This is a genomic window from Streptomyces sp. NBC_00237 (assembly GCF_026342435.1).
GTDB lineage: Bacteria > Actinomycetota > Actinomycetes > Streptomycetales > Streptomycetaceae > Streptomyces.
Window position 1 is genome coordinate 115,102 of sequence record NZ_JAPEMT010000005.1, and the last position, 57,671, is coordinate 172,772.

At 69.0% G+C, this 57,671-nt stretch carries 46 protein-coding genes (1 of these 46 running past the window's edge); 33 read left to right on the forward strand and 13 right to left on the reverse strand.

All coding sequences use genetic code 11. The features are described 5' to 3' along the window. From OG897_RS36400 to OG897_RS36430, 7 genes are all read left to right on the forward strand, one after another. On the forward strand, nt 1-324 hold the end of the coding sequence (locus tag OG897_RS36400) for a CBS domain-containing protein (RefSeq protein ID WP_266663957.1). The gene continues 1,410 nt to the left of window position 1, outside the view; the window shows 324 of its 1,734 coding nt (coding positions 1,411-1,734); the start codon falls outside the window, past its left edge; it ends in the stop codon at nt 322-324. Nucleotides 325-486: 162 nt separating this feature from the next. Further along, the gene (locus OG897_RS36405) at nt 487-1,677 is read left to right on the forward strand and encodes a serine/threonine-protein kinase (protein WP_266663959.1); all 1,191 of its coding nucleotides are present in this window, start codon (nt 487-489) and stop codon (nt 1,675-1,677) included. Nucleotides 1,678-1,807: 130 nt separating this feature from the next. Continuing rightward, nucleotides 1,808-4,963 (forward strand): DEAD/DEAH box helicase, encoded by a 3,156-nt coding sequence (locus OG897_RS36410; RefSeq protein ID WP_266663960.1) that lies wholly within the window; start codon nt 1,808-1,810, stop codon nt 4,961-4,963. Next, nucleotides 4,960-10,434, forward strand: coding sequence for a hypothetical protein (locus OG897_RS36415; RefSeq protein WP_266663962.1), 5,475 nt, complete (start codon nt 4,960-4,962; stop codon nt 10,432-10,434). Before OG897_RS36410 ends, OG897_RS36415 begins: the two co-directional genes overlap by 4 nt. After that, complete coding sequence (locus OG897_RS36420; RefSeq protein ID WP_266663963.1) at nt 10,431-17,141, forward strand: DEAD/DEAH box helicase; 6,711 nt, start codon at nt 10,431-10,433, stop codon at nt 17,139-17,141. Before OG897_RS36415 ends, OG897_RS36420 begins: the two co-directional genes overlap by 4 nt. Next, nucleotides 17,138-19,477: a UvrD-helicase domain-containing protein gene (locus OG897_RS36425; RefSeq protein WP_266663965.1), complete on the forward strand. Its 2,340-nt coding sequence runs from the start codon at nt 17,138-17,140 to the stop codon at nt 19,475-19,477. Before OG897_RS36420 ends, OG897_RS36425 begins: the two co-directional genes overlap by 4 nt. Before the next feature lie 147 nt (nt 19,478-19,624). After that, nucleotides 19,625-20,122, forward strand: a complete 498-nt coding sequence (locus OG897_RS36430) for a hypothetical protein (RefSeq protein WP_266663966.1) — start codon at nt 19,625-19,627, stop codon at nt 20,120-20,122. 170 nt (nt 20,123-20,292) lie between these two features. Here OG897_RS36430 and OG897_RS36435 read toward each other — a convergent pair whose 3' ends face one another. Together OG897_RS36435 and OG897_RS36440 are read right to left on the reverse strand one after the other, a co-directional pair. Then, the gene (locus OG897_RS36435; RefSeq protein WP_266663967.1) at nt 20,293-21,234 is read right to left on the reverse strand and encodes an NAD-dependent epimerase/dehydratase family protein; all 942 of its coding nucleotides are present in this window, start codon (nt 21,232-21,234) and stop codon (nt 20,293-20,295) included. Nucleotides 21,235-21,260: 26 nt separating this feature from the next. After that, nucleotides 21,261-22,541 (reverse strand): nucleotide sugar dehydrogenase, encoded by a 1,281-nt coding sequence (locus OG897_RS36440; RefSeq protein WP_266663968.1) that lies wholly within the window; start codon nt 22,539-22,541, stop codon nt 21,261-21,263. A 374-nt stretch (nt 22,542-22,915) separates the two neighbouring features. On the opposite strand from OG897_RS36440, the gene metG reads away from it, so the two are divergent. After that, nucleotides 22,916-24,631: a methionine--tRNA ligase gene (gene metG / locus OG897_RS36445; protein ID WP_266663970.1), complete on the forward strand. Its 1,716-nt coding sequence runs from the start codon at nt 22,916-22,918 to the stop codon at nt 24,629-24,631. A 38-nt stretch (nt 24,632-24,669) separates the two neighbouring features. Here metG and OG897_RS36450 read toward each other — a convergent pair whose 3' ends face one another. From OG897_RS36450 to OG897_RS36480, 7 genes are all read right to left on the reverse strand, one after another. Further along, on the reverse strand, nt 24,670-25,308 hold the full coding sequence (locus tag OG897_RS36450) for a histidine phosphatase family protein (RefSeq protein WP_266663972.1): 639 nt from the start codon (nt 25,306-25,308) through the stop codon (nt 24,670-24,672). A gap of 24 nt (nt 25,309-25,332) precedes the next feature. Further along, nucleotides 25,333-25,887: an FkbM family methyltransferase gene (locus OG897_RS36455; protein ID WP_266663974.1), complete on the reverse strand. Its 555-nt coding sequence runs from the start codon at nt 25,885-25,887 to the stop codon at nt 25,333-25,335. Then, complete coding sequence (locus OG897_RS36460) at nt 25,839-27,431, reverse strand: hypothetical protein (RefSeq protein ID WP_266663976.1); 1,593 nt, start codon at nt 27,429-27,431, stop codon at nt 25,839-25,841. Before OG897_RS36460 ends, OG897_RS36455 begins: the two co-directional genes overlap by 49 nt. 6 nt (nt 27,432-27,437) lie before the next feature. Further along, on the reverse strand, nt 27,438-28,580 hold the full coding sequence (locus OG897_RS36465) for a glycosyltransferase family protein (protein WP_266663978.1): 1,143 nt from the start codon (nt 28,578-28,580) through the stop codon (nt 27,438-27,440). Between the two features lie 28 nt (nt 28,581-28,608). Further along, on the reverse strand, nt 28,609-29,952 hold the full coding sequence (locus tag OG897_RS36470) for a N,N-dimethylformamidase beta subunit family domain-containing protein (protein WP_266663980.1): 1,344 nt from the start codon (nt 29,950-29,952) through the stop codon (nt 28,609-28,611). Continuing rightward, the gene (locus tag OG897_RS36475) at nt 29,949-30,596 is read right to left on the reverse strand and encodes a class I SAM-dependent methyltransferase (RefSeq protein ID WP_266663982.1); all 648 of its coding nucleotides are present in this window, start codon (nt 30,594-30,596) and stop codon (nt 29,949-29,951) included. The genes OG897_RS36470 and OG897_RS36475 overlap by 4 nt, the downstream gene beginning before the upstream one ends. A gap of 83 nt (nt 30,597-30,679) precedes the next feature. After that, the gene (locus tag OG897_RS36480) at nt 30,680-31,129 is read right to left on the reverse strand and encodes an ATP-binding protein (RefSeq protein ID WP_266663984.1); all 450 of its coding nucleotides are present in this window, start codon (nt 31,127-31,129) and stop codon (nt 30,680-30,682) included. 165 nt (nt 31,130-31,294) lie between these two features. On the opposite strand from OG897_RS36480, the gene OG897_RS36485 reads away from it, so the two are divergent. Next, nucleotides 31,295-32,737, forward strand: coding sequence for a helix-turn-helix domain-containing protein (locus tag OG897_RS36485; protein WP_266663986.1), 1,443 nt, complete (start codon nt 31,295-31,297; stop codon nt 32,735-32,737). Then, a complete protein-coding gene (locus tag OG897_RS36490; RefSeq protein ID WP_266663987.1) occupies nt 32,734-33,612 on the forward strand; it encodes a phosphotransferase enzyme family protein in 879 nt (292 codons plus the stop codon). The genes OG897_RS36485 and OG897_RS36490 overlap by 4 nt, the downstream gene beginning before the upstream one ends. Before the next feature lie 113 nt (nt 33,613-33,725). Here OG897_RS36490 and OG897_RS36495 read toward each other — a convergent pair whose 3' ends face one another. Then, nucleotides 33,726-34,493 (reverse strand): hypothetical protein, encoded by a 768-nt coding sequence (locus OG897_RS36495; protein ID WP_266663988.1) that lies wholly within the window; start codon nt 34,491-34,493, stop codon nt 33,726-33,728. A gap of 455 nt (nt 34,494-34,948) precedes the next feature. Between OG897_RS36495 and OG897_RS36500 the strand changes: the two genes are divergently transcribed. The 13 genes from OG897_RS36500 to OG897_RS36560 all read left to right on the forward strand — a co-directional run bounded on the left by OG897_RS36500 (nt 34,949) and on the right by OG897_RS36560 (nt 46,135). Beyond that, a complete protein-coding gene (locus OG897_RS36500; RefSeq protein WP_266663990.1) occupies nt 34,949-35,479 on the forward strand; it encodes an ATP-binding protein in 531 nt (176 codons plus the stop codon). A 267-nt stretch (nt 35,480-35,746) separates the two neighbouring features. Beyond that, nucleotides 35,747-36,280, forward strand: coding sequence for a hypothetical protein (locus tag OG897_RS36505; RefSeq protein WP_266663992.1), 534 nt, complete (start codon nt 35,747-35,749; stop codon nt 36,278-36,280). Between the two features lie 311 nt (nt 36,281-36,591). Beyond that, nucleotides 36,592-37,146, forward strand: coding sequence for a hypothetical protein (locus OG897_RS36510; protein WP_266663994.1), 555 nt, complete (start codon nt 36,592-36,594; stop codon nt 37,144-37,146). Nucleotides 37,147-37,448: 302 nt separating this feature from the next. Then, nucleotides 37,449-37,988, forward strand: a complete 540-nt coding sequence (locus OG897_RS36515; RefSeq protein ID WP_266663995.1) for an SAF domain-containing protein — start codon at nt 37,449-37,451, stop codon at nt 37,986-37,988. Beyond that, nucleotides 37,988-38,821: a hypothetical protein gene (locus tag OG897_RS36520; RefSeq protein WP_266663997.1), complete on the forward strand. Its 834-nt coding sequence runs from the start codon at nt 37,988-37,990 to the stop codon at nt 38,819-38,821. The genes OG897_RS36515 and OG897_RS36520 overlap by 1 nt, the downstream gene beginning before the upstream one ends. After that, the gene (locus OG897_RS36525) at nt 38,818-40,152 is read left to right on the forward strand and encodes a CpaF family protein (RefSeq protein WP_266663999.1); all 1,335 of its coding nucleotides are present in this window, start codon (nt 38,818-38,820) and stop codon (nt 40,150-40,152) included. The genes OG897_RS36520 and OG897_RS36525 overlap by 4 nt, the downstream gene beginning before the upstream one ends. Continuing rightward, nucleotides 40,149-41,021: a type II secretion system F family protein gene (locus OG897_RS36530; protein ID WP_266664000.1), complete on the forward strand. Its 873-nt coding sequence runs from the start codon at nt 40,149-40,151 to the stop codon at nt 41,019-41,021. Before OG897_RS36525 ends, OG897_RS36530 begins: the two co-directional genes overlap by 4 nt. Next, nucleotides 41,018-41,917, forward strand: a complete 900-nt coding sequence (locus OG897_RS36535) for a type II secretion system F family protein (protein WP_266664002.1) — start codon at nt 41,018-41,020, stop codon at nt 41,915-41,917. The genes OG897_RS36530 and OG897_RS36535 overlap by 4 nt, the downstream gene beginning before the upstream one ends. 32 nt (nt 41,918-41,949) lie before the next feature. Beyond that, the gene (locus OG897_RS36540; RefSeq protein ID WP_266664004.1) at nt 41,950-42,165 is read left to right on the forward strand and encodes a hypothetical protein; all 216 of its coding nucleotides are present in this window, start codon (nt 41,950-41,952) and stop codon (nt 42,163-42,165) included. A gap of 49 nt (nt 42,166-42,214) precedes the next feature. Then, nucleotides 42,215-42,568, forward strand: coding sequence for a TadE/TadG family type IV pilus assembly protein (locus tag OG897_RS36545; protein WP_266664006.1), 354 nt, complete (start codon nt 42,215-42,217; stop codon nt 42,566-42,568). Beyond that, the gene (locus OG897_RS36550) at nt 42,565-42,993 is read left to right on the forward strand and encodes a TadE/TadG family type IV pilus assembly protein (RefSeq protein WP_323188155.1); all 429 of its coding nucleotides are present in this window, start codon (nt 42,565-42,567) and stop codon (nt 42,991-42,993) included. The genes OG897_RS36545 and OG897_RS36550 overlap by 4 nt, the downstream gene beginning before the upstream one ends. Continuing rightward, nucleotides 42,990-43,466, forward strand: a complete 477-nt coding sequence (locus OG897_RS36555; RefSeq protein WP_266664008.1) for a pilus assembly protein TadG-related protein — start codon at nt 42,990-42,992, stop codon at nt 43,464-43,466. The genes OG897_RS36550 and OG897_RS36555 overlap by 4 nt, the downstream gene beginning before the upstream one ends. Next, nucleotides 43,463-46,135, forward strand: coding sequence for a BTAD domain-containing putative transcriptional regulator (locus OG897_RS36560; RefSeq protein WP_266664010.1), 2,673 nt, complete (start codon nt 43,463-43,465; stop codon nt 46,133-46,135). The genes OG897_RS36555 and OG897_RS36560 overlap by 4 nt, the downstream gene beginning before the upstream one ends. A gap of 282 nt (nt 46,136-46,417) precedes the next feature. Here OG897_RS36560 and OG897_RS36565 read toward each other — a convergent pair whose 3' ends face one another. Then, on the reverse strand, nt 46,418-47,056 hold the full coding sequence (locus OG897_RS36565) for a hypothetical protein (RefSeq protein ID WP_266664011.1): 639 nt from the start codon (nt 47,054-47,056) through the stop codon (nt 46,418-46,420). Nucleotides 47,057-47,556: 500 nt separating this feature from the next. Between OG897_RS36565 and OG897_RS36570 the strand changes: the two genes are divergently transcribed. From OG897_RS36570 to OG897_RS36610, 9 genes are all read left to right on the forward strand, one after another. Continuing rightward, nucleotides 47,557-48,609, forward strand: a complete 1,053-nt coding sequence (locus OG897_RS36570) for an AAA family ATPase (RefSeq protein WP_266664012.1) — start codon at nt 47,557-47,559, stop codon at nt 48,607-48,609. A gap of 123 nt (nt 48,610-48,732) precedes the next feature. Continuing rightward, entirely contained in the window at nt 48,733-50,544 is a 1,812-nt protein-coding gene (locus tag OG897_RS36575) for a VWA domain-containing protein (protein ID WP_266664013.1), read from the forward strand. A 94-nt stretch (nt 50,545-50,638) separates the two neighbouring features. Next, nucleotides 50,639-51,379 (forward strand): DUF317 domain-containing protein, encoded by a 741-nt coding sequence (locus OG897_RS36580; RefSeq protein ID WP_266664014.1) that lies wholly within the window; start codon nt 50,639-50,641, stop codon nt 51,377-51,379. Nucleotides 51,380-51,427: 48 nt separating this feature from the next. Then, nucleotides 51,428-51,832 carry a hypothetical protein gene (locus tag OG897_RS36585; RefSeq protein ID WP_266664016.1) on the forward strand — a complete coding sequence of 135 codons (405 nt, stop codon included), beginning with the start codon at nt 51,428-51,430 and terminating at the stop codon, nt 51,830-51,832. An 85-nt stretch (nt 51,833-51,917) separates the two neighbouring features. After that, nucleotides 51,918-52,394 carry a hypothetical protein gene (locus tag OG897_RS36590; RefSeq protein ID WP_266664018.1) on the forward strand — a complete coding sequence of 159 codons (477 nt, stop codon included), beginning with the start codon at nt 51,918-51,920 and terminating at the stop codon, nt 52,392-52,394. 68 nt (nt 52,395-52,462) lie between these two features. Then, the gene (locus OG897_RS36595) at nt 52,463-52,897 is read left to right on the forward strand and encodes a hypothetical protein (RefSeq protein ID WP_266664020.1); all 435 of its coding nucleotides are present in this window, start codon (nt 52,463-52,465) and stop codon (nt 52,895-52,897) included. Nucleotides 52,898-53,004: 107 nt separating this feature from the next. Beyond that, entirely contained in the window at nt 53,005-53,481 is a 477-nt protein-coding gene (locus OG897_RS36600) for a hypothetical protein (RefSeq protein ID WP_266664022.1), read from the forward strand. 40 nt (nt 53,482-53,521) lie between these two features. Beyond that, complete coding sequence (locus OG897_RS36605; protein WP_266664024.1) at nt 53,522-53,917, forward strand: hypothetical protein; 396 nt, start codon at nt 53,522-53,524, stop codon at nt 53,915-53,917. A gap of 210 nt (nt 53,918-54,127) precedes the next feature. Beyond that, entirely contained in the window at nt 54,128-54,487 is a 360-nt protein-coding gene (locus OG897_RS36610) for an SH3 domain-containing protein (RefSeq protein WP_266664025.1), read from the forward strand. A gap of 73 nt (nt 54,488-54,560) precedes the next feature. Here OG897_RS36610 and OG897_RS36615 read toward each other — a convergent pair whose 3' ends face one another. Then, complete coding sequence (locus tag OG897_RS36615) at nt 54,561-55,148, reverse strand: hypothetical protein (protein WP_266664027.1); 588 nt, start codon at nt 55,146-55,148, stop codon at nt 54,561-54,563. Nucleotides 55,149-55,318: 170 nt separating this feature from the next. On the opposite strand from OG897_RS36615, the gene OG897_RS36620 reads away from it, so the two are divergent. Next, the gene (locus OG897_RS36620; protein WP_266664029.1) at nt 55,319-56,422 is read left to right on the forward strand and encodes a DUF5954 family protein; all 1,104 of its coding nucleotides are present in this window, start codon (nt 55,319-55,321) and stop codon (nt 56,420-56,422) included. Between the two features lie 178 nt (nt 56,423-56,600). On the opposite strand, the gene OG897_RS36625 is transcribed toward OG897_RS36620, so the two are convergent. After that, nucleotides 56,601-57,551, reverse strand: coding sequence for a hypothetical protein (locus tag OG897_RS36625; protein WP_266664031.1), 951 nt, complete (start codon nt 57,549-57,551; stop codon nt 56,601-56,603). Between the last annotated feature and the right edge of the window lie 120 nt (nt 57,552-57,671).

Sequence of the window (57,671 nt, forward strand, 5' to 3'; positions counted from 1 at the left end):
GAGCAGCGGCTACGCAGGATCACCGACCGGCGAGTCTCGCTCGACGGCATACGTGCACACGTCTCGGGCAAGAAGAAGGCCGCCGCGGCGGAAGACGCCCGATCCCTCACGCTGGGTAATTACCCCTACCTCTTTCGGGACGACACAGTCTGGAAACAGGCCGGGCTGGCGGTCGATCAGCAGCAGTTCGCCAAGGCATTGGAGCGCTGCGCGGCACTGCGCAACGAACTTATGCACTTCAGCCCCGACCCGGTGACCGACGACGACATAGTGTTCCTCAACGGACTGCTTGATCTGCTGCGCAAGCTGGATGGGTGGGGCTGACCGAGCGCCGGTCGTGGCGCGGCCCGTGGCTTCGATGCCAGGGCCGTCTGTCCTTTGCGGTAGGGGGCGGAAGTCCCATCCGGGCTGGTGATCGCTTCGTTAGAGTTGTGACGGTAGTGGTCAGGCGTCCGTTGATCGGAACGAAACTGGGGGCAGTGAGCGATGGACGCGGTACCCGCGAGGATCGGCCGGTACGCAGTCGAGCGCAAGCTCGGAGCAGGCGGCATGGGGGAGGTCTACCTCGCTTACTCGGCTGCGGGTGAGCCTGTCGCGGTGAAGGTGATCCGCCCTGACCGCACGGACCCCCATACGCGCGCCCGCTTTGAGCGCGAGGCGACGATCGCGCGAACGATCTCGGGGACCGGGCGGGTGGCCCGGTTCATCGACGCCGATCCGTTTGCGGAGCAGCCGTGGTTGGCGATGGATTATGTTCCCGGCCGCCCCCTTTCCGATGTTGTAAAGGATCAAGGTTCACTGGCCGCCCCGCTGGTGGCGAGCCTCGGCGCCCTGCTGGCCGAGGGACTGCACGCTGTGCACGTTGCCGGGCTTGTGCACCGCGATATGAAGGCTCAGAACGTCATGCTCGGGGACTTCGGCCCCGTGATCATCGATTTCGGCCTTGGTGCCTTCCTCGGTGCGTCGAAGGGATCGCTCAGTCAGGACGGGCTACTCATCGGCACGGTCCGTTGCATGCCGCCCGAGCAGGCGCTGGGGCAGGTGGAGGTGACGTCGGCCGCCGACGTATACGGACTGGGTACGGTGCTGCTGTACGCGGCGACCGGCCACTACCCGTACGACGGTGCCCACTGGGCGGCCGTGGCTACACAGGTCGTCAACGTGGAATCCGAGCCGGACCTGTCCGGCCTGCCCGGCGAGCTCGCCCCGATCGTCGCGCCGATGCTGGCATATCGCGCGGAGGACCGGCCGGTGCTGGAGGAGGTGACCCAGCAGTGTGTCGACCTCATGCGCGCGATGGGGACGAGTCCGGCCCGTGCTCGGCGTGCGCTGATCCAGGCGACGACCATCGTGGAGCACCCCACGATGGTGCTGCCGCAGCCGGACATGCGGATGCTGGACCGACTCGATGAACTGGAGGAGCAGCTGCGTAAGGAGTCCTCCCCCGACGGGCCGACAATTCCCGGCCCGTCGCAGAGCGGGCGACCAGAAGAGGAAGCAGCTGCCGACGACACGGCGACTCCGTCGTCGGAACTGCTCCCGGAAACTCACACCAGTGGTGGGAAAGGGGGCACCCCAAGGCCGCGCCCGGCGCGCCCCCCTGCCTCCCGCCGGATCGCCCAGGAACTGCGCGGGCGCTACGCGAGGGGCCCTGAGCTCGCCTGGCCCAAGCAGTGACCGGGCGCTGACATTCGCACCCTCCGTCGTGCTCATCCTGCTACTGGCGGACGGCCCCATGCGCTACATATGGCATGCATTGAAACCGCTCACGAGCACCTCTCTCACCACGAATATCTAGGAGCACCACGTGACCACGGCGATGCAGCCCGAGGTTCCTGAGGCCAGCAACGCCGAGCTGGAGCGGAACGGCTCGTCTGCCAGCCTCCGCCCTACTTTCGCTCCAGGTGCCCAGGTGCGCATCCGTGACGAGCAGTGGCTCGTGAAGTCCGTCGAGGAATCACGTGACGGGCTGATGGTGGAGGTCAGCGGAGTCTCCCCGTTCGTACGCGGCACCGACTCGGTCTTCTATGCAGGGCTCGACCAGATCGACGTGCTCGATCCGCGGCGTACCCGCCTCGTCGCCGACGACACCGCCCGGCACGCCAAAGCGCGCCTCTACCTGGAGGCGGTCATCCGCAAGACCGCTCTCCCCCAGACCGAGCACGGTATCGCGCTCGCCGATTCCTACCTGATGGACCGGCAGGAGCATCAGCTGCGCCCGGCAGAGTTGGCTCTGTCCATGCGGAATCCGCAGCCCCGCGTCCTGATCGCGGACGTGGTCGGTCTGGGTAAGACGCTGGAGATCGGCATCACGCTCTGCGAGCTGATCCGGCGCGGGCGCGGCGAGCGTATTCTCGTGGTCACCCCGGCACATGTCCTGGAGCAGTTCCAGCGTGAGCTGTGGACCCGGTTCTCGCTGCCGCTGGTGCGCCTGGACTCCACCGGCATCCAGCGCGTACAGCAGGAGATCCCGGCCGGCCGCAACCCCTTCGCGCACTTCAAGAGGGTCATCGTCTCCGTCGATACGCTCAAGTCGGCAACGTACGCGCACCACTTGGAGAACATCGACTGGGACGCCGTGGTCATCGACGAGTCCCACAACCTCGTCAACAAGAACACCCGCAACAACCGCCTCGCCCGTCGCCTCGCCGAACGTACCGACGCCCTGATCCTGGCCTCCGCGACCCCGCACAACGGTGATGCAGAGTCCTTCGCCGAGTTGATCCGGATGCTCGACCCGGCAGCCATTGCTGACCCGAAGAATTACGAGGTCGATGACCTCGCCCACCTCTACATCCGCCGGACCAAGACCGACCGCGAGGTGCGTGACGGCCTCAAGGGCAAGCCGTGGGCCGACCGGGGTGACTCCCTGCCGATCCCGGCCGAGGCGACACCAAAGGAAGTCGCCGTCCTGGAAAAGCTCGCGAACCGGTGGACCCCCGGTGATCCTGCCCGTTCCTCGGTGTGTGCCGACCCGCTAGTGGCGTACGGCTTCCTGAAGGCGTTCCTGTCTTCCCACGTCGCGCTCGGCAAGTCCCTGCAGAGCCGCCGCGCGTATCTGGAGGACCCGAAGCGCAACAAGGCAGCGGACGGCAAACCGGAGCGCCGTGCCGCACTCGCCGCCGAGAGTGCCGCACTGACCGAACTCGAAGGCCTGCTCGCGGACTTCACCGACGACGACTCCGCTAAGCTCGAAGCACTCGTCCGCACCCTGAAGGGCCTCGGCGTCGGCCCGCGCTCCGAGCGTCGCGTCGTGGTGTTCTCCGAGCGGGTGCACACCCTGAACTGGCTCGCCCGGGTCGTGCCGGAACAGCTCGGCTTCAAGGAAAAGAAGCTCGCCGAGCCGGACGTGACGCGCCCGTGGAAGGCGTATGGCGGCGCCGTCGAGGTCATGCACGGCGACACCACCAACGACCAGCAGCAGCAGGAGATCGTCGACCGCTTCGGCCGCCGCGACGAACCCGTACGCCTCCTCTTTACCGGCGACCTCGCCTCTGAGGGCGTCAACCTGCACCACCAGTGCCACGACCTCGTGCACTACGACCTGCCCTGGTCCCTCATCCGCATCGAACAGCGCAACGGACGCATCGACCGTTACGGTCAGGCCGTCAGCCCCGAGTTCCGGGCGATCACCCTCACCGCCGACGTGCCCTGGCGGCGTGACGAGGACAGCGGCGAGACGCTCACCCTCGACGACCGGCTCGTCGGCACCCGCCTGCTTCGCCGCGAAGAACAGGCCAACCAGATCGAGACCGGCGAAGGCAGCGCCGAGGCCGTCACCGGCCTCTACAACGACAAGAAGGAAGAGGACCGCCTCACCCGCGACCTCATCAAGGGCTCCACCGTGGACCGCTCCATCAAGGAGTCCCGACAGGAGGCGGGCAACGTCCTCGCCGGGCTCCTCGCCAACGTCCACGCCCGCATCGCCGACCCGGCCGCAGCCCCCGCCGCCGCAGGCAAGGCGCCGGTGGCCGAGGCCGACGTACCGCACGTGTTCGCCGACACCAAGGCGTACTTCGGCGCGGCGCTGGACCTCATCTACCCGCAGGCCGAACGCGAGGCCCTCGACTTCAAGCCCGAGACCGCAGGCGGGCGCATCGAGTTCACCCCGCCCGACGACCTGCAGTACCGCTTCCGCGAACTGCCGAAGTCGTACCTGGAACAGGAGAAGATCCTCACCACGCCCCGGTACGACGGCACACTCCGCCTCACCTTCGACAAGCAGTACGCCGCCGACCGGCTGGAAGCCGCCCGCAACGCCAAGCAGGGCAAGGGCGACCAGCCCACCTCCCAGTGGCCCAACGTTTCGTACGTCTCCGACATCCACCCCGTCCTCGACTGGGTGACGGACAAGGTCCTCGCCAAGCTCAAGTACGACGAGGCGTTCGTGCTCGCCTACCAGGCCGATGCCGTCAAGGCCAAGAAGATCGACGAGGCGCTGCCCGCCGCCCTCACCGGCCCGGTCTACCTCCTTCAGGGCGTCTACTCCAACGCCGCGGGCAGGCCCACCGTCGTCGAGTGGATGGCCGTCACCGGTCTCGGCGAGACCGGTGGGAACCCCCGCGTGTGGTGCATGGACTCGGCGTTCCTCGCCGCCTGCGGCGTCGGCCCGACCATGCCGGGCCGGGGCAGGCCCGTCGACCCCGAGAAGCTGCAGGCGCTCGTCCCCGCCGCCGTCGAGGTCGCCGAGACCCACATGCGGGTGCGCCGCAGTGACTACGACCGGCAGGTTGACACCTACCTCGCCCCCTACGAGAACCGGGTCGAGGTCTGGGAACAGGCCGCACTGATTGCTGTCGGCAACCAGCAGCGCCGCCGCGAGCAGGTGACCGACACGGCCGCCGGCCGCCGCGCCCTGGTCCGCCGTCTTCGTACCGCAGGCGACCCCATGCTGCGGGTGCTCGCCGTACTCGAACCCCTCCACCCCGCCACCGCGCACGTCGCCGAGGAGTCCGCACGATGAGCTACACCTACGACTCCTTCGCCAACCGCGGCGAGTACCTCTCCGCCCACTACTTCAGTGAGGAGCTGGAGAACACCCTCAAGAAGAAGACGGCGGGCGACGAGGGGCTGTTCACCCTGTGGACCACTCGCGAAACCGACGAGCACGACCCGAGGCCGACGCCCCGCGAGGCCCTGCCCAAGCTCCGCGGCGACTACCTGTCCACCGCCCGCCCCTTCTTCCTCTCCGCGCGTGCGAACGAGGAGCAGGACCTCATCGGGAGCACCTACGACGACCCGTCGGGAGAGTGGCCCGAGCGAGTTTCCGCCTGGCACGCGCGGGTTCTCGCCGCCCTCGGATACGAGGCGACCGACGAGACATCGCGTCCGCTCGTCGTGTACAGCGCGGGCAGAGAGTACGAAGTCCAGACAGCGTGGCACGGTGACGGCATTGTCGCACTCGACTGCGGATGGACCGCGAGCCTGGACGACGCCCTGGAGGCCGATGGCGGCCCCGGGCGCCTGATCCACCCGCTCAAGACGGCGGAAGGACTGATCGAGGCGGGCGAGAAGCTGGCCGGGTGGCTCGCCGAGAGCGAGCTGTACGAGCCCGGCGGCGACGCCCCTCGCTTCGTCCTCCTCCTGTGCGGCGGCGTCCTCGTCCTCGCCGACCGCAACGCCTGGCGCGAAGGCCGCTACCTGGCCGCCAGCCTGGACGCGGCCTTCGCCCGGAACGACCTCGCCAAGTCCGGCGAACTGGCCCTCCTCGCCGCCCTCTTCTCGCACGACATGCTCGCGCCCCGCGCCGACGGCAAGGGCCGCCGCCTCGACGCCGTCATCAAGGCATCCCGCGACAACGCGGTCGGCGTCAACTCCGAGCTGCGCAAGGGGCTTCAACGCTCCGTCGAGATCATCGCCAACGAGGTCCTGGCCCGGCTGCGGAGGGAGGGCCTCGAACCGCGTGACATCGAGGACCTGGAGAAGGGGTCGTTCGCCCGCCAGCTCACCCGAGAGTCCCTGCGATACCTGTACCGCGTCCTGTTCCTCCTGTACGCCGAGGCCCGCCCAGAGCTGGGCATCCTGCCGGCCGACGACTCGACGTACGAGGCTGGCTACTCGGTAGCTCGGCTGCGCGAGCTGGTGGCGAGGGAACGGAAGCTGGTCGACGAGGAGAGCCGCAAGGGCTTTCACCTGTACGCGTCTCTCGACGTCCTGTTCAACAAGGTTAACTTCGGGCACCGCCCGCACGGCACCGAGCGCGACGACCACCTTCCCGCCGACCAGCGCAGTCAGGGGCGTGGCCTGCGCTTCGAGGCGCTGAGCAGCGAGCTGTTCGACCCCAAGAGCATCACCCTCATCGGTACCCAGATCCTTGACCCCAGGTGGGACGAGGACGGGGGTACGGAACCTCGCTGGCTCGACCTGCGGCTGCGCAACGAGGCCCTGCACGAGGTGCTGCGGCTGCTCACCATGAAGGAGGCGGGAGTGAAGGGGCGGCAGGGTGGCTTCATCTCGTACCGCAACCTCGGCATCAACCAGCTCGGGGCTGTGTACGAGGGCCTGATGTCGTACACCGGCATCATCGCCGACGAGGAACTCGCGGAAGTCGCCAAGCCGGGCGCGAAGAAGCAGGGCGGCAAGCAGTACGGCGACCCGGAGAAGGGCTCGTGGCTGATTCCCGCGGGCCGACTGGGCGACTACCCGGAGAACACCTGGGTCGTCCACTCCGCCCAGGACGCCGAACAACAAGGCTTGCGCGGGCCGAAGAAGTACGAAGCGGGCAAGTTCGTCTACCGTCTTGCCGGGCGTGACCGAGAAACGTCTGCCTCCTACTACACGCCGGAGTCGTTGACGCAGGTCACCGTCGAGCTGGCGCTCAAGCACCGCCTCACGGACGAGACGCGGGCCAGCGAACTGCTGAAGTACACGATCTGCGAGCCCGCGCTCGGCTCGGGCGCGTTCCTCAACGAGGCAATCAACCAGGTCGCCGACGAGTACCTGAAGCGGCGGCAGGTGGAGCTCGGTGTCAGCCTGGACGCGTCGAAGGCCCTCGAAGCCAAGCAGAAGGTCAAGGCGTACATCGCGCTGCACAACGCGTACGGCATCGACCTCAACGCGACGGGCGTCGAACTCGCCGAGGTGTCGCTGTGGCTGAACACCATGCACCCCGGCATGCGCGCACCGTGGTTCGGGCTGCACCTGCGGCGTGGCAACTCGCTTATTGGGGCGCGGCGTTGGGTGTACGAGGCGGACCGCATCAAGAAGGAGCGGAACGTCGGCGGTACGACGCCGGTCAAGCTGCCGTTCCGCGATGTGGAGGGCGGAGGCGCGGAGCAGACGTTGCCCAAGGGGGCGGTGCACCAGTTCCTGTTGCCCACGCCCGGGTGGGGTGCGGTCGCGGGAGTGAGCGGGGATGCGAAGAAGCTCGTCGAGCAGCTCGCCGGCCCGCAGCTCAAGCAGCTGAAGGCGTGGAAGAGTGGGGTGCAGAGCAAGCCGAAGACGACCGGCGGGAAGAGCAGCCAGCTTGCACGCTTGCAGGCGGCGGCAGAGCGGGTCGAGTTCCTGTGGCAGCTCGTCGCGAAGCGGATGGAGCTGAGCGAGCGGGAGATCGCCCGAACGATCGAGGTGTGGGGGGCAGAGCGGGAGGAGGACGCGGAGGAGTACGCGTTCCTGCGCCGCGACAAGGAGAACTCGGACGGAGAGTCCCTGCCGCTGACGAAGGAGCAGGTGTTTAAGGACCTGTTCGAGGCGGAGGGGTCGCCATATTGGCGGCTCAAGCAGGTCATGGACGCGTGGTGCGCGTTGTGGTTCTGGCCGCTGGATCGGGTGGGGCTGCTGGACGGGACGGACGTGGAGTACGAGACGGCGCCAGTAGTGACGGTTGATGCGCTTTTGTCCTCCGGGGTGCCGCAGGTGGGAGAGGCGGAGCCTGCGCCCGAGCCTCGGTACGTTGAGAGCCGGTTGCTGTTCGCGTTGAACGGCGACCAGATGGCCTTCGATGATGACGCGGACGAGGGGAATCTCGTTGAGACGAAGCAGATCAAGCAGCGTAGGGCAACGTCGGCTCTGAAGAAGGGCAACGGGACGCAGCAGCGCCGTGCCGTCATCCCGCTGAAGGAACTAGACGACTGGATCGCCTTCGTGGAGTCAATGGTCGGTACGGTGCCGGTCCCGGAGGCGACCTTTGCTACGACCGCCGATTCACTGGAGGAGCTGAAGCTTCTGGAAGAGGTCATCCAGGGGGAGATGGGTATGGACGACGCCCGGAAGGCAGTGGAGACGCGATACCCATGGATGCGCCTCGTACGGGATATCGCCAAGGAACAGGGCTTCCTGCACTGGGAACTGGACTTTGCGGGGGTGTTCACGAGTTCGGCCGGAGGGTTCGATCTGCAGGTTGGGAATCCACCGTGGGTTCGGCCGCAGTGGAAGGAGAACCCGGTTCTCGGTGAGCATGAGCCCTGGTTCATGCTCACCGAGAAGCAGAAATCAGGGGAAAAGAATAGGCGGAGGAACGGTGAACTCGAGCGGGCGGAGGTGCGGGAATATTTGCTGAAGGAACTAATCGGCACCTTGTCTACCTCCAGTTACTTGTCTGCGTCCGCGACCTATCCTCTTATCGCGGGTACCAAGCCTGATCTTTACCGGGCCTTCATGTGCGAGGTTTGGGATCATTTCGGGCTGTGTGCCACGGCCGGGATGGTGCACCCAGACACACATTTTTCTGGAGACGATGAGGCGAGGCTGCGGGAGGCTGCATATCGAAGGTTGCGACTGCATGGGGATTTCGTTAATGCAGGTAACCGGTTCTTTCCGTCGCCGGTAGGTAGGTCAAGTCATTTTGGTGTCCACGTCTACGGAGGTGTCCAGGAAATTTCCTTTGACTCGCTTTCTTGGCTATTTACTGTGGATTCTCTGCGTCTATCCTTCGGTCATGATGGAAATGGGGTTGCTCCGGGTGTCAAGAATGATGGCTCTTGGGACGAGCGCCCTCATCGATCCAGAGTGATCCGGGTTACCTTGCAGACTCTTTCACGATGGCAAAAGCTCTCTGGGAGTTGGGCCACGCCATTGGAGCAGACCTGGATGTTGACGCCGGTCAGCAATCTCGAAGATGCCGCAATCGATGCGTTGTCGAACTACCCTATCCGCATGGGTGACGATCGGCATCAAATCAGCCCGGGACTGAGTGAGACCGTCGTGAAAGAACACCGCTATGGCCCTGATGGCGATGGTCCGCTGATTGAATACAATCAAGGTCGTGAGCAGCTTGGAGAATGCGAATCGTATTGTCTCGGGGACGTGATCCTGCAAGGTCCACAAGTTGGTGTCTCGAACCCAATCTTTAAGCAGCCCAGTCAAGGTTCTGGGGAAATGCGAGGCATGAATCATCTGCATATTCCCGATGGTCAAATGCCCGAAAGCGAGTTCATTCCTGCAGTGGATCGTTTGACATACCTTTCCGAGCAGGATAAATGGGAAGTGTATTCGTCGACACGGGTTTCTGAATCCTGCTTCTGCGGGCCTTCTTCACGGTGTGGCGGGCGGGCCTCATTCGGGAGTGGTGTCGAGCGCCCAGGTGCAACGGTTGAATATTCTCGATTCTATCGAATGGCCTGGCGCGAATGGATTGCGATGGATACGGAGCGAAGTCTCTACTGTGCAGTTATTCCTCCGGGTCCTAACCACCTTCTGACGCTCTGTAGTGCAACGCTCGGCAGCGACTTTCAGACCGTGCTGACGACAGGATTCTGGTCGTCTATTCCGCTGGACTACATGCTCCGAATCACGGGTACCAAGCATCTTCAGCCATCCCCGGCCAGGCGCATGCCCGTTCCTTCCCTTGATCATCCCCTTGCTCCTGCTCTTCTCCTCCGCGCCCTTCGCCTCAACGCTCTCACCACGGCCTATGCCGATCTCTGGAGTGACCTTTACGATCCCAGGTGGCCCGGCTACGAACCCTGGGCCGTCTCTTGGCCCGGTATGAAGACTGAGCTGCATGCCGTTACCCCTTCATGGCAACGCGACAGCCCCCTCCGCACCGAGTACGCCCGCCGTGCAGCGCTCGTCGAAATCGACGCGCTCGTAGCGGTGTGGCTCGGCATCGATGCGGACACCCTCGTTGCCATGTACCGGGCCCGGTTCCCGATCATGCAGGACTTCGACCGGGTGACCTGGTTCGACGCCACCGAGCGGAAGATCGCCGGGGACCGCTACACCTACGGCTTCGATCAGACCAAGGACCACTGGGCCGAGTTCGAGGCTTACCAGGAGGTGGTCGGCGAGCCTTCGGACACCGGTGTCCTCCCGGCCGAGCCCAATTCTGAGTTCCCCGAGGCAGCCACACCCCCCACCGGTTACACCGCCCCCTTCTACAAAGCCAACCGTGAGCGCGAAATGCGTGCTGCCCACGCCTACTTCAAGCAGCGTCTCGACGCGGCCGTTGCCCAGGGTCTGTGGGACCCGGAGACCATGGAGGTTCCGTCCCGATGAGGCCGACGCTCGAAGCGCAGGGGCTGAAGGAGAGCCTGCTTCAGTACCTGTCGACGACCTACGGTCTCGCGGACGAGGGCGCCCGTAAGGCGTTGGAGGCGTTCCTCGGGAACGAGACCACCGGCATGTTCCGGGGCCCGTACCTCCGCCTCCGTACGCCCTTCACCCGAGCCGACGACGGCTGGCAGCAGCACCTGGACTGGCGGCGTACCGACGACTGGTCCCCGTACGCGCACCAGGCCCGCGCGTTCGCCCGGTTGACCAGCAAGGACGGGCACACACCGCAACCCACCCTCGTCACCACCGGCACTGGCTCCGGCAAGACCGAGTCGTTCCTCTACCCCATCCTCGACCACTGCGCCCGCGAGCGCGCGGCCGGGAACACCGGCGTCAAGGCTGTCTTCCTCTACCCGATGAACGCCCTCGCCACCGACCAAGCAGGCCGTATCAACGACTTGCTCACCGGTCACGGCGAACTCCATGGAGTGCATGGTGGGCTGTACATCGGGGACAAGGCAGCGACCCACTATGAACGGGTCTACACCCGCCGCCAGGACATGCAGCTGTCCCCGCCGGACATTCTGATCACGAACTACAAGATGCTGGACCTGCTCCTCCAGCGGGCGTCCGACGCTCCGTTGTGGGAGACCAGCGACATCCGGTACGTGGTGGTCGACGAGTTCCACACGTACGACGGCGCCCAGGGCACCGACGTCGCCATGCTGCTGCGCCGGCTCGCTGCGGCCGTCGGGGCGACCCGGCCGGGTGAGCCGCTCGGCTCGATCACGCCGGTCGCGACCTCCGCGACGCTCGCCTCCGGCACGGACGAGGACGGGCTGGCCCGGCTCCTGGAGGTGGCGACTCAGGTCTTCGGTAGCACGTTCACTGAGGACGCGATCATCGGTGAAGACCGGCTGACGGTCGATGAATTCATCCCGAACGCCAAATTCCTGCCCGGCCAGGTTCCGCCGCCCGAGGCACTTACCGTTCTACCTGATCCGACCTCCGGTCCCGACGCTCTCGCGGACCTCGTCGAAGCCGTCACCGGTGCCCGTATCACTGACCCGGTGGCCCTCGGCGCCGCGTTGAAGCGCAACCGGCTGACGTACGCGGTGCTGAAGGCCTTCGACGGCTCGGTGCACACGTACGACGAAGTTCTCGATGTGATGCGTCGCAGTGGAGCCAGCACCTGGGACGAGGCGATCACGACGCGACCGCAGGTCGCCGCCTCCGCCCTCGCCCGGTTCGTGGCGTTGCTGTCCGTGGCTCGCGATCCGGATGCGCCGAAGGATAAGCCCCGGCCGCTTGTGCAGGTTGAGGTGCACCAGTGGGCGAGGTCCGTTACGCGGATGCTGAGGGGCGTTCTGCCGTGGCCGAGAGCGGAGTTTGCCTGGGACACGGCCGGTGCGGTGCGGGAGCCCCGGACCACGCCGGACACCACCGCGTCCCAGGACACCCGGGTGTTCCTGCCTGCCGTGTACTGCCGGGAATGCGGTCGCTCCGGCTGGTCGGTGCTCGCGCCCGAGTCGGACTTCGAGGAGCTGGGCTTCGAGGCGCACAAGATCCGCCGGGCCACCGTCACCGCCGCGAAGGCGAAGGTGCGCACCCTGGTCGCGGCCACCGACAACGAGGCTCGCGAGGGCAACGGGCGCACCGCCATGGACCGGGCGGCCCAGAAGTCGCTGACCACCGGCGGCGCGGGCGTGCTCATGGTTCTCGACGGGCAGGATCAGAAACTTCGGCTGCCCGATCCGCAGGACGACTACGACGACGAGAGCAACCCGCGTCCCGCCGGGCCCGACTCGGCGTTCGTCCTCGTCCAGCTCGGCGACAACGCCGAACGCGCTGCGAAGGACGACTGGTGCCCGGCCTGCGGGACGCACAACGCGATCCGCTTCGTCGGTACGGGTTCGGCTGCGCTCGCCGCCGCCTCCGTCACCCAGCTGTTTACCGGCGGGGAGATGGACAAGAAGCAGCGCGAGACGAAGACGTTGATGTTCAACGACTCGGTGCAGGACGCCGCCCACCGGGCCGGCTTCGTCGCATCGAGGTCGTACACGTTCTCGCGGCGGGCGTTGTTCGCCAAGCACCTGTACGAGGGGCGACCGCTCGCCCTCAACGACCTCGTAGCCGATGTCGTCGAAGCGACCACCGACCGCAAGACGCTCGCGGCCGTCGTACCGCCGGATCTGCACGACGACGCGGGAGTGGCACGGTTGCTCTCCGGGAAGGGACGCGGGGGTGACCGCAAGACCTGGGACCTGATCGGGGAGCGGTTCGCTTTCGAGGCCGTTATGGAGTTCGGGCTGAGGTCCCGTAACGGCCGAACCCTTGAGCTGACCCGCACAGCGGCCGCCTGGGTGGACATCCCCGACAAGCAGGCCGCCGTGGCGCTCGTACGGAGAGTGCACGAGGAGGCCGCGCAGCGTGGGCTTGCTCTCACCGAGCACGACGACGCCCGCTACCTGGCCTTCCTGCGGGCCTTCCTGGAGCGGTTGCGGACGCGGGGCGCAGTCGGTCACCGGTGGCTGGAGAAGTACCTGGAGGAGGCTGGCACCAGCCGGTTCTTCATCTGGCGTGGGCGTCCGCGCGGCATGAAGGCGTTCCCCAAGGGAGTGTCCGCGCCCAGCTTCCTGCTGGCGCGGCCCAAGACGGGCAGTGAGTTCGACGTCGCCGCCGGGCGGCTGTCCTGGTACCAGACCTGGGCGCAGCGCTGCTTCGGCATGACTCGGGAGCAGGCCGACGACTTCTGGGTGCGGCTGCTGCCCCGGCTGACCGACGCCGGGCTGATCGCGGTGGGCACCCCGCGCGACACCGCCGCCCGCTTCCACGGACTGCAGCCGGGCGCCGTGCAACTGCAGCTCCTGTCTCACGCGCAGGTCAACGTGGCGTACGTACGCTGTCCCAAGTGCTTCTGGGAGCAGACCACCCACCCCGCATTGCTCGCGCAGTACCACGGCCAGCCGTGCCCTGCCTACCGTTGTGCCTCCGGCCGTCTCGTGGCGGGGGACCGGTGGCTGGAGACCGTCGACCGGCACGACCGGGACCGCGACTACCGCAACGATTACTACCGGGGGCTGTACCGACGGGCCGGCACCTACCAGGTCATCACTGCCGAACACACGGGGCTGCTCACCCGCGCCCAGCGGGAGCGGACCGAGGCGGCCTTCCGTAAGGGCGACGGGTTCAACGACCCCAACGTGCTGTCCTGCACGCCGACCCTGGAGATGGGCATCGATATCGGCGACCTGTCCGCCGTCGTCCTTGGCGCGCTGCCGCGCCGCCCGGCCAACTACGCCCAGCAGGCGGGGCGGGCCGGCCGTCGTACCGGCAACGCTTTCCTGCTCACCATCCCTGACAGGAAACGCCGAGACCTGTACTTCCTGGACCGGCCGCGCGACATGATCGACGGACGGATCGTGCCGCCGGGCTCGTACCTCTCGGCCATCGAGATCCTGCGTCGCCAGTACACCGCCCACCTCCTCGACCTCGCTGCCCGCGGCCGACTGTTGCGTGAGGACGGCAAGCCGCTCGCCGCCCTGTCGCGTCGGGTCGACGAGCTCTTCGGCCCCTCCGGCTACCTCACCGACTTCGCCGAGGCCGCGCTCGCCCACGGCGAGGAGCTGGTCGCAGGGTTCCTCGCGCTCTTCCCGACCGGTGTGAGTGAGACTGCGCGGGCCGAGCTCAAGCAGTACGCGGTACGTGGCATCCGTAGCGAGGTGGAGAAGGCCGAGCGAGCCTGGGAGCGCGAGAACCAGAAGCTGCGTACCCGTATCCGTACGATCCGGTCCGCGATCGACGAACTCAAGGACGGCGACGAGGAACAGGCGGGCACCAAGGCCGAGTTGGAGGCCGAGCTGCACGCCAAGTCGAAGGAGGGGGCCGCGCGCCAGCGGCGGCCTGCTCAGGAGGTGCTGTGCGACCTGGGGCTGCTGCCCAACTACGCGCTCATCGACGCCGTGACCACCTTGGATGCCACCGTGTACTGGCCCGAGGGAAAGACTGCCGAGGGACGGGACACGTACAAGACGAAGGCGTTCAGTTACGACCGGCCGCGCGGCTTCGCGTTGTCCGAACTGGCCCCCGGCAACACGTTCTACGCCGAGGGCTACAAGCACCGGATCACCGGAATCGACATCGTCACGGGCAAGGACCAGGACTGGCGGCACTGGCGGTTCTGCCCCTCCTGCGGCTACGTCCGCACCGAGAATGCCGAGGATGACATCTCGCCCTGCCCGCGCTGCGCAGACACGGGCATCGCGGATTCCGGCAGCCTGTGGCAGATCGTCAAGCCCACGGTCGTCACTGCCCGGGAGAAGCGGGAGGACGCCAGGATCGGCGACGAGAGCGACGATCGAGACCGCCGCTTCTACACGACCGTCGATATGGTCGACATTGCTCCCGAACACTTCGCCAAGGGCAAGTCCTGGCGGCACAAGAGCCAGATCTTCGGCGTTGACTACACGCGCCGTGCCGTCATCCGGAAGATCAATGCCGGTCCGCTCAGCGTCGGTGCGCAGGAGAACGACCAGCTCGCCGGGCAGGCCGTGCGGATCGCCCCGTTCCATGTGTGTACCGCCTGTGGGGCAGCGAGCGCGGACGGGCGACCCGTCTTCGACGACGACCGCGACGCCGTTGACAACTCCGCCAACCGGCAGCGTGCGTTGAAGCACCACACGCCCTGGTGCCCGCTGCGACGTGGGAAGGAAGACGCTCCGCAGGAGCCCGTACTGCTCGCTCATGAGCTCACGACGGAGGCCCTGCGGATTCTGTTGCCCGCCGCCACCGTCCTCGTCGAGGAGAAGGTCCATTCCTTCCAGGCCGCCCTGCGGCTTGGTGTGGACGCCGCCTTCGGGGGCGACCCGCAGCACCTCGACACCACGCTCGCCACCATGCCGGACCGTGACACTGCCGAGAAGCGACACTTCCTCGTCCTGTTCGATCGCCTCCCGCACGGCACCGGATACCTCGACCGACTCACCGACCCGGACGCGTTCCGGCAGGTCCTCGACGACGCGCGGCGGCTCATGCTGGAGTGCCCCTGCCGGGAAGAGCGGGGTGTGGCCTGCCACCGGTGTCTCTACCGCTACACGGAAGAGCGGCACATCGAGAGCGTCTCCCAACAAGCCGCCCTGGAGATCCTGAACGAACTCCTGGGCACCGAAACCGACGCCTGGGACGTCGCGCCGGTCGGCAACACCGACCGGATCGGCCTCGACGGACAGGTCGAATCAGACCTCGAAGCCCGCTTCCTCAAGGCGCTGCGCGGCTGGTCTGCGCAGCGCGAGGACACCGACCTGGACGAGAGCGGTGACAACAGCGGCTACCTGCGCCTCAAGGACGCCGATACCGTCCACGGCTGGCGACTGACCGCGCAACGCAATGAGGGCTACACCCGTACCGACTTCACCTTCGAGCACACCGACAGCCCCAAGCAGAAGATCACCGTCTACCTGGACGGCCACCGCTACCACGCCACCCGGCGGCACAACCGGCTCGCCGGTGACGCCGACAAGCGCAACCGGCTGCGCGCGGACGGCCGCGTCGTCTTCCAGCTGACCTGGGACGACCTCGACGCTTTCGAACGGAAGACAGGTACGGCACAAGGGGCCGCGGTTGGCAGAGAAGCAGCGGAACAGGTCTGGCCGCCGTACCCGCGCAGCGCCCAGGACCTTGCCCGGCAGCTGTACCCGCAAGACGGTGACGACCTGGCCGCGACCGCCTTCACCGATCCGATGAGCATGCTCCTCGCCTACCTGCGCAGCCCCGACAGGGCAGCCTGGGGCAAGCGTGCTTCGGCCGTGGTCGGCGGGCTCCTGGCCACTGACAACCAGCCGCTCGTCACGAGCGGAACTCCGGATCGGACCCGCCAGGCGCTCGACCTGCTCCTGAACCGCTGGGGGGACGCAGACGGCGTCGATCCGGCGCCGGTGCAGGACAAGGGCACGCTCAGCCTGTTCCAGGCCAGCGACCAGACCGGACTGCCCGTCGCCTTCCTCGTCGATGCCGTGACTCAGCGGTGGACCGCGCTGGTCTGCCTGGACGACACTCTTCCCGACCACCTGGGCACCCCTGAACACAAGGCACGGTGGCGGGCCTGGTTGCAGTGGTCCAACCTGCTGCAGTTCCTTGCTGACGACGGCGGTGACGGCGTCCAGCTGACCACCTCCAGGGCCGGCGGATTCGATACGTCAGTGCTGAAGGCGTTCGGCGGGATCGGGGAACTGGAGTCCCTGGTCGTCGAGTTCGGTGCCGGGGTCGCAAGGCCGCCGTCTTCGACGGACCGCCATCCGGGCGACTCCCGTGTCGAAGCGGCGCTGCGCGACCTGTTGTGGGACCGGGACATCCTCGAAATTCTCGATGAGGACGAACCCGACGCTGCCCTCACCCGCCTTGCTCACACCCTCGCCGACCACGGCAAGCAAGCCCCTGCGTACGGCTACGAGCTCGGCGAGCGCGGATGGCTCGCGGACTTCGCTTGGCACGACTCGGCCCAGGAGCTGCGGATCGCCGTCATGGCCGAGGCGCACGACCACACGGACGAAGAGAGCGACAAGACCTGGCGCGCCTACCGCGACGCCGGGTTCAACGTGCGGTCGGCCGACGAGTGGCTTGCCGACATCAGTGAGATCCTCGCCGCAGTCCCTGACGCGGCGCCCCGCCCGGATTCCCCCGCCGACCTCGACGAACAGAGTGCTGACCGATGACCGCGCGCCTGAGCCTGTACCAGAAGGCCGAGAACGAGCTCTACAAGATGGACTCGTCGGTCAAGACGAAGTTCTACGACTTCTGTCACCAGTTCCGCAACGACCCCGACCATCCGAGCCTCGACCTCAAACCCCTCAAGGGTGACGGGCGCATCTTCCGCGCGAAGATCGACCGCTCGTACCGGGCGCTCCTTGCCCGTGCCGGGACCGGTGCCGACGGGGTGCGGCAGTGGCTGATCGTCGCCGTCCGGCATCGTAAGGACGTCTACGAAGAACTCACCGTCGCCATCAACCGGATCACTGGCGAGATCGAGTTCGTCGACCTCGGAGTCGTCGGCCAGAGCGTGCTGCAGCGCGCGGGCGTCCGGCTCACCCCTGCGCCCGAGGAACAGGCTGCAGTGGCGTCGACCGAGCCGGTGGCTGCACAGCCCATCGAGCCTGTGGTTCCGCAGTCCACCGAGCGTGTCGTTGTTGAGCCCGCCGCACGACTGCTGGTCGGACACTCCGCCGAGGACCTGCGTCGGTTGGGCGTCGCGGAGGCTCTGATCGATCTCGCCCTGAATGTGACCAGCGAGGACGAACTCGACCAGCTGATCGCCGGTGCACCCCGGCTGACGGCGGAGATCCTCACCGGCCTAGGCTCCGGCATGCCGCTCGACGAGGTCGAGCAGGAAATTACCCGTCCCGCAGCTGCCGAACTCGAACCCGGCTTCGAGGACGACATGGCGGCCGCCCTGGCCCGTACCGCGGTCACTACTGTCGACGACGACATCCGCAACGTCCTCGCCGAAGGCGACTTCCGTGCCTGGAAGGTCTACCTCCACCCCACCCAGCGCAAGATCGTCGAGCGGAACTACAACGGTCCCGCCCGCGTCAGCGGCGGTCCCGGCACCGGCAAGACCATCGTCGCCCTGCACCGCGTCGCCCGCCTGGCGGCAGCCCTACCGGCCGGCCACGGCAAGCCGATCCTGCTGACCACCTACACCAAAAACCTCACCGCCGACCTGCGCTCCCGGCTCACCTCCCTCATGGGCCCCGAACCCCTTGCTCGCGTCGACATCAAGCACATCGACCAGCTTGCCCAGAGCGTCCTCAACGAGAACGTCGCCCCTGGATCACAGCGCAGCGTCATCGGCGACGACCCCGCCCTGAACGTCCTGCGCGAAGTCCTTTTCGAGCACGATGAGCAGCGCTGGGACGCGGAGTTCCTCTTCGACGAGTGGCAGCAGGTCGTCCTCGGCCAGTCCATTGCCACCCGACAGGACTACTTCAAGGCGCGACGCGCAGGCATGGGGCGGGCCCTGAGCCGACCCGAACGGGCAGTCATCTGGAAGCTCCTCGACCAGTTCACCCTGCGTCTCAACAGCATGAGTCGCGAAACGTGGGCTCAAGCCGCTGAACGTGCCGCCCGCTACGAGTACGAGCGGGCCCGGAAGATCCAAGCCAGGGCCGAGCGCAAGCAGGACATCGGCGGCGGTGACCTGACCCACCTCGACGACAACAGCTCAGCCATGCGCTACCTGCGCCACCGGTACCAGCACATCGTCGTCGACGAGGCCCAGGACCTGAGCCCCGCGCACTGGAAGATGCTGCGGGCAATGGCCGCCCCTGGCCCCGACGACCTGTTCATCGCCGGTGACACCCACCAACGCATCTATGACCGCCAAGTCACCCTCTCCACCGTCGGCATCAACATCCGCGGCCGTGCCTCGAAACTGACCCTCAGCTACCGCACCACCCAGGAGATCCTCGACCAGGCGGCCAAAGTCGTTGGCGACGCCCCGTACGACGATCTCGACGACGGAACCGACACCCTGGACGGCTACCACTCCCTGCTTCGCGGCCCTGCCCCTGAACTTGTCCCCTGCGCGGACTGGAACGAGGAGATCACCCGGCTTGCCGAGGCCTTGAAGGAATGGCGCGCCGAGATCGCAAGCCCCGCCGAGAACGGAACCGTACGCGACCCCAGCGGCACTATGGCCGTGTGTGTCGCCGACAGCGACATGGCCGGACGCGTCGCTACAGATTTGGAGATCAAGCACGGCATCACGACGGCGACCCTCACCAAGGAGGGGCCGCAGGGCGGCGGCGAGGTCCACATCGGCACGATGCATCGCTTCAAGGGCCTGGAGTATCAGAAGCTCGCCATCGTCGGCGCGAGCGACGGCATCCTCCCGCGGAGCTCCATCACCGAGAAGTACGCCACCAGCGACCCCAGGCGCTACGAGCGGGAGCTCAAGAAGAGCCGCAATCAGCTCTTTGTCGCCAGTACCCGGGCACGAGACGCGTTGCGCATCTCCTGGCACGGCAACCCGAGCCCGTTCTTGCCTGTGTAGGTGACGCGGCGCGTCGGCTCGCTCTTCTCGCCCCTGCCACGTGTTTCGAGTGGCAGGGGCTGGAGCCGCACCGCGGGGACCGACACAGGCACCTCTGGGTACGTGTTCAGATTTGTCCGGGATGGACTTGTAAATGATCATTTCCCTATGACGTATCAAGCGTGGATCACGCTCGGCGGTGCTGTCCTCGCTCTCAGCACCTTTATCGCGGGGCTGTGCGGTACCGCTCGCTCCCGCGTTCGGCAGGTCGAAGACTTCTATACGGCTCGGTACTGGAAGCTCCTCGATCAGATGCCGATGACCGGCTTCGCCGGGGAGAGGGACACGACCGCTGAAGAGCGCGCCGTACGCCTGTACCTCGGTCTCTGCGAGGACGAGCTGGCGTTGCGGAAGGCGGGGTGGGTCAGTGGGTCGACCTGGGCGGAGTGGAGGCAGGGAATGGTCGCGGCACTGGCAGAGGGGCCTGTGCGAGAGGCGTGGATTCGGGTGTTGGCGATCAGTGGCGGTACCGAGTACGAGCACTTGCAGAACCTTGCCAAGGATCCTGATTACGACCCCTGTGAGGTCCACGGACTCGGACGGAGGTGGCGGCGCTTGAACGTTCCGGCCAGACCTCGCGCCGAGGTCCCGGTGTCTCCCTCGTGATCTTCGAGCGGAACGCAACCGCCGCGGGACGTGCCACCTTCTTGAGCGGTCGTGCAGGAACGCCATGGTGGAACGCAAGAGTGCTTCGGCAACCAGGGTGGCTGGGTGCGTGTCGGTCGGCCTGGTGGCATCCTTCGGCGGCGAGGCGAAGCAGAGGGATGTCGCGCTCGTCACCGCAACCCCGCGCTCGACAGCCACTGGAAGGTTGCTGACAACCCGGCGCCTAGCGAAGTGGGGTTGACCCTCGGGAAGAGGGTCCGGAGCCGTGTCGGATCCGCTTGGGAAGCCGAAACGTCGCCCGGTCGCGGCCCTGAGGCCTCTATCGGGAGGGCGTTGCCGACCCGCTCTTCGATCGTTCTGGCAAGCTCCAGCAGCGACGTCCGCGCGCCGAAAGCGAGGTTGACGGGGGTGGAGCTGACGACCTTGCGGAGGAGAGCATCCGCGATCGTGTCGGACACTGTGTCGATGTATGTGAAGTCACGACTCTGGGTGCCGTCCCCGTGAAGGGGTAAGGGGCGGCCGGACCGGGCCGCCGTTAGCCACTTCGGGATGACTGCCGCGTACGGATGATCTGCGCGCTGGCGGGGTCCGTAGACGTTGAAGAAGCGGAAGGGGAGGACGGGGAGGTCGTAGCTGTGGTGGTAGGCGGTGAGGTAGGCCTCGGTGGCGAGCTTGGAGACGGCGTACGGGCTCATGGGGGCGGTGGGGAGGGCCTCGTGTTTGGGGAGGGTGGGGGTGGCTCCGTAGACCGAGGACGAGGAGGCGGCGATCACGTGGGGGTTGCCTGTTCGGCGGGCGGCTTCGAGCACCTGGAGGGTGCCGGTGGCGTTCGCGTGGTGGGTGGCCAGGGGGTTCTTGACCGAGCGGGGGACAGAGGGGAGGGCTGCGAGGTGGACTATTGCGTCCACGTCCTGGAAGGCCGTGTCGAGGTCGGCCGGGTTGAGGATGTCGCCCTCGATGAGGGCGATGGTGGTGAGGTCGGCGAGGTTTTCGCGGTAGCCGGTGGAGAAGTTGTCGAGGACGCGGACCTCGGTGAACTTCGGGTGCTGGGTCAGGGTGCGGGCGAGGTTGCTGCCGATGAAGCCGGCTCCGCCGGTGATGGTGACGATCATGGGTGGGGCTCCTGGGGAGTGGGGAGTTAGAGGGATTCGATGTGGGGGCCGGTGAGGCGGTTGCGGCAGTCGAGGACGAACGGGGCGTGCTCGGTGATCGCCGTGTAGTCGAAGGCGTCGTGGTCGGCGAGGAGGATGACGGCGTCGGTGGCCGCGAGCGCCGGTGGCGTGAGGGTGGTGCGGGGGATGGCGAGGAGGGGGCTGGCCTGGGGGTGAGCTTCGTCCAGGACGTGAGGATCGGCTGCGCTGACGTGGGCGCCCATGGTGATGAGCAGGTGGGCGATGCGGGAGGCGGGGGTTTCTCTGGCGTCGCCGGTGTTGGGTTTGTAGGCGAGGCCGAGGAGGAGGATGCGGGCGTCCTTGACCGGCTTGTTGCGGTGGTTGAGGGCCTCGGTGAGGCGGCGGACGACGTAGTCGGGCATGTGGTTGTTCACGTCGTTGGCGAGCTCGACGAAGCGGAAGCTGTGGCCGAGGGCGCGTTGGACGCGCCAGGAGAGGTACGAGGGGTCGACGGGCAGGCAGTGGCCGCCGACGCCGGGGCCCGGGGTGAAGCGCATGTAGCCGAAGGGCTTGGTGGAGGCGGCGTCGATCGCGGACCAGATGTCGATGTCCAGGTCGTGCGCGAACATGGCGAGTTCGTTGACAAGGGCGATGTTCACGTGCCGGAAGGTGTTCTCCAGGAGCTTCGTCAGCTCGGCTTCCTTACAGGTGGCTACCGGGACGACGGTGTCGACGAGTGTGGCGTAGAAGCGGTGGAGGGCGGCCGTGGAGGCGGGGGTGATGCCGGCGATCACTTTGGGGGTGGATTCGAGGGTCCAGGTGCGATTTCCGGGGTCGATACGTTCGGGGCTGTAGCCGAGGTGGAAGTCCTGGCCGGGGGTTAGACCCGAGGTCTCGGCGAGGAGCGGGGCAAAGAGTTCCTCGGTGGTGCCGGGGTAGGTCGTCGATTCGAGGATGACCGTCGCGCCGGGGGTGAGGTGCGTGCCGAGCAGGCGGGCGGTGTCCTCGACGTGGGAGAGGTCGGGGGCTCCGTCCCGGAGGGGTGTGGGGACGGTGACGACGGCGACGTCGAAGTTCGCGCAGTCCGACGGGTCGATGGTCGGGCGGTAGGCGCCGGTGGCGAGGAGCGGGGCGAGTCGGGTGTCGGGGATGTCTTCGACGTAGGACTCGGCCGACATCAGGTGCTTGATGCGGGCGACGTCAGTGTCGAGGCCGACGACCTGGTGGCCGACTTCGGCGGCGCGGACGGCGAGCGGTAAGCCGACGTAACCCTGGCCTAGGACGACGACGCGGAGTGGCTGGTGCACGGTGTCGTATCTCCTTGTGGTGGGGCGCGGACTGTGGGTGTGGAGGGCGAGGGTGGACGGGGCCTAGAATGGGGATCGCTTGGCCGTACGGGACTCGCTTGGCCGCCTGTCCTGTGCGGCCGAGCGTCTTTTCTGGCACAGCACCGGTTCGGGCTCGGCTCCAGCGGTTCGCCTTTCGGGCTGGCGCGGTCCCTGGAAACCGTGGGGAAGCGAGCGGGCCCGGTTCGTTACGATGGGCACGGCCCGCAAGCTGATGCGTCACGTTGTGTGATGTTGCGGTGCGACCGGTGTGGTCGCCCTGGTGCGGGTCTCCGCAATTGGGTCCGCCGTGGCTTGGCCATGGGCGGCGTACGTACGAAATGGAGCATCCGAGGATGGCTCGTCACCTGATCACCAGCGCGCTGCCGTACATCAACGGGATCAAGCACCTGGGCAACATGGTCGGGTCGATGCTTCCGGCGGATGTGTACTCCCGGTACCTCCGCCAGCGCGGTCACGACGTCCTCTACATCTGCGCCACCGACGAGCACGGCACGCCGGCTGAGCTGGCCGCGAAGGCCGCTGGGCTGCCGGTCGCCGAGTTCTGCGCGAAGCAGCACGATGCGCAGAAGGCGATCTACGACGGGTTCGGTCTCGCCTTCGACTATTTCGGCCGCAGCTCCTCGCAGCAGAACGTTGAGATTACCCAGCACTTCGCGCGGAAGCTGAAGGAGAACGGGTTCATCGAGGAGCGGGCCATCCGCCAGGTCTTCTCGATCGCCGACGACCGTTTCCTGCCGGACCGCTACATCGTCGGTACGTGCCCGCACTGTGGTTACGACAAGGCCCGCGGCGACCAGTGCGAAAACTGCACCCGAGTCCTCGACCCGACGGACCTGATCGACGCCCGGTCCGCGATCAGCGGGAGCAGCGAGCTGGAGGTCCGCGAGACCAAGCACCTGTTCCTGCTCCAGTCGAAGCTCGCCGGCGAGGTCGAGGCCTGGATCGACGCGGTGGGTGGTGAGTGGCCGCAGCTGGCTTCGTCGATCGCACGGAAGTGGCTGACCGAGGGGCTGCACGACCGGGCGATCACCCGTGACCTGGAGTGGGGCGTCCCGGTCCCGGCCGACACGTGGCCGGAGCTGGCGGCAGAGGGCAAGGTCTTCTACGTCTGGTTCGACGCTCCGATCGAGTACATCGGTGCGACGAAGGAGTGGGCGGACCTCGACCCGGCAGCGCGCGACTGGAAGTCCTGGTGGTACGAGGCCGACGACGTCCGGCACACGGAGTTCATGGCCAAGGACAACGTCCCGTTCCACACGGTGATGTTCCCGGCCACCCAGCTCGGCGTGCGTGAGCCGTGGAAGATGGTCGACTTCGTCAAGGCCTTCAACTGGCTGAACTACTACGGCGGGAAGTTCTCCACCTCGCAGCAGCGCGGCATCTTCACGGACGCGGCCCTGGAACTGCTGCCCGCCGACTACTGGCGTTACTTCCTGATGGCCAACGCCCCGGAATCCGACGACACCTCGTTCACGTGGGAGCTGTTCTCCTCTTCGGTGAACAAGGACCTGGCGGACACCCTCGGCAACTTCGTGAACCGGGTGCTGTCCTTCTCGCGCAAGCGCTTCGGCGACGAAGTTCCGGCGGGCAAGGCGGCCGGCGAGGCCGAACAGAAGCTGGGCGCGGAGATCGCCGGGCTGCTCGCCGAGTACGAGGGCCACATGGATGCGCTCCAGTACCGCAAGGCAGCGGCTTCCCTGCGCGCGCTGTGGAGCGCGGGCAACTCCTACCTGGAGGAGAAGGCCCCGTGGCTGGAGATCAAGACGGACGAGGAAGGCGCGGCGCTCACCCTGCGGACCGCGATGAACCTGATTCACCTGTACGCGGTGGTCTCGGAGCCCTTCATCCCGGCTTCTGCCAAGGCGATGCGCGGGGCATTCTCGCTCGCTGACGACAACGCGGTGTGGGTGACGGAGGAGCAGGCCAAGGCACTGGACGCGGTGCCCGCCGGGACGCCGTTCACGGTGCCGCCGGTGCTCTTCGCGAAGATCACCCCGGAGGACCTGGAGTCGTACCGGGAGCGCTTCGGCGGTGATGATGCGGGCTGACGTCTGCGAAGCACCACACGCCCGTACTGCCCCGGTGATCATGGGGTGGTGCGGGCGTTGTGCTGCCCGGAGAGCTTTGGGGGCGGGGCGTTGACGCAGCGGAAGCGCGGTGTTCCGTCGGTGACTTCGATCCAGGTTGTGGCGGCGGAGCCGGGTACGAGGTCGAGGTAGTCGGCGAAGCTGCGGCCGGTGAGGTGGAGCAGGAGGCAGGCGATGCCGCCTCCGTGGCCGACGAGGATCGTGGTCTGGGGCGGGGCGGTGCTGACTTCGTTCCAGAGGTGCAGGTAGCGGGCTTGTACGTCCTCTGAGGACTCGCCGCCCGGTGTGCGGAGCTGGTGGATCGGGACGCCTGCAGTGGCGGCTTCGGCGGCGGCTGCGTGGCGCGGCTTTCCTCCGAGGTGGCCGCTGTTCTTGGCGGACAGGCGAGGATCCTGGCGTACTTCGGGTGGGGCGAGGCGGTCGGCCAGGAGGGCGGCGGACTGCTGACAGCGTGACATGGGGCTGACGAGCATCCGATCGATGGTGATGTTCAAGTCGGCGAGCGTGGCAGCGACTTGGCGAATGTCGGCTATGCCCTGTGAGTTGAGGGTGCCGCCGAGGGTTTGGCCCTGATGGATGCCGAAACGATTCTCTTCGGTCTCGCCGTGCTTGATGAGGAAGATGTGGTGAGTGCGCATGACGGGTGCCTGCCTCTCGGTACGTCAGTCCCATTCGCGGACGTCGACATGGGCGGATACGGCGGCGAGGACCTGGTCGTGGTCGGCGCGGCTCATCGCGGGGAAGCGGTCGTAGTGCCACTCGATGTACAGGACGGAGAACAGGCCGATCGTTCCGTCGCTGAGCAGCTTGCGAAGCACGGGATACTCGGCGCCTTCGATGTCCATCTTCACGACGACCTGATCGGCCGGGGCGACGGTGCGGTGCAGCCAGGCGCTGAAGTCGATGGCCGGCACGGCGACCGGGGCGTCGTAGTCGATCTGCTGGTCGTACATGGGCGGAACGCGCTTGCCGGGCATGACGGTGGAGCTCTCGTGGTGCCCGAGGAAGAGGTCGATCGTTCCGTCCTGCGTCCATACCGCGCTCTGCGAGATCTCGACCCGGGGCGCGGGGGCCGCCTGTGCCACCTGGGCGTGGATGGAGGACAGGAGTTCCGGGTTGGGCTCGAAGGCGTAGAAGTCGTGGTCCGGGAGCTCGTGGATGAAGCGGTTCAGGACGATTCCGAGGTTGGTGCCGCAGTCGATGAAGACCTTGCGCATGGGGAGTTCTCCTTGGTGGTGGGGTGGGGGAGTTCGATGGTGCGGACGAGTCGGTCCGTGAGGAGGAGGAAGTCGCCGGTGGTGGGGCGGTAGTAGCGCTCCTGGTAGCGGATGGTGATCCGGCGGACAGGTTCGGCGCCGCGGTACGGAGGGAGGTCGCCCCAGCGGTAGAGCTGGCCGCCCGGGGCCTTGAAACGGTGCAGGCGGCGGGGCAGCGGGCCCTTGGGGATCCCGTCGTTCAGCTGCGTGAACGTACGGCTGAGGAACGCTTCGTGGGCCAGGGACTCGGCCTTGTCCTGGTGGCTCGTGCCGAAGGACTGCTTCAGGGCGTGCAGCGCGGCGCGGTCCCCGTCCGCTTCTACGATGCGGTCACGGAGCTCGCGGTCCCAGACGATGCCGAGATGACCGTGGAGTACGGGTTCGTCGGTGAGGAAGTAGCCCATGACGCGGCCAAATTCGCGCTCGTACGGGCAGAGGAAGTCGTTGTAGAGGCCCTGTCGGGTACCGGATATGGTCTCGACCTGCCAGTGGATGCGGGCCGTGAAGGGGGTGTCCCACCAGGCCAGGTGCGCTGGCTGCCAGAGGAGGTCGGCGACGCTCAGGACGATGATGGCGAGTGCGGCCAGCGCTACCGGCCAGCTGAACACCTGGGCGTAGTGAGTCTTGGGGAGCATGAGGACTGTGATCGCCATGGCCGTGTGGGTGCAGATGTTCTCCCAGAAGAAGATCCCGGAGGCGAACACGACGGCAACGTTGAACAGTGCCGTTGCCATCAGAACGCCGATGAACAGCCGTTGGTCGAAGTAGGCGAACAGGCCGGCCGCCTCCGTGGCCATGGTGAGCAGGTTGAGCGGACGGTTGATGACCCGCGTGTACTTCAGGGCGCGGGTGACGAGCGTGGGGCGAAGGAAGCGCGCCCAGCCCCAGCAGTACGCGGAGGCCGCGAGGTAGTGCGTCTGGTTGTGCCAGGCCCACGACCAGGGGCGAGGGCCGAGCCTGGCCTTGCTCCAGGCGGGTTTGACGTAGTGCGACAACGAGACGCAACCGAGGACCAGCAGGAGAGCCGGGCCGGTGGAGGGGGTGTTCAGAAGCGCGGCTGTCACGAACCAGGCGAGGTACGCCTTGAGGATGCGGACGGGCAGCATCGCGTGGTGCTTCCACCCGCGCAGCTTTCCGCAGTAGACGGCCAGCCAGAGGAGGAGGGCAGGAGGCCAGAAGAGGGACGACCCGGCGGTCATCAGGAGCATGAGCTTGGCGCGCCGCTGGGCAGGGACCGGCTCCGTCAGGTCGAAGTCGGTGGTTGCGCCCTGCCAGGTGAGGAGCGTCGTGACGAAGGCGATGAACCAGCGGAAGGGCGCATCCACATGAGGGGCGGGGAGCGCCAGGAGCAGGAGAATCAGGACCGTAGCGAGAGCCAGCCGGAAGAAGGTGGGCCGGGAGGAGAGCGCCCGTACCGTCGGGGAAATCGCGGTCCGGTAGCAGAGCAGCGTTACGCCGGTGATCACGAGGACGCCCGCCTGGCCGGTGAGCTGAGGTATGTCCATGGACAGCTACCTGGCGGACCGGGCGAGAATGCGGGAGGACACCTGTTGGAGGCTCTCCAAGTACGTGGCGATGCGCTCGCGCGGGTCGGCCAGCAGATGCAGATCGCGATGCCGTACGACGTTCGCGCGGAACTCCTGCTGACGGCTGAGGAAGTCGAGCACCGTGCCGCGTTCCACCTGCGGAGCGCACGAGCCGAGTTTCGCTTGAGTGACCGCCGTGGCGCACCAGTGCTGGTCGTACGTCGGCAGCGGGACCAGGTGGACCGGCTTCCCGAGGGCGAAGGCCTCGCTGATGAGGTTGAAGCCGGCGTTGGAGAAGACGGCTTCGGAGCGGGCGAGGTCCGTGAGGAAGGCCTCACGGTCGAACGGATGGATCTCGATGTTGGCATCGGCGTACTGGCGTAACGAACCGAAGTCGGAGGCCTGGGCATAGATCCGCAGGGTCCGGTCCGGAACGTGCTGGCGATAGACGTCCGCGAGGACGCGCACTGAGTTCTCGGGACCGTGCGAGAAGTAGCGGGAGAAGTAAGCCGTGGCGAGCGGTGTGGTGGTCGTGGTGGCGGTGCGGATGCGCTCAGGCAGGACCGGGGGGAGGAATTCCAGGTGCGTGTCCTCGGCCTGTAAGGGGACGAAGGAGCAGATAAAGGAGCGGTCGGTGCGGGGTGCGAAGTAGCGGAGCCGTTGCTCGTCTGCGGTACGGGCGTACGTGCCGACGGGCGGCAGGTCGAGGTGCCGGTACTTGCTCTGCTGGTCGATGGAGACGAGCGGCTTGCCGAAGTGGTACGCGAGGCGTGCCGCGTTCGGCTCGTAGTCGGTGACGAAGACGTCCGGAACGCCGCTCTGCTCGAATGCGCGCCGCAGGCGGAGGTGCTGAACGGCGCCCTTCGGGACCTGCGAGATGTTCGCACGCAGGGCGTCACCGAGGTGGATGCGGTCCTCGCGGGCGAGGAGGGTGGGCATCCAGGCGTCCCGGGTGGGGAAGCCGAGCTCGCGGAAGTAAGCGACGCGGACAGGGCCGTTGGTGATGATCTGGACTTGGTGGCCGCGCTCGCGGAGGTACTGGGCGATCACGCCCTGGCGGACTGAATGGCCCATGCCGATGCCGTTGACGCCTATGGCGACGCTGAGCGGACGTATGGAGGAGGACATAGCTGTCCCTTCGATGGGGCTGAGGTGGTCAGGAGGGTTGGGAGAGCCGGGAGACGACGTTGCGTGTGATGGCCGCGACGTGTGGATCCGAGGCGAGGAGACGTGCCCAGTCCGTGGTCGCGGCGGTGAAGACGGTGCCCGTGGACTCGTAGAGGCCGAGAGTGGCGGCCTGGGGGCTGGAAACGCCCGGCTCGCGGGCAGCGACGTTCCAGTCGGAAGGCAACGGGGCGATGCCGAGGATCTCGAAGTTGTGCGGCGTACCGTCTTCGCCGGTCGGACGGGGGCGGCCGTAGCGGTCCAGGGCGTACGCGGCGCCGTCGCACTCGTAGCCGATCAGGGCTTGATCTTGGCCAAACGTTTCTCCAGTACGCAGGCCCGTACGGGCGAAGGCCCAGTGGTCGGCGTCAGTGACCGTATAGCCGAGCGGTGTACGTGAGCCGTCCCAATGGCCTCCGCCGTTGCGGTAGCTCACGCCGAGCAGGGTGTTCTCGGGTTCGGACTCCCACCAGTGGTCGGGGCAGCCGAACGAACTGTCGGGGTCTGTTCCGGTAGGTGCGTGCGGAGGGAACTTCGAACACTCCACTTGGGTCGCGTCGTTTGCGAGGTGAACACGCCACCAGCAGGTATTCGCGCCGAAGTTGGCTATGTTGCCGCCGCCGTCGCGGAAGGCCGTTACGTGACGGCGGGTGCTGCTGCTCCAGTACTCGTCGTGTCCCGCAGACAGCAGGAGGCGGTATCCGTCGCCGAGGTGCCGGCCGCGCGCGATGTCGAGGTCGGTGCAGAAGTCGATCTCGAAACCGTTCGCTTCCATCCAGGCGATGAAGGGTGCGTCCCAGTGGGCGAACGTCTGCCTCGGCGAGGCGGGATCGTACGCATCGGGAAGCCCCTTAACCGGGCCTCCGACCCCACCCCCTGGACGACGAAGACTGACCTGCGGCGCGCTGTAGAGGTTCCCTCCGCCTGCGGAGTTGTACGCGTGATAGGTGAGGACGGGGACCTTGTAGAGGATGTTCCTGCCGGACGGCACGCGCGGGGTGACCACGAACAGCAGGCGGCCCTGGCGTGCGTCGAGGACGGGCGGGCCGGAGGGCGGTGCCCCGCCGAGCACCGCGATGTACACGCCGGATTTCCAGTCCCGCGGTACGGAGAAGTCGTATGCGGGCCACTGCCAATCCTCGTCGAATCGGCCGGAGGGAGCGGGCTGGCCGGCCCATATGACGCTGCCCACGAGCTGGGGGGTGGCGCCGTACCGGTAGAAGTCGACGCGGAAGAGGTCGGCTGAGGTAGCGATGTGCAGCCGTATGACGTTCCCGGCGCGCACGCTCGGCCTGGCCGGGTAGCCGTCGGCAGAGAGGCGGTCGTGACCGGTCATGAGCCGTCCACGGGCTGTGCGACTCCCGAGAAGTGGTACGGGTCGACCGGCTGGATCTGCGCGGCCCAGCCGAAGGAGCCGAGCTGTTGAGTGAGTTCGGCGGGGGAGTGCAGAACCTTGACAACGGAGTGAGAGCTTCCGTCAGTCAGTTGACGGCGCACCATCGGCACGTCGGCTCCGGGCTCGACTTCCTCGATCTCCAGCTTCCTCCTGGAATCGTCGAGCAGGACGGCGTGGCCGCCTGGCTTGAGGGCGAGCCGAAGCATCTGCCAGAACTGTGGGAGCAGCTCCGGCGGTACGTGGCTGAGCCAGAAGGCGAAGAAGATCGTGTCGTACTGCCGGTCCGGAACCCAACCGAAGATGTCGGCCTCGATGAATCGCGTACCGGTGCCACTCGTACGATCGCGGGCAGCCGACAGCATCTCCGGGGCTGCGTCCACGGCGGTGAGGGTGCGTGAGCGGGGCGCGAGGAACTGCGTCCACTGACCCGTGCCACAGGCCAGTTCCAGAACATCACCCTGGATAGGCAGGGTGTCGAGGACGGTGACGAGGCGAGTCAGGTCCATCCGCTCGACGTACGCGTCGTCGTACTCGGCGGCCCGTAGCCGGTAGTACTGAATCTGCTGCTGCGTGACGGCAGGCAACTTGGGGGTCCTTCCAGTCTTGGTGATCCAGTTCGGTGATGGGGGAGGGGAGCGGCTGTGGGAGATGCGCTACCCGGAGGGCCTCAGACCGGCAGCTCTGCCCAGACCGTCTTGCACCTTCCGGGGCCGATTACCACTCCCCAGTCCGCAGCGAGCTCCCCGACGATCAACAGACCTCGGCCGGCGACCTCGTTCTCCCGAACAGAATGCCGATACGGGAGCACCGAGCTGGTGTCGCGGACCTCGATCCGCACCAAGGGGCCGTCGTGGGCCAAGCGGAGAACCACCGGGCCTTCGCCGTGCACGAGCGCGTTCCCGACGAGCTCCGAGACGACGAGTACCGCGTCGTCACCTGGTACCTGCCAGTTGAGCAGGGCGGTAGTGACGAGCTGACGGGCCTTGCCGCATGAAGCGAGTTCGTCCGGAAGTGCCCACTCCTCGATGGCCCTGACGGTTTCGGTGCTTCGCTGTTTGATCGAGTGCACGTGGACGCGCGCACTGGGGGTGGCGCTGCTCTTCGGCGTTGCTGACATGGAGATCTCCCCGCTCCGTTCTCATCAACCGGGGCACCAGAGTGAGGAACATGGCGCGAGAGCGCATATCCCGGTGTGAATAAAGGGGGTTGGGCTGCAATATGGCGGCGGTAATGCCAGCATGAGTCGCTGGAATCGTCACCTTGGCCGAGCCCGGGAGGGGCCGTGGGGAACGAGCGCCGATGCACCCAGTGCGGATGTCCGCTGAGCCGCTACAACCCGGACGGACTGCTGTGCGGGGCCTGCGAGAAGGAGGCGCCGCGGCCAGCCGCTCAAGCTGTCACCATCCCTGCCCAGGTCTGGTCGGACTCCGAGATCAAGGTGGCCTTGAGGGCGATGGATTTCGGTCTGGTCAGCCGTCTTGTACGGAAACTGGCCGGGCTCCGCCAGGAGGACTTTGCCCGACTGACTGGCTTGAGCCAGGGCTACTTGTCTCAACTGGAATCCGGGAGCCGTCGGCTCTCACGCCTTGACAAGGCTCAGGCCTTCCTCGACGCCCTGAAGGTGCCGGAAGGACTTCGCCCGGTTTCGGCGTCGGCCCAGAACTCACGGACGTCGGTCGGGGACGCTGGTGCGGCGACCTCGGTGGGCTTGCATGATCTGGCTGCGGGAGCGGCGGAAACGTCTGGCCTGTTCGCCGAGCTCATCGCTCCGAGCAACGTCGACGACGACACTCTGGAGCAGCTGGGATTCACCGTCTCCAGGATCGCGACCGACTACGTTCACGCCCCGCTCTTACCCCTCTTCAACCAGCTCATCGCGGTGCGAGACGAACTCTTCAGCCTCCTTCGGGGAAGACAACGACCTCAGCAGAGCCGCGAGTTGTTCATGCTGGCGGGAACGGTCTGCCTACTTCTTGCCCATGCCTCTCAGAACCTCGGCGACCAACAGTCCGCGATGACGCAGATCCGTACTGCCCGTAGCTGTGCCGAGCAGGCAGACCACACCGGACTGCGCGCGTGGATCGCGGGCACCGTAGCCCTGATCACCGAATGGTCGCCACAGAGCCGGATGTCGTTGAAGCTCATCGAGCACGCCGCGAGCCTGGCGCCGGCGGGCGAGTCGAGGATTCGGATCGCCGCGATCGAAGCACGCACCGCAGCCAGAGTCGGCGACCACACACGGGCGCTCGCCGCCATCGGCCGCATGCACCAGGCCCAGGAAGAGACACCGCAGAACGACGGCCTCGGACATTTCGGTGGGCTGCTCACCTTCCCCATGGCCAAGCAGGATTACTACCTCGGAGGTGCGTACACGCTCATCGGGCAGTACGACGAGGCGCGGACACACGCCACAGCAGCGATCGAGGCCTACCGCTCCGGGCCCCGGGAGGAGCGCTCCTACGGCGACGAAGCCTTGGCTCAAATCGACCTGATCACCGTGGGGATCATCCAGGGCGACACGGACGGTGCGACCACGGCCGTGCGCCACATCCTGGATCTTCCTCCGGAGATGCGCATCCGGCAGCTGGGCACCGCGATGACACGCCTCAGCTCTCTGATGGGGCGCCCCGCGCTGCGGGGAAACCGAGACGCAAGCGAACTCGCGGACTTGATCCAGTGCTACCGGGTCATGGACGGGGCGACAGCGCTACCGTCATTGCGATGAACGAGTTGCCACTGAGCCCCGAAGCCGCCGCCGTGAAGGTCTGCCGCGAACTCGGCATGGAAGCAGAAACGTTGGTCCCCCTGCGGAGCCATGCCACCGCAGTCTTTCTCTTGCCCGAAGCCCACACGGTGGTTCGTGTCAGCCGCGCGGGCGGAGAGGCGAGCATTGCACGAGCTGTAGCCGTCACCCGCTGGCTGGCCGACCAGGGCGTGCCGGTCACGGAGCCACTTGATGTGAAGCAGCCGGTCCTTGCCGGTGAGTATGTGGTCAGCCTGTGGGACCACTACCCGCAGCCGGAGGGGGCGCCGCCGGGCGTGTATCACCTAGGTGTTCTGCTGAGGCAGCTGCACGAGGTGCAGCTGCCTCCGGTGGAACTCCCGAGCTACCAGCCACATGTGTCTCTCCGCGAGTCCGTCCGCGCCAGCGTGGCGCTGAGCTCCGAAGACGCCGACTGGCTCCTTGGCCGGTCGGACGAGCTGGTGAAGGCGTACAGCCAGCTGGACTTCCCTCTCGGCGAGGGCCTGATCCATGGAGATGCGTACCCGGGCAACGTTCTGTGGGACGGGGCGGGCGCTCGGCTCGGCGACTGGGACGAGGCGGCATTCGGCCCGCGAGAGGTGGACTTGGCCAACACGTTCCAGGGGGTGCGCTTCGGGCGCACGCAGGAGCAGTTGCGGGCCTTTTCTGAAGCGTACGGTTACGACCTCGCGGGCTGGCCCGGGTTGCTCGTTCTCACCGAACTGCGGGATCTGCACACTCTCGGATCCTTTATCCGCCGGGTCGACAAGGGAGATGAAGAGGCTGCCGCGCAGTTGTGGATGCGGCTGGAGGTTCTGAAGAGCGGCGATCGTGAGGCTGCCTGGCGAGCGCACTGACCGGGTAAAAGGGAGCTGGGGCGGAGGGGTCGAAGCCTCCGGGCTCATGTCGGCATGTCGGTAGAGGCCATGCTGATGCAGCCACGCCGTCCGCTTTGGGTGTTTTCGGCTGCCTATGTTTCGGTGCTGGCTCCATGGGCGGATCGAAGGTCCTTCTCGATCTCCTCGATACGGCTCTTCGATTCGTTCAGCTGCTTCTTCTGGCGCAGCAGTACCTTCTTCGCTTGGGCGAGTTCGTCGGTCAAGCGTGCCAGCTTCGCCTGCTCGCGTTCCATCGGTACGCCGTCATCGGTGTGGGCCGGCCCGATGCGCTCGCTGTGTATGACTCCACGATGGGTATTGCAGTCCGGGCACATAGCGAGGGCGGGGGCGTAAGTGTTGTCTCGGTGCTGGGCGAAGGTAATCACGTGATCGCAGGTGAGCGTCAACTCCCAGGCATCCTGGTACTTCTTGCGTTCCTCCGGAGAGGGCCCAGAAGACGTGAGTTTCAGAAACGTCTTCCACTGCTGAGGGCTCATGGGAGGAGTCGGACAGCACTGGAAGCAATGGGAGACCCATGACTCGCTGATGCCCCAACGGCCACCTTGGCAGTCGGCATGCCTCTGCTGGAAGCGCTCCTCCAGGGCTTCGTAGTCGGACCGCTGATCCTTGGTGAGATTGGCCAGCGACGGCCGATTTCCCCGACCATCGTGCATCGGTTCACCACAGCCGCGACAGGGCACGCCAGCTATGTACTCTGCCCAGCTCAGAGGCTTTCCTTCGCGGCGCCAGCGCGCGCTCCGCTCGCGGTCTTGTCGGTGACTCTCCTCGGCAGCCAGTGCCTTGCGTCGAGCCCGGGTGGCGGCGCGTCGCGCTCGTTGTTCTTCCGTCAGCTTGGCCATCGTCCTCTCCCCTCCTGTCCCGCGCTCGGTCGTGTCGCATCGAAGCGTGCCGCAACAGCGATCTGCTTGTGGAGAGAAGCCGGTTGTCGGTTGTTCCGTGACAGGAAGTACTTCTTCCTGACCGCTGATTTGCATTCGGAGAGGAGGGCCGGTGCTGGGTCGTACTGGCCACGCCTCTCTCCGGGCTCTCTGAAAGAACCTGAAAGCGCTTGTGAGAGCGGGGTTCCGCTCTACAAGAGCGTCACGGTGTGGTGGTCGCGTTCCACAACCGCGATCACCGTGGAGGTTCTTGCCGTGGCACCGATTCTGTTCACCGCTGTGCTGTTGTTGCCGTTCGTGACGGCCGCCGGCCCGTTTGCCCTGTACGAGGCGCGCGATTGTGTACGTCCCGGGCGAGGGCGTCACCGGCTCGTCGTGCGGGGGCGGCATGCGGCGCCGGTTCGGGGAGGTCGACGATGAGCGCGCGACGGTCTTCGGGCGCTGCCCCGGACGTGCTGTTTCGCTGGGGGAGTTGTGCTCCCGGTGCTCCGGCTCAGGCGCGGGCTGTTCTGCGGCGTGCGTTGGATCAGCTCGGCTATGACGGCGAGACGATCAGCGACGCGGTGCTGGCCGTGTCCGAGTTGGTGGCGAACGCGACCGAGCATGCGGTGGGGCCGTACGAGATGCGGCTGCGGTGCACGGCGGCCGAGGTCATCTGTGAGGTCGAGGATGGCGATCCGCGTATTCCGGAGGTTCCCGCGTTCCCGGTCGCTGTGCCGTTCGAGCCGGTGGAAGAGTGCCGTGGTGGTGGGCTGGACGCCCTCTGCGCTTTGTTGGCGGAGAGGGGGCGGGGGCTGCACATCGTGCAGGAACTCACCAAGGGGGCTTGGGGGTTCACGAGGATGCGTAACGCGAAGACGGCTTGGGTGGCGCTTCCATTGCCGCCGGGAGGTGTGCCTCGTGTGATCGCCCGGCGGGGAGGTGGGCGTCGCGGCGGGAGCGCGTGAGGGCGGCGCGGAGGAGGTCTCCAATACCCGGGCGTGGGTTCGCTGAATCGCGAACTCCACGCCCGTTCGGGTGATTTGAAGTGACAGCTCTCGGTTGTTCTTGGCGATATTCACACCTTAAGAGTGAAAAGGAGGTGGGTGTTCCGGATTCTGTTTGCGCCGCTGAGAGCCTGGGGCATGACGGGTTCACCAGTGATGGTTTAGCCACTGTCGGTGACGAGTGGCTGGTGGGATGGGGGTTTCATGAAACGGAGTGGAGCGCGCCGGGTGGCGATGGCCATGTTGGTCGCCGTGGTGTTGGGGCTCGGGGCGGGCGCGTGCAGCGAGAACGCGCCCCGGGTGGAGGGCGTCAGCTCTTCGAAGGAAGGGAAAGGTGCGGCGGGCAAGGCGTCGGACCCACCCAGCGGGACCGAGCAGGCTGCCATCGCGGCATACCGGGCGATGTGGGTCGATGCGGCGGAGGCGTCTCGTACGTCGGATGCGAAGCATCCTCAGCTTGATGATCATGCGCAGGGCGACGCACTGGGCCTGCTGCGGGACATGATGGAAGAGGCCAAGGCGGACGGAGCCACGAGTCGAGGCGGCGTCCGCGTCGCACCGTCGGTTGTGAAGTCACAGTCTGCGGAGGTCGAGCTGTTGGACTGTGTTGACGGCACCCAGTGGAAACAGGTCAAGGCTGGTGGAAGTTCCGATGCCTTGGAGGGGGCGCACTACCGTGCGGAGGCCACTGTTGCGCAGGGTGCCGGTGTATGGAAGGTCTCCAAGCTCTACTGGGGGGAGGCTGGGTCGTGCACGGAGTGAGGCGGTGCGCTGGGTCGGACGTCGGAGTAGTGACAGTTGTTGGAGCCCTGCTGGTGCTGAGCGCCGCTGTACCCGGCTGGGCCGACAGTTCCGGCGGGTCCTTCATGGAGTACCGGGCCAGCATGAAGTGTCAGCGGGCCAAGTGCGGATTGAGCGCGAGTAGCAAGAGGCGCTCGCCCGCCGCCAGTGCGCTGACGGGGCCCCCGGTCCGACGTGGCTACGCGCAAGGAGGCAAAGGGGCTTCCTCCGGAAGCACGATGGACCTGGGGCGTCAGCCGGGGCAGATGTACGGGCCGAGGGGTGTGCCACTTGTGGGCCAGGTGCCGGATGAGACCGCCGTCGGGGATGAGGGTGGCGACGCGGAGAACGCGCCGCCGGCTCCGCCGGACCCTGCGGTGGTGGCGCAACAGGCGGTTCAGGAGCTGGTGTTGCCGAAGCCAGTGATTCGTACGAATCCCGATGAGAAGTTTGCGCAGTTGGTGCGGGTGCCGACGTGGATGTGGCTCGATCCGGTGATGTGGAAGCCGGTGTCGGAGACTGCCTCGGTGCCTGGGGTGTCGGTGACGGCCAAGGCGACACCTCGTTCGGCGACGTGGGTGATGGGGGACGGCTCCACCGTGGTGTGCAAGGGGGCGGGGACACCGTACTCGGCGAAGTTCGCGGCGGATGCGAAGTCTCCGGATTGCGGGCACACGTTTCGGCGGTCGTCGGCCGGGCGGTCAGGTGAGGCGTACGTCGTCTCGGTGACCGTGGAGTGGGACGTGGAGTGGCAGGGCGGGGGCGAGCAGGGCGTGGTGCCTGGGATGCAGTCGCAGGCCCAGATGCCGTTGCGAGTGGCCGAGGCGCAGGCGCTCGTCACGTCCTAGATCTTTGACCGCCCTGGTGGGGCGGGTGCGGGACGCCCCGGTGGGGTGGCGTCCGTCGGATTTCTCTTGAACAAGTGAGGTGGACCGTGGGTATCTCTATGCCTTCTTCCAGGGCGAAGTCGGCTTCTCTGAATGGGAGCGCGGGCGGCGCGAGAGCACTGCTGGGACCGCCACGAGCGGCGAGCAGCGGGCTTTCGGGCACGGCCGGTGGCCCGGTGGGGGAGCGGCGGCGGTGGCGGCCGGGGTTGATCGCGCTCGGCCTGGCTGGGGCGATTGCGTGTGCGGGTGGAGTGGCGTGGGTGGTGAGCAGTGCGGGGGAGCGGCAGCCCATTTTGACGGTGGTGCGGCCGGTGGCGGCGGGGGCGGTGATCGAGGCCGGAGATGTGGGTGTCGTACGGCTGGGAGTGGATGACGCCACGCAGGTGGTGCGGGCCGGGGAGCGGGCTGCGGTGGTGGGGCGGAGGGCTGTCGTGCCGCTGGTGGCCGGGCAGTTGCTGGCGTCCGGGCAGGTCGGCGATGCGGCCGAGTTTCCGGGGACGGGGCAGGCGCTGGTGGTGATCGGGGCTGAGCCGGGGATGTTGCCTGCGGGGCTGGCGGCCGGGCAGCGGGTGGCCGTGGTGCCTGGGGCCGCGCCGGGGGCGGGTGCGGCCACGTCGGAGGAGGGGGCGGCGAAGGTGCCCGATCCGGTGCTGGGAGTGGTGCACGCGGTGAGCCGGCCCGAGACGAGCTCGGGGAAGGGTGCGGTGACCCTGCTGGTGGATGCCGGGGCGGTGCGGCGGGCGGCGCAGATGGCCGAGCCGAGGGTCGCGGTGCTCGGTGGTGGCGTGAAGGAGGTGTCGTGATGCGGAAGGTCGTGGCATTGGGGGCATTCAAGGGGGCGCCGGGGGTGACCACGCTCGCCATGGCGCTGGCGGCGGCCTGGCCTGCCGAGAGCGGGGTGCGGCCGGTGGTGGTGGAGGCGGATGTGGCGGGTGGTGATCTCGCTGCGCGGTTCGGCCTCTCCGACATGGAGGGGTTGCTCGCCCTGGCGGCGGGTGCGCACCGGGACGGGGAGGGCGACGAGCTCGACGGGTGCGTGCAGGAAGTGGCCGGCGGGCTGCGGCTCGTGCTCGCACCGACCGGTGGTGACCAGGCGTCGGCCAGCATCGGTGAGGTCGTGGCGCGTCCGTCCGTACTGCGCGGCGGGGACGGTAACGAGGGCACTGTGCTGTTGGATCTGGGGCGGCTGGGGGCACGTCCGTCGCGGGAGTTGGCGCGGGGTGCGGATCGGCTGGTGCTGGTGAGTCGGGGCAGCGTGGAGGCTCTGGCGCACGTGGCCGCACGGGGTGAGTGGCTGGAGGGGGCTTCGTACGAGCTGGTGGTGGTTGGGCCGTGCCGGTTCAGTGAGGCGGACATCGCAGCCGCGCTGGAGGTGTCGCCGGAGCAGGTGCACAAGGTGCCCTGGGATGTACGGGCTGCCGCCGTGCTCAGCGGGGACGGGCAGCTCGGGCGGCGTCGGTGGGTGCGTTCGTCGCTGACGCAGGCGGCCTCGGCCTTGGCACACCACCTCGACGGGGCGGGCAGTGGCCGACCTGCGCGAGGGCTTGGCAGTGAACTGGCGCAGCTCCTGCCGGTCGCGATGAGTTCACGCTCGGGTGCGGCACGCGCTCTGAGCAGTGGGGGAGGGGCGCAGTGACGATCGAGACGGCCCCGGGCACGGGGCACACCGCCGAAGGCATCAGGGAGAGCATCGCCGCCACGTTGACCGGGTTCGCTCACACCCGCAGCGAGTCCGGGCTGCCGGTGCAGAACGCCGGTGAGCGGCGGTCGCTGGCGCGGAAGCTGCTGGCCGACGAGTTGTCGGCGTACAACCAGCAACGGCTGCGGGCCGGCCAGCTCACCCTCACCGGTGAGGAGCGGGCGGAGCTGGAGCGGCAGGTGATGGAGGGCCTGTTCGGGCTGGGGTCGTTGCAGGAGCTGCTGGAGGACGACCGGATCGAGAACATCCAGATCAACGGGGCCGACCAGGTCTTCGTCCGGTACGCCGACGGCACGGAGGAGCAGCGGGCTCCGGTGGCGGCCTCTGACGGGGAGCTGATCGATCTCGTACGGCAGATCGCGGCCCGTTCGGGGCTGGAGGAGCGGCGTTTCGATCGCGGGTCGCCGAGCCTGAACATCTGCCTGCCCGACGGGTCCCGGTTGTTCGCGGTGATGGCGCTCTCGCATCGGGTGGGGCTGACGATCCGCCGCCACCGGTTCAAGCGGGTCACCATGGACGACCTCGTGCACCGGCTGGAGATCTGCGACGAGCGCCTCGGTGCGTTCCTGACCGCGCTGGTGTTGGCGCGGAAGAACATCATCGTCGGTGGTGGGACGAACGTCGGTAAGACCACCCTCGCCCGTGGTCTTGCCTCGGTCATTCCCGCGCAGGAGCGGCTGGTGACCATCGAGGACACCTTCGAGCTTGGCCTGCACGAGGACAGCGTCGCGCATCCGAACGTGATGGCTCTTCAGGCGCGGGAGGCGAATCTGGAGGGTGAAGGGGCCGTGGATCAGGCGGAGTTGGTGCGCTGGGGGCTGCGGATGTCGCCGGACCGGGTGATCGTCGGGGAGATCCGGGGGCCGGAGGTGGTGCCGATGTGCAACGCCATGAGCCAGGGCAACGACGGCTCGCTCTCCACCATCCACGCCTCGACCTCGCGCGGGGTGTTCACCAAGCTTGCCGCGTACGCCGCCCAGTCCCCGGAGCGGTTGTCGCTGGAGGCCACGAACCTGCTGGTCGCCTCGGCCGTGCACTTCGTGGTGCACCTGGGCTGGGACGCGGAGGGGCGGCGGGCCATCGACTCCGTGCGGGAGGTCGTGGACGCGGACGGGGCGCAGATCGTCTCCAACGAGGTCTACCGGCCCGGCCCCGACGGGCGGGCCGTTCCCGGTGCGCCGGTGCGCACCGAGACCTTCGACGACCTGGTGGACGCCGGGCTCGACGTCGCGCTGCTGCGCGGCGAGCGCTGGGGGAGGACCTCGTGACCCCGCACGTGTTGATCGGGTTGCTGCTCGGGGCGGGACTCGCGCTCTCCCTTGCCCTTGTCGTCCTCGGTGCCCGGCCCCCAGCAGGCAGCGGGGAGGGGGCGCGGAGGTGGCGGGTGCCGCTGCGGGCGAGCGGTCGGCAGTGGGCTGTCGCTGCTGGTGCGGCCGTTGTGGCGGGTGCGGCGACCGGGTGGCCGATTGCCGGAGTGCTGACCGTGGTCGGTGTTCTGACGCTGCCGGACCTGCTGGTCGGGGACCGGCGGGCGGCGGCCCGTACCGAGAAGCTGGAAGCTGTCGCTCTGTGGGCGGAGATGCTGCGCGACACCCTGTCGGCGGCGGCCGGACTGGAGCAGGCCATTTTGGCCACCGCTCCCGTCGCTCCGGAGGCGGTGCAGGAAGAGGCCGTGCGGTTGGCCGCCCGGATCGAGGGCGGGCAGCCGCTCGGCGAGGCGCTGCGGGCCTTTGCCGAGGAGGTTGACGACGCGACCTGCGACATGGTGGCCGCGGCTCTGGTCATGGCCGCTGAACGGCAGGCCCGTCAACTCGCTCCTTTGTTGGGTCAGTTGGCTGCGGCGACGCGTGAGCAGGTGACGATGCGGCTGCGTACGGAGGCGGGGCGGTCCCGGGTGCGGACCTCGGTACGGGTGATCACCGGGACCACGCTGACGATGGCGGGCGGCCTGGCCGTCCTCAACCGCGCCTACCTCGACCCGTACTCCTCCGTGACCGGGCAGATCGTGCTGGCCGGGGTGGGCGGACTGTTCGCGGTGGCGTTCTGGTGGCTGAAGAAGATCGCCACCCTGGAGGAGGACCCCCGCATCCTCAAGGGCGTTCAGACTTCTGCGGGTGCGGAGGTGGTGGTCCGATGACGGCGCTGTTGCTCGGGCTGGGGCTGGGCGGATTCCTCGCCCTGGCGGTGTACGGACTCAACCCGCCTCGCCCTTCTCTCGCCGAATCGCTCGCCCGCCTCGGTCGGCCCTCGGCCATACCGCGCCCGGAGCCTTCGTCGCCTGGCGGTGAGAAGTGGGCGTACCGCTGGGGGCGTAGGGGTGTTCCTGTGCTGCGGGCGTGCGGGCTGCCGACGGCGAAGCTGCGGCGGGACCTGCTCGTCGCCGAGGTGTCGGTCGAGCAGTTCCTGGCGGAGAAGGCCGTGGCCGGTCTGCTCGGGTTTCTCGCCCCCAGTGTTCTGTCCCTGCTGCTGTGGGGGCTGACCGGGGCCGGGATGGACTGGCAGCTGTCCGGGGTGGCGTCGCTGGCCTTCGGGGCGGGGTTGTTCTTCGCTCCGGATCTGTCCGTACGGGCCACGGCTGCCCGGCGGCGCAAGGAGCTGCGGCACACTCTGTCGGTCTTCCTCAATCTCACCGTGATCGCCCTGGCCGGCGGCGCGGGAGTGCATCAGGCTCTCGCTGACGCCGGGGCCAATCCGCAAGGGTGGGCCGCCGCCCAGTTGCGCCGGGCGCTGACTGCGGCCGAGGTGGGCCGTACGAACGTCTGGCACGAGCTTGGCGGGCTCGGCACCCGTACCGGAGTGCGCGAACTCGTCGAGCTGGCCGCGACGATCTCCCTGGCCGGCAGCGAAGGCGCCAAGATCCGCGTCTCGCTGGAGGCCAAAGCCTCCGCCATGCGCACCCGCGCCCTCACCGAGGCCGACGGAGTGGCCCAGTCCGCGACCGAGCGGATGTCCCTGCCCGTCGTCGTCCTCTTCGGCGGCTTCCTCGTCTTCATCGGCTACCCGGCGATGCAGAACGTCCTCGCCGGACTCTGAACACCCCTTTCCGGGCTCTGAACATCCCTTTCGTGAAACTGGAGTTGGACATGAACTACTACCGCGCTCTTGTCGCTCGCGCCCGTGCCTGGGGCCGCAACGTCTGTGAGGGGAAGTCCGGCGATGACGGCGGATACTCCACGGAGACGGTCCTCGTTACCGCGATGCTGGCCCTCCTGGGTATCGCCGTGATCGGCGTCATCGTCGCCAAGGTGATGGGCAAGGCGAACGGCATCGACCTTGGCTGACACCCGTGCCCGCACATGGAGAAGGGGGCGCTGCGGGGACCGGGGGAGCGTGAGTACGGAAGCCGTGCTCGCGGTGCCGGTGCTGATGGTGCTGCTGTTGCTGATCGTGCAGTTCGCTCTCGCGCTGCACGCCCAGCACATCGCCCAGACGGCCGCCTCCCGGGCGCTGGCTGCCGCTCGCGCCCAGGATGCCTCCTCGGCCGCCGGAAAGGCCGACGCGGCGAAGACACTGCGGCTGATCGGCGGGCGGGTCCTGCGGGCTCCGTCGGTCAAGGTCAGCCGTAGTGCGCAGAGTGTGACGGCGGTGGTGGAGGGCGAGGTGGTGGCGGTTGTGCCCGGGTTGCGCCTGCGGGTCTCGGGGCATGTGGCGGGGCCAGTTGAGCGGTGGAGTGTGGCGCCGTGAAGCGTGCTGAGCGTGAACACGGGACGGTGCGGGATCGGGGGTCGGCCAGCATGGAACTGGTGCTGGTGACGCCGCTGTTGATCCTGCTGGCGCTGGTGGCCGTCGCCTTCGGCCGCCTCGCCGGGGCCCGGCTCGACGCCGACGAAGCCGCCCACCAAGCAGCCCGCGCCGCCTCCCTGGCCCGCACTGCCGAGCAGGCGCAAGGCAATGCCCTGCGGGCTGCCCGCGCCAGCCTGGCGGGCGCCGGAGCGTCCTGTACCACTCCTCGTGTCGCCTCCCAACTGGGTGGTCTGGAGCCGGGTGGGACGGTGCGGGTCACGGTGATCTGCCGGGCCGATCTTGACGTACCCGGGATGCGGAGCATGGACGTCACTGCGACCGCGACGTCCGTGGTGGACCTCTACCGAGGGGAAGTGGCGACATGACGCGCACCGTTCTGCCGCGCTCGTGGCGGGAGCGGGAGCGACGGCGTGAGGACGCAGGGCAGGTGACCGCCGTGGTCGTGGTGTCGGTGGCCGGGCTGTTCCTCTTCGCCGGGCTCGTCATCGACGGCGGCCTCGCCCTCGCCGGGAAAGTGCGGGCCGCCGACACCGCGCAGGAAGCCGCCCGTGCTGCCTGCCAGAAGGTCGACCTGGAACACCTGCGGGCCACCCGCCAGATGCGCCTGGAGCCGGGGCCGGCGACCGCCGCCGCCCATGCCCGGGTCGCTGTGGCCGGGGATCGTGCGCGGGTGGTGGTCCGGGATGCGCAGGCGGAGGTGACCGTCACGCATGTCCAGCGCACGCAGGTGCTGTCCTTGATCGGCCTCGGTTCCCTGACCACTACCGCCTCGGCCACCGCACACATCGAGCGCGGCACCAGCACCCCATGGGCCGAGCCAGGGGAGGCAGGCCTGTGACGATCCTGCGGCGGGTGCAGGGTGGGGTGCGCCTGGTGGCCGCGGCGGTGGCGCTGGCGGCGGCGGTCGGGGGTATCCCGTACGTCCTGGCGGTCACGGTCGGGGTGCCCTGGCCCGAGCGGGTCGCCTCGGTGGGCGACCTGCTTACCCGGCTCTCCCAGCCGGTCAGCGACCCGTTTGTGTTGCAGGTGCTCGCGCTGGTCGGGTGGGTCTGCTGGGGGTACTTCCTGGCCACTCTGGTACGCGAACTGTGCTGGGTGGTCGCGAAGCTGCCCGCCCTGCTGCGCGACGCCACCTTGCTGCGCCGTCGTACCGCGACGCTGCCCGCGCACCGGGCTGCCGCCGCGCTGCTCGTCGGCACCGTACTGATCGGCGTGTGCGGCCTGGGACGCCTTCCTGCCGCGTCCGCCGAGGCCCACGCGGTTACCTCCCTGGCCCAGCCGGTGGCCGCTACCGCGCTCCAGCAGGTCCTGGCCGCGACCCCCGCCGGGGCGCCGCGGCCCGCGTACACCTCGTACAGAGTGCTGGCCGGTGACACCCTCTGGGACCTCGCCGCACAGCACCTGGGCGATCCCCTGAAGTGGCGGGAGATCTACCAGCTGAGCTGCACCATCCGGCAGAAGGACGGGCAGCTGCTGTCCGATCCCGATCTGATCCTGCCCGGCTGGGAACTCCACCTGCCCAACCTGGCAGGGCCGCCGCTGCCACCATCCAGCCGGCCGTCGGCCCCGACCGTGCCGTCGCCCCGCGGGGATGCCGTGCCTGCTCCGCTGCTTCCGGCCGCGCCGTCACCTTCTGTTTCGGGCGGTGCGAGCGAGAGTGCCTCGCCTGCCGCCCGTGCGGGGGAGGAGGCGCACCGGCCGGTGGCGATCGGGCTCGGTACCGCCTCCCTGATCGGCGTGACCACGGCGGCGGGCATCGCCGCCGCTCTCGGGTACGCACGCAAGCACGCGGCCCGCCGCCGCACGCCCCGCCTCGACGCCTTGACGGCTCCGGTGGGCGAGGAAGGGCTGCTGCTGGCCGACTCGGTGAAGGCGAGCAACCGGGCCTACCTCGCCGCCCGGGCCGCCCGCCACCACACCCCCGACGGCCCGCCCCGACACACCGCGCCCGCTGATCCGCAGCCACCCGGCACCGTCACCTTGGCCGAGAGCGGCGGGCGCGAAGTCGCGGTGGACGTCCTCGCGGTGCCCGGTGGAGTGCACCTTTACGGCGACGGTGCACGAGATGCGTTGCGGGCTTTGGTGATCGCCATCGCGGCGGCAGCCGAGCGTCTGCGGCCCGGACCTCCGCACGTACGACTGATCGTGCCTGCCCCGGTGCTGGCCCGGCTGCTGCCAGATGCGGTGGAGTTGGGGCCGGCCTGGCAGGTGGTCGCCACGGTCGGTGCCGCGCTCGACGTTGCCGAGCACGTCCTGCTCGAACACGCCCGTCACCGGCAGCACCTTGATGTACGGGACGCGGACGCCGGACCGGCTTTCCACATCCTGCTGCTCGACGGCACCGAGGATACGTACGCGCGCCGCCTGGAAACCCTGGCCGGCCGCGCCAAACCCGGCGAACTGGCCGTCGTCACCTGCCAGAACACCAGCCCCGGGACCGCCTGGCACACCGTCACCGCTGCCGCGGACGGTACCGCGGGTGGTGACCTGAGCGCGCTGCACCAGGCGACCCTGTTCCTCCTCGCCCCGCAGCCAGCCGTCGACCTGCTGGCCGCCCTCAGCCGGGCACGCGACCAGCACAGCCCCCGCACACCTGCGCCGTCCGAGGCCGACGACGAGACTCCGGCGGCCGACGGGGAATCCCCGGGAAGGCGTTCTGCGGTGCCGCTGTCCGACCCGCCACGGCCGTCGGAGCAGGCCTCGACACCTTCGGTGGGCCCGGGCAGCGCCTCGTCCGTGCGCGCGGTGCACATTCGCCTTTTCTCAGGGTTCTCGCTCTCCGTACGCGGAAAAGAATGCGCGCTCGCCGAAACGCGGAAAGAGGAAACCCGGGAATTCCTCGCCCTCCTTGCAGCACACCCGGGAGGGCTGCGCGGCGAAGAAATCGCCGACCGAATGCAGATCTCCGGCAGCGCCACGGAAGTGCATCGGCGCGTAGCCAATCTTCGCCGCAACGTCCGCCGGATCCTGCGGGACGCCACCGGGCAGCAGGAAGTGGCCTTCGTCGTCCCCCACGGACAGCGGCACCGTCTCGACCCGCAGCACATCTCCACCGACGTCGCCCACTTCACCGACGCCCTCCAGCAAGCCGTCACTGCCGACTCCCCTTACGGCCGCGCCGAAGCCCTCCAGCACGCGACCGACACATACACGGGCCCGCTGTGCGACGGAGCCGACTACCTCTGGGCCATCGACCTGCGCGAAGCCCTGCACCGCCGCGCCGTCGACGCCCTGGCCCTCCTCGCCGACCACACCGCCCAGCACTCCGCAGACCCCGAACCCGCCCTTGCCCTGCTCAACCGGGCCGCCGACCTCGACCCCACCAACGAACACCTTTACCAGCGCATCATCCAGCTCCAGCTTGCCCTGGACCGCAACGACGCAGCTCAGCGCACTCTTCGCCTCCTAACCACCCGCCTCGCTGACATCGACGCCTGCCCCGACCCTGCCACCCTCGCCCTGCTCCACACTGCGGGGCCCAGGAAGCCTTCCTCTGTTCGGGGGTAGGCCACCCCGCTGTTGAGGGTTTTGCCGCAGGTGAGACGGTCGCTGGCGAGCCCTCGGGCAAGGGCAACTGCGGCTGACGGAGATCCGTCGAAACCGAGTCCAGCACCTCGTCCTCGCTGGCGTCCTCCCAAGGGGGTCGAGTCCGGCGTCCTGCTTGGACCGGAGCACCCCCGCACCCGCATCACCCCAGGTCACGGCCCGGTCCGCCAACGTGGACCGGGCCAGCCTGCATATCGGTACAGGTATGTGTCCCGATCTGCCGGCAACCCGCCCCGACCCGGCTCACTCCCCTGCGACCCTCGCTGCCTGCTCACCTGTATGCCTGCTGATTCCGTGCCTCTCTGTCTCTTCCTTCTCCCTTCCCCCTCTGCTTCCTTGCTGCCGGCCCCCGCCAGGCCCTCCCGGGGGAGGCGGTGCCCCGGCGGAGCCGAGGGTGCCGCCGGGCCGCCGTGCCGGGCCGCCGTGCCGGGCCGCCGTGCCGGGCCGCCGTGCCGGGCCGCCGTGCCGGGCCGCCGTGCCGGGCCGCCGTGCCGGGCCGCCGTGCCGGGCCGCCGTGCCGGGCCGCCGTGCCGGGCCGCCGTGCCGGGCCGCCGTGCCGGGCCGCCGTGCCGGGCCGCCGTGCCGGGCCGCCGTGCCGGGCCGCCGTGCCGGGCCGCCGTGCCGGGCCGCCGTGCCGGGCCGCCGTGCCGGGCCGCCGTGCCGGGCCGCCGTGCCGGGCCGCCGTGCCGGGCCGCCGTGCCGGGCCGCCGTGCCGGGCCGCCGTGCCGGGCCGCCGTGCCGGGCCGCCGTGCCGGGCCGCCGTGCCGGGCCGCCGTGCCGGGCCGCCGTGCCGGGCCGCCGTGCCGGGCCGCCGTGCCGGGCCGCCGTGCCGGGCCGCCGTGCCGGGCCGCCGTGCCGGGCCGCCGTGCCGGTGATTCGCACGCGAACTCGAATACGGGTTTTGCCGGCGTTTCGGCAGGTGGCGCGGGCCTGGGGTTCGGTCGTTCCGGGGCGGGCGTACGACGCATTGCGTCGTGCATTGTGGAATTCACGATAAAAGCGGTCGTGAATTCGCGAGAATTCCAGCATTATCAAGCCGGAATTCCTATTGGGTCGTCGCCTGGGTCGAGCTATATTTGAATTGTTCCCGGGGAAGCCGGGGAATGTGAAACCCGAAAGGGAACTCCCCCTATAAAGGCTTACGGGTGGAGTGTGCCCCGAGGCGGCCGGAATTACGGAAAAGGATTCCGCCGCCCCGCACCCAGAAAGGCCCTGTGATGACGACACCTCCTGCCGCGCCCCCGGGTGCCCCACCACCTGCCACCCCGCCACCCCCGCCTGCGGCTCCTCCCTCGGCCGCGCCTGCGGTGAACTCCGCGCCCCCGCCCGGCCCGAGCAGTGGGAAGGCGCGGCCGGGGGAATTGCGGGCCCGGATTGCCCAGGTGCTGGATGCCAGCCCGCAGGTCGGGTTCACGGTGACCGAGCTGGCGCACACGCTGGGGCACTCGGGCGGGGCGGTGGGCAACGCCTGCGAGACCCTGGTCACCAGGGGCGAGGCGGAACGGATCGGTGCGAAGCCGCGCATGTACCGGGCCACCCCCGCCACCGCCCAGGCTGCCCAGCACACCCCCGCCCCGACCGCCGGGCCGCCGCGCCCCCGCCCGGCCCCCAGCGCCCCGCAACCCGCCCCGGGCGGGCGACCCGACCCGGTAATGCGCCCCAACGGGATGCCCTACCACCCGCGTGCGCTCGCCCAGTTGCCGGATGTGGAGGCGTTGCAGAAGCTCCGCGAGGCGGGGGTGGCGGTGTTGTTGTACGGGCCGCCGGGCACCGGGAAGACCAGCCTGATCGAGGCGGCGTTTCCGGATCTGGTCACGGTGGCGGGGGACGGGGACACCACGGTCGGGGACCTGGTGGGTGAGTACACCCAGGACCCCGGCGGCGGATACACCTTCGTCTACGGGCCGTTGATCACCGCCATGCAGGAGGGCCGCGCCCTCCTGTTGGACGACGCGACCCTCATCTCGCCGAAGGTGCTGGCCGCCCTGTATCCGGCGATGGACGGGCGGAAACAGATCCAGGTCAAGGCGCACAAGGGCGAGACGATCACCGCTGCGGACGGGTTCTACGTGATCGCGGGGCACAACCCCGGGGTGCACGGGGCGGTCCTCACCGAGGCGTTGTCCTCGCGGTTCAGTGTGCAGATCCAGGTGGGCTCCGACTACGACCTGGCCGCCTCCTTGAAGATCCAGCCCAAGGCGGTCCGCATCGCCCGCCGCCTGGCCTCCGCCCAGGAGGCCGGAGAGGTCGGCTGGGCCCCGCAGCTAAGGGAGTTGCTCGCCTTCCAGAAGATCTCCGACGTGTTGGGCATGGAGACCGCCTTCGCGAACCTGGTCGGCGTGGCCCCCCTGGAAGACCGGGACTTCGTAGCCGACCTGGTCTCCAAGATCCTCGGACGCCCGGTCACCGCCCTGGCCCTGGGCCGCCAGCTCTAACCACCCCGCACCCCCTTTCGGCCCGGCCGGGCCCCGCCCGCCCCCTGTGCGCGGGCGGCCCCCGGCCCCGGCCACCCCCACCCCTGACGTATCCCGTACACCCCGTGAAGGGACTGGTCTGTCATGCCCGGATTCGCCCCCGCCCACCTCCCGCCCGCCCCGCCCTCACTGTCCGCCGCCGAGCTGGAGGTGGCCCGGTGGGAGGACGACGGCGGCCCCGCCCACCTCCCCGCCCGGACTCCGGCGGCCGAACACTGGGCCCGAATCAGCGCCGCCCTCGGCGACCGCCTCCCCGACCTCGCCGCCCGCAACGACGTCCTGGTCACCTGCGAGGAAGTCACCCGCTCCGGGGCCCCGGCCGCGTTCTTCCCCGCCACCGCCGAACTCGAACTCCACCAGGGCCTGTTCGGCCCCGTGCGCCCGGCCACCATCCACCCCGAACGCCCCGGCGACGAGGACCGCTACCCGGTCGCCTACGGTGCCCTCATCCACGAGGCCGCACACGCCGCGCACACGAAGTGGATGCCCCCGCCTGCGGTGCGGGGCACCGCCCTGGGGCAGGCCGCCGAACTCCTGGAGGAGTCCCGGGCCGAGCGCGCCCAACTGGGCCGCCGTCCGCAGGACCGCCCCTACCTGCGCGCCACCGTCCACCAGGTGGTCATGGCTGACCTGCACGGCCCGTTGGGCGGCGGACGGTGGGAGGCCGGGGTGGCGGCCGGGCTGATCCTGGCCCGTAGGGACGCCGGAACCCTCGACCCCGAGGAGACCGAACCCCTGGAGCAGGCCCTCCTGCCGGTCCTCGGCGCGGACACCCTGACCGCCCTCGCCACCATCTGGGCCGCCGCGCACACCACCAGTGACACCGATGAGCAGGCCATGCTCGCCCACGCCGCCGCCTGGTGCCAGGTGCTGGGGGCCGATCCGGTCACCCCGCCCCCCACCGCCTGCGGGACGGGGCCCGACCTGGGCGAGGTGATCGGCCAGATCACCGCCGAGGTCGCCGGACAGGAGACGGATGAGGCACATGCCCGGGCCCGGGCGCAGGCGGTACGGGAGGCCCACGCCCGGGCCCGGGCGGCACAGGCGGCACAGCAGCGGGAGGCGGCCCGCACGGCCGAGAAGGTGTTCGCCCCCGGCGCTGCCCCGTTCACCCCCGGAACCGGACGCCAGCAGGGCGGTACGTCACCGGTGATCGGGACCCGCGCCCCCACGCCGCAGGAGAAGGCCGCCGCCGGACAGCTCGCCCGGGGATTGCGCGCCGCCGCCTACCGGGAACGCACCGCCACCGTCACGATGTCGGCGTCCCCGCCGGGCCGGTTGAACATGCGCCAGGCCCTGGCCCGGGACGCCCAGAAGGCGGCCGGGGCCACCCCGACCGCCACCCCCTGGGTGCGCACCACCCACCGCCCGACCCCGACCCCGCCGCTGCGGGTGGGCATCGCGGTCGACGTGTCCGGCTCGATGCAGGACGCCGCCGACCCGATGGCCTCGGCGGCCTGGATCCTCGCGAAGGCCACCGCGCTCACCGACCCTGACTCCCGCTCCGCGACGATCGCCTACGACCGCACCCTGACCGCCCTCACCTTCCCCGGCGGCGCCCCGGCCCAGGTGACGACGTTCCAGGCCACCGGGGGCGGACACCGCCTCGCCGAAACCGTGGACGCCCTGGATGCCGTACTGGAGTTGTCCCGCCCGGGCACGGGCCGCCTGCTGGTGATCGCCTCCGACGGCTGGTACGCCCCCGACGAGGCCGCCCGTGCCGCCGCCCGCCTCACCCACCTGCACCGGGCCGGGTGCGCGGTGCTGTGGCTCGGCTTCGACGAGGACACCCGCCCCCTGCCCGGAGCCACCCTCCTCAACCTCACCCACCCCGCCCAGGCCATCCCCGCGATCACCCGGGCCGCCACCGCCGCCCTCGCCGCCACCCGCACCTGACCCGCCCCCCCCGCCCGGCCCCGGGGCAACACCCCCACCCCTGCCCCCGGGGCCGTCAGGTGGCACAACCCCGCCCCCGAAACCTCCTTAACCCATGACGCACCCCAGGGAGTTCACCGTGCCCGACCACACCCCGTACCTGATCGCCCCCGTATACCTCGCAGGCCCCGACCCTCACGCCGTCACCACCGTCGCCGACGTGCTGACCTGCGCCGGATGGTTCCCGCACCCCCTGCACCCGCACCTCCTGCAGAACCCGGGCGCCACCTGCGCCGCCCGCCACTTCACCCCGCACCCCGGCAACCACCCCGACTGCCTCATCCCCGCCGCACCCCGCCAGGACCGGGCGGGGGTCTGGGAGTTCGCCGCCTTCCGCACACCGGGCGGCCCTCCGCTGTGGGAGGCGCGGTTCAGCCCCGCCACCCCGCCGGAACTGACCGCCGCCTTCGCCGCAGCCCTCGCCGACACCACCCCCACCCCCCACGGCACACCCCGCCACCTGACCCCCGGCGGCCCGCAGGCGGAGGCGACCGCACCGCTCGCCGCCGCCGGATGGCTGTGCGACATCGGCACCGAACACACCTGGTACCCCGCCGACCACCAGGCCGCCGTCATCACCCCCACCCCCGCCCCGGGCGGACCGGACGGGAACTGGGTCTTCGCCGCCTGCCGCGCCACCGACGCCACCACCCTCTGGCACGCCCAAGCCACCCCCACCACCCCCGCCCACCTGATCACCGCCCTGTGCCGTGCCCTCACCGACCCCGCCCCCGTACCCCGCCCCACCCTGCCCGCCCCCGACCACGGGGCCCGCACCGTGCCCCGCCCCCGCTGACCCTGGCCACCCCACCACCCCGCCCGAACACCTCTGGAGCTCCGTGCCATGACCGACAGCCAGCCCCTGCACCTGTCCCCCCACACCCACGCCCAGCTCGCCCTCCTGGCCCAGGCCTGGAACACCACCCCCGCCCACACCATCCAGCGCCTCCTGGACGCCTACCGCACCACCGCGCCCACCCCGCCGCCGCCCGCCCCGGACACGGTGTCCGTCTACGCGATCTACGCCCGCCAGAGGATCCACGGCAGGTACGACCCGAACACCCGCAGCGTGACCCTCACCGACGGCCCCGCCCCCGGCCCCTACAAAACCCCCAGCGGTGCCAGCGCCGCCGTCGTACGGGCACTGAACCCCGACGTGCCCCCGATCCGCAACGGCTGGCACTTCTGGCGGCTCACCAAAGACGGCCAGCCCCTCAACACCCTGCGCACGCCCCGTCACACCGCCTGACCCCAGGCCCGCCACACGGTGCCGCCCCCCCCCCGGGGCGGCACCCCTCCCACCCGCACACCACCGGAAAGAGAGCTGACCTGTCATGACGAGCCTCGCCGAACGCGCGCACGCCGCCGCCGTGTTCATCACCCACACCGCCGCCGTCAGCCCGTACGGCCCCTACCGGGGCGCAGACCAGGCCCGCACCGCGATCCGCCTGTCCGCCGCCCTCGGCCTGGGCCTTACCCACATCACCACCACCAGTGACCGCCTGCGACGGCGCACCGCCCCCGGCGAGCCGGTCCTGGCCACCGCCACCTGCCCCGACACCCAGGGGACGTACACCTTCCTCGCCCGCAACCCGCTCTACGACGACGAACCGTTCGAACTCCTCGGCCCCTGCCCCGCATGCAACAACCCCGTCCCCCTCGCCGAAGTCCGCCACCTCGGCGACCTGGGCACCCACCTCGCCCACACGCCCTACCGCCCGGAAGACCTCCTGCACGCCGACCGGCTGCCCGACACGTTCTGGCTCGACTCCGGCCACACCGACACCTGCCGCTACGGCGAAACCCTCTAACCCACCCCCCGCCGGGGCCGCACGCAGGCGGCCCCGGCCCACCCCCGCACCCATCGGAGTACGACGTCATGAACAACCCGCCCAGCCGCGTACGCGGCACCCTCAAACTCACCCCGCCCACCACCCCCACCGCACCCCGAGCCCGCACGGCGGGCCCCGGCGAGAGCGCCATACGGGCAGCCCTCGGCGACGACGGTTACACCCTCCTGCGCACCCGCCGCCACCAGGTCCCACAAACCCCGGTCACCCTCCTCGCCGACCTGCTGTGGATCACCACCCGGGAAGCCGACCGCCTCCACGAGCAGCTCCAGAACGCTGCCCGCCAGGCCCGTGACCGGCTCACCCGTGCGCTCGACGGCGGACCCGCCAGCGTGCACGGCGTCCTGAACACCTCCGGCCCCCACACCGACCTGCTCGCCGCCCGCACCGCCCAACAGCTCCGCCAGCTCGGCGCGGTCCTCGACACCTACCGCCAGGCCACCGCCACCGAACCCCGCCCCTGACCACCACCCCGGGCGGAGCCGTGCCCCGCACGCCCCGCCCGGAAGGGCCCGCCACCCGCACACCCGGCCGAACCGCCGGCCCCCCCCACCTCACCAGGAGTCCTCACGTGCCCGTCCTCGACGACCGCTACCGCACCCTCGCTCACACCACCCTGAACGCCGCCCGCCACACCCTCGCCCAGCACACCGGCCCCGAACAGCCCACCCTCACCGACCTGCTGCACAACGCGGTCGACACCACCGCCCGGACCTGCGGCGGGACCCGCCCCTCCGAGACCGCCTGGCTCTGGGCCGAAGCCGCCTTCCACCTCGCCCACGCCGCCGGATGGAACCCCTCCGGCCTCACCGACCCCGCCCTGCCTACCCTCCTGACCCGCCTCGACCAACGCCCCCACGCAGCCCGCCTCCGCCTCCTCGACACCGCCGCCACCCGCACCGCCCCCACCGTCATCCCCCTGCCCGAACCCACCCCCACCCCCGTCCGGGTCACGGGCCGCCGTCAGGCGGGCGGCTGCGGGTGCGCGTGCACGGCGGGCGGGTTCTGCGGCGGCTGCGGACATGCCGGATGCGGCCGACGCCCCTAACGCCCACCACCCACCCCACACACCCGGAAGGACACACCCCATGGCCGGCACCAGCTACCTCACCGACGCCGAACGCCTGATCACCGAAGCCTGGAAACAACCCCTCGACCAACTCCGCGCCAGCGCTGCCTCCGACCCCGTCCTCACCGGCATCCTGCGCCTGCACCAGGCCCTCACCACCCTCACCCGCACCATCACCAACCAGCAGGCCGGACTGCGCCGCCTTACCAACCCCGACCACCACCTCGACACCGAAGCCCTGCACCACCTCAGCCGCCACAACGAACAACTCCGCCTCGCCCACGGCCAAGCCGACGCCTACCTGAACGCCATCGCCACCCTCCTCAACGCCTTCCCCAAGGGCTACCTCGCCGAACTCCACCTCCTGCGCACCCACCACCTCACCAACACCCCAACCACCGTCACCACCAACTGACCCCCACACCACCAGCCCTGTGCCCCGTCGGTCACGACCGGCGGGACACAGCCACTCCACCCCTGCCGGGCCGCAACGGCCGCGACGGTGCCGCGCCGTCACCCGGGCAGGGCAGCGCTCCCTCCAAGGTGTGGATCTTCAACCCGTTTGACCGGCTGTGTCGTTGGACCGGGCACCACCCACCCTTGACCAGCTCCCGGGAGTGCCGCCATGCCCACCACCATCACCGCCCGCCTGGCCACCGCCACGCTCGCCGCCGCCCTGCTGTGCGCCACCGGAGCGGCTGCCGCCGCCCCCACCCCTGCCGGGACCCCGCAGGGTGTGCACGCGGTGCGGGGCGGGGACCCGTGGTGCCACATCACCGGCTCCTCCGCCGTCGTCCGCGCCCAGCCGAACGCCAAGGCCACCGCCCTCGGCGTCGTCTACCGGGGCGCGAAGTGCACCGGCTATGACTACGACCGCACCATCACCTGGATGAAGGTCAAGATGAACAAGACCGGCCTCACCGGCTGGGTCCATCACAGCCTGGTCAGCACCGACCGCGAATCCCTGGAGCCCACAGGCCCCTGACGTCCGGTGGTTTCTGCTGCTGGAGGCCCGGTCGCGACTGACGGGGGTCGAGGCGAAGAGACCGGCCCGGCCGTCAGGCGAGGCCGATTCCGCGGGCCCGTTCGGTGCGGATGAGTTCGCGAAGCCGAACGGTGTGCGGGTTGGGGCCCGCGACGTCGTCGACCAAGTCGCAGAAGCTGGTCAGTGAGTCGTGGTCGCGCAGGTCCGGGATGCGCAGGGGGTCCTTGAGGGCGTCACGGATCTCCAGCCAGCGCTCCGCCCACCGCACCAGGTGCCAGGCGACCAGGCCGTCGAGGAATGCCACGGCGGGGGCGGTGTCGTTCCACTTCTGCTGCCCGGTCAGGCTGCGCCGGCCGACGAGGATGCGCTCGAAACACCACAGCAGGGCGAAGTACGCCTCCAGAACCGTGTGCACCTCGGACCGCGCATGCGCACGGTAGCCGGTGTGGGTGCGGAAGTGCTCCAGCACGTCACGGGCCTGTGCGGTGCTTCCGCTCGTCAGGTCCGTGTGCAGACTGCGGGCGAGCTCGAAGGCCGCGTGGGTGTACGCCCCTGCTGCCGCACGGCGTGCCCACAGTGCGGAACGGCGCGCCCAGAGTGTCGCCCACACTGCGACGCCGGCGGCCAGCCCTGCGATGACCACACTGACCGATTCGGTCACGCCCGCCCTCCTCCTCGGTCTGCCCCTCCCCGGGGGGAGGAGGGAGGGACACACCCCTGCTGCGAATGGTTCCCAACGTGTCTTCCCTGTCATGGCGTTGAACAGACTTGGACGATGGAGGAGTTGGGGATTCGGTGCCGGTGCGGTGTCGGGGTGGGCAGGATGAACGCATGGAGTACGAGCAGGGAAAGAACGTGGGCCAGGGGCGGCGGCCGATGGTGGTGCGGGTGCCACGGGAGCCGGTGGAAGCCGCCGTCGAGGCCGACGCGGTGGATGCGATGGTCCGGGCCGGTGACGTGGCGGTACGCGGACCGCTGTTCGGGGTGGCCGTGCAGGGTGCGGAGGACGGCCCGCGCTGGCGGGTGGTGCGCGCGGTGGTGGAGGGCTGCCCGCAGCAGGCGCGCGACGGTCTGAACTCGTTGTTGTGGTTCTGGGCGAAGGACGAGGCCAAGGACCGTGACGAGCGGCGGGAGTTGCTGGCGGCGGTCGCCCGTCTGGAGGTCGAGCGTGTCGATGAGCTGACCGTGCTCGGGTCCCGGTACCGGATCATTCGTGCCGAGGAGTACGCCGGTACGGGGGCGGACGGGATCGAGCGGCCCCGCCCGACCGATCCGGAGCCGGTGGCCGCTGACTGGAGCCGGGAGGCCGAGACAGCGAAGGTGGACGGTGGTCTGGTTCTGGACCCGGACGCGCCGGTCACTCCCTCGCAGGCGGCGGAACAGCTGGCCCTGCGTGGTCTGGCGTATACCGGTTCCCGTTTCCCGGCCGAGGTACTGTCCGACGCGCTCCGGGCCCTGGAGACCCATCCCGACGTCCTCCTGCTGCCCGCGGCGTTCCGGATCGTGCAGCAGAGCGATGCCGGATGGACGCCCGCCGGGTGCCTGCATGCCCGTGCCCAGGACGCCCGCAAGAGCCTCGACTTCTCCCTGACGTACTGGCAGCCGCGCCAGCGTGGTCTCATCCCCATCGATGCCGACAACCTGCACACCGATGCCCGGACGTGCGTGGCCGCGGGCACCGCCGAGCCGGGCTCCGAGCTGGCGGCTTACGCACAGGCCTCCGACCGGCTGCGCGCGGGCCGTCTCGATCAGCTCACGGTTCTGGGCGCCGTCCACCGGATCGGCCGTTGCCGCCGGTTGGTGCGCTGGGGCCCGGACGGTCCCGAAGGGCCCCGTCCGTCTGATGTCAACATGCAGGACCCGATGCGCCTGCACCCCGTCCTCACTGAGGACGGCACCGTCCTGCCCGAACGCGCCCCGGGCGACGACGAGTGACGAAACCGCCTTCCGCAGGGGCACCGATGGCCGGGGAGGGGAGGGTGGTCTACGGCCGGGGCCGGGAGAACGCCGTCATGGGCGTCGGGCATTCGGGGCTTCCAGTGTGCAGGCACAGCCGGGCTGGCACCCCCCGTGTGTACGGGGGACGCCAGCCCGGTGCGTGGCAAGTAGGGGGTTATCCGGCGGTGCCGGGGGCGGTAGTAGTGCGGTAGGTGCGGGGGCGGTCGGTGACCTGCTCGGCGAGCCCCTGCTTGACCAGGGAGACCAGGGCGTTGGCGATGGCTCCGGAGGAGCGGTCGATGGCGCGGCTGATCTTGGTGGCGGTGAAGGCTTCGGCGGGGTGGGCGGTGAGGTGGTCGATGACCATCTGGCGCAGACCGCCCGGTGCGAGGCGCTTGCCGTCCGTGGACGCCGCCTCAGGCGCGGCCACGAGGGCCGGGGTGGGGTCGGCGGGGGCGGGACGGGTGCTTCCCTGTGCTGCGGTGGGGGACGTGGACTCAGCGGTGTTCGGGGTTTCGCGGGCGTCGGTCGGGCCGGAGCCCACGGCCAGGGCGGAGGCGGTCGCCGGTTCGGCCGGAGCCAGGCGCGGGGAGTCGCTGCCGGCGGGCATGGGGGTGGGAGCAGTCTGCTGAATACCGGAGTCGGGGGTGCCAGTGGGTGCGGTGGGCTGGGGCTCGTCGCTGTTGCTGGTGTCCGGGGAGGGCAGGTTGGGGATACGGGCTTCGCTGGTGTTCGGAGTGTGGATGGTGTCGGTGGCAGGGGCGGGGGTCGGGTGTGCCGTGCCCGGTACGGCGGTGTCGGCCGCTGCAGCCTCGGGGGTTGTTCCCGTGTTCGGGGTAGGAGTGGTGTGCCAGCGGTCGGGGGTGCGGCGGGGGCCGTCGTGTCCGCCGGGGATGCGGGTGGCGAGTCCGTGCTGTTCGAGGGTGACGAGGGCCTTTCCGGCGGTGGAGCGGCCGAGGCCGGCGGCGAGGGCGAGTTCGGCGGTGGTGGCCGGTTCGGTGAGGGCGGCGAGTTCGGTGAACAGGGCGGCAGGCGCACCGGTGAGGCCAGTCAACGGCTCGGCGGCGGTGGGCGGTTCGGGGACGGCGTGCAGGGTGCGGGGGGTGGGGTGCGGGGTTTTGGTCATGGTGGGGCCTCGTTCTTCCCGGTGGTGCGGATGAAGGGGTCCCCGGCCGGGGGTGTGACCGTGTGCAGAGAGCGTGGGGTCACGGTTGCCGGTACGGGCGGCGTGTACGGCGCGGTGTGT

What these genes read in the sequence shown, in the direction of transcription:
- OG897_RS36405 (WP_266663959.1), top strand. Translation starts at nt 487, where the DNA reads ATGGACGCGGTACCCGCGAGGATCGGCCGGTACGCAGTCGAGCGCAAG.
- OG897_RS36415 (WP_266663962.1), top strand. Translation starts at nt 4,960, where the DNA reads ATGAGCTACACCTACGACTCCTTCGCCAACCGCGGCGAGTACCTCTCC.
- OG897_RS36420 (WP_266663963.1), top strand. Translation starts at nt 10,431, where the DNA reads ATGAGGCCGACGCTCGAAGCGCAGGGGCTGAAGGAGAGCCTGCTTCAG.
- OG897_RS36425 (WP_266663965.1), top strand. Translation starts at nt 17,138, where the DNA reads ATGACCGCGCGCCTGAGCCTGTACCAGAAGGCCGAGAACGAGCTCTAC.
- OG897_RS36430 (WP_266663966.1), top strand. Translation starts at nt 19,625, where the DNA reads ATGACGTATCAAGCGTGGATCACGCTCGGCGGTGCTGTCCTCGCTCTC.
- OG897_RS36435 (WP_266663967.1), bottom strand. Translation starts at nt 21,234, where the DNA reads ATGATCGTCACCATCACCGGCGGAGCCGGCTTCATCGGCAGCAACCTC.
- metG (WP_266663970.1), top strand. Translation starts at nt 22,916, where the DNA reads ATGGCTCGTCACCTGATCACCAGCGCGCTGCCGTACATCAACGGGATC.
- OG897_RS36450 (WP_266663972.1), bottom strand. Translation starts at nt 25,308, where the DNA reads ATGCGCACTCACCACATCTTCCTCATCAAGCACGGCGAGACCGAAGAG.
- OG897_RS36455 (WP_266663974.1), bottom strand. Translation starts at nt 25,887, where the DNA reads ATGCGCAAGGTCTTCATCGACTGCGGCACCAACCTCGGAATCGTCCTG.
- OG897_RS36460 (WP_266663976.1), bottom strand. Translation starts at nt 27,431, where the DNA reads ATGGACATACCTCAGCTCACCGGCCAGGCGGGCGTCCTCGTGATCACC.
- OG897_RS36465 (WP_266663978.1), bottom strand. Translation starts at nt 28,580, where the DNA reads ATGTCCTCCTCCATACGTCCGCTCAGCGTCGCCATAGGCGTCAACGGC.
- OG897_RS36470 (WP_266663980.1), bottom strand. Translation starts at nt 29,952, where the DNA reads ATGACCGGTCACGACCGCCTCTCTGCCGACGGCTACCCGGCCAGGCCG.
- OG897_RS36480 (WP_266663984.1), bottom strand. Translation starts at nt 31,129, where the DNA reads ATGTCAGCAACGCCGAAGAGCAGCGCCACCCCCAGTGCGCGCGTCCAC.
- OG897_RS36490 (WP_266663987.1), top strand. Translation starts at nt 32,734, where the DNA reads ATGAACGAGTTGCCACTGAGCCCCGAAGCCGCCGCCGTGAAGGTCTGC.
- OG897_RS36495 (WP_266663988.1), bottom strand. Translation starts at nt 34,493, where the DNA reads ATGGCCAAGCTGACGGAAGAACAACGAGCGCGACGCGCCGCCACCCGG.
- OG897_RS36500 (WP_266663990.1), top strand. Translation starts at nt 34,949, where the DNA reads ATGAGCGCGCGACGGTCTTCGGGCGCTGCCCCGGACGTGCTGTTTCGC.
- OG897_RS36520 (WP_266663997.1), top strand. Translation starts at nt 37,988, where the DNA reads ATGCGGAAGGTCGTGGCATTGGGGGCATTCAAGGGGGCGCCGGGGGTG.
- OG897_RS36535 (WP_266664002.1), top strand. Translation starts at nt 41,018, where the DNA reads ATGACGGCGCTGTTGCTCGGGCTGGGGCTGGGCGGATTCCTCGCCCTG.
- OG897_RS36555 (WP_266664008.1), top strand. Translation starts at nt 42,990, where the DNA reads ATGACGCGCACCGTTCTGCCGCGCTCGTGGCGGGAGCGGGAGCGACGG.
- OG897_RS36575 (WP_266664013.1), top strand. Translation starts at nt 48,733, where the DNA reads ATGCCCGGATTCGCCCCCGCCCACCTCCCGCCCGCCCCGCCCTCACTG.
- OG897_RS36580 (WP_266664014.1), top strand. Translation starts at nt 50,639, where the DNA reads ATGACGCACCCCAGGGAGTTCACCGTGCCCGACCACACCCCGTACCTG.
- OG897_RS36585 (WP_266664016.1), top strand. Translation starts at nt 51,428, where the DNA reads ATGACCGACAGCCAGCCCCTGCACCTGTCCCCCCACACCCACGCCCAG.
- OG897_RS36590 (WP_266664018.1), top strand. Translation starts at nt 51,918, where the DNA reads ATGACGAGCCTCGCCGAACGCGCGCACGCCGCCGCCGTGTTCATCACC.
- OG897_RS36595 (WP_266664020.1), top strand. Translation starts at nt 52,463, where the DNA reads ATGAACAACCCGCCCAGCCGCGTACGCGGCACCCTCAAACTCACCCCG.
- OG897_RS36605 (WP_266664024.1), top strand. Translation starts at nt 53,522, where the DNA reads ATGGCCGGCACCAGCTACCTCACCGACGCCGAACGCCTGATCACCGAA.
- OG897_RS36610 (WP_266664025.1), top strand. Translation starts at nt 54,128, where the DNA reads ATGCCCACCACCATCACCGCCCGCCTGGCCACCGCCACGCTCGCCGCC.
- OG897_RS36620 (WP_266664029.1), top strand. Translation starts at nt 55,319, where the DNA reads ATGGAGTACGAGCAGGGAAAGAACGTGGGCCAGGGGCGGCGGCCGATG.
- OG897_RS36625 (WP_266664031.1), bottom strand. Translation starts at nt 57,551, where the DNA reads ATGACCAAAACCCCGCACCCCACCCCCCGCACCCTGCACGCCGTCCCC.